Genomic DNA, 55,713 nt, shown 5'->3' with positions numbered 1-55,713 from the left:
GATCGCTACGGTCGCTACCTGTCAAATGCCGGTCATACCATGCAGGTCGAACTCGCTGCGTGTACGAATTGTCATGGTGATTTGCATGCTTTGCAGTCCGATACGCTTTCGCCGGGAGGCTGAGGTTGTCGAGATGCAAGTTTCCCATACACCGAACTCTCTGACTCGTTCGATTGAGTAACTGGTGTAAGGTGGAAAACCTTATCTGAGGGAAGATTCAGGCGACGTCGCGGTCATGAATGAGGAAACGCATGGACATTGTTGTATCCTCCAGTTGCCAGACAAGCGGCCGTGCCAGCTGAGTGACCCAGGCATTATCGGGGCTCGCGGTGCAACCGGCGAGATGGACACGACGCGAGCCAAGTTCGATGAAGAAGAGCACATACAGAGTCCGCAGATGGATGGTTTCAACGCTGCAGAAATCGCATGCCAGCATCTGCTCCCGATAGTGCTTCAGAAAGGGTATGCCACGAAGTCTTACCACGTTGAGGTGCAGGTGACAACCCATGACGACGGAGGATGTTTTTGACGGTCGTCGGATTAACTGTGAAGTCCAGCTTCAGTAATTCTCCATGGATCTTGTCGTACCCCATTCGTGGACTCTCATGGGCGATCCGGAGAATCAGCACTTCGATGTCGCGATCAAGCCGTGGTCGCCCCCTCGGTTCGGGTGCTGAAACGTCCACTTCCGGCGGACGAGTTCTCGATGCCATTTGAGCACGGTGTCGGGTTGGACGAGCACCAGTGCTTCGCGCACACGTTGCTGCCATTGCCGCGTCTGTCTCTGCAAACGAGTCACGAGGGCAACAATCATTAACTTTTCAGGACTCGAGAGACGCGATTTGGTATTCGTTTTGCGCTCCAGCGCGCGGAGCTGCTGATGGAGCAGGGCAATCTGCAGGTCTTTCTCATCAGGCGCTAGACGGATTGACGCAAACATATCAAAAATGAGCGAAGCAAAGCACAGTAGGAAGTGATAGACCATTTTGGCAGCAGTGTTATGCTTGAAATACCGGATAACGGTAAAGAAGCATAGCATATTCTTCCCGCCCTTTAGAGGTCGTTGGCAGCGTCAGATGAAGTTTTTCCACCCCACAGGTTCGTTCGTCTACTGTGGGCTTTGTCGCTAGAATTGGCGAGAGTGACTCCATCGAGAAGTTAAGAGAGAGCCGCGCAATGTTCGCTTCGCGCTCAAACCGGCAGGGACAGATGATTTTGGGGGCGTTTGCCGCCCTGTTTGACGACACCGGACGCATCCTGTGTGCTCAACGTGGTTACGGCGCGCGCACTTGGACGACGCCCGGTGGCATGGTCGAAAGCGGCGAGTCGCCCGTCGATGCCGTGTGCCGCGAAGTTCTGGAAGAAACTGGCTGGGTCGTGCGCGTCGAGCACTTGATCGGCGTGTATTCGGTGCCAACCAAAAATGATCACGCCTTCTTCTTTCATGTGACGCCGCTTGAACGGAAACTCTGGTCGCCCAACGACGAAATTACGGCGGTGGAGTTTTTCCCCGCTGATGCACTACCCACGCCGATGAGTCAGCGCGCCACCGCGCGGATCCGTGATGCCTTCGCTGGGTATCGCGGAATGGTACGTACTTTCGACACGATGGATTAAGCCACAAACCGCATTTCAACCAAAGGACGAGGCTTGAGGGTGTGGAAAAGGTCAGCTTTCGACCCCACCCCCGGCACCTCCCCGAATTCAGGGAGGGAAGACAACAGTGCTCGTCAAACCAAGTTCGTTTTCGTAGGGACGCAATGATGCATTTTAAGAAAAGAAGACGGTGTTTGTAGGGACAAGGCAGGCCTTGTCCGTTCGCAGCGGACAGCGCCTGCGCTGTCCCTACTGTATCATTCCGTCCGCTGGTGTGAGTCAGAATTTGGGGAAGCTTTTTAATCTCCCTCATGCCTCTGTTTTGGTGGTTTGTGGTCCGCTCAATCCCACAGATCCGGGGTGAGGCGCAGCGCCTGGCTGTAGCGATCTTGGAAATCAGGGTGGGTGGTCAGCTCAACGTACACAATCCGACTGATCAGCTCCTGAGCCACCCGGCGCTGCTCCCGATTGAGGAGCAGGTGCTTGGCGCCAATCCCCGACGCGTTGCCCACCTGCTGAATCCGGTCAAGCGGGAGCGGCGGGATGAGACCGATGGTCCGCGCGCTGATCGGATCGATATAGCTGCCAAAGGCCCCGGCGAGCACAAGCGTATCGATGTCCGTTTCGTCAATGCCTGCTAGTTCGCACAGCAGTTTGATGCCAGCCCGAATGGCGCCTTTCGCCATCTGAATTTCGCCGATGTCGGCGCGGTTCAGGCTGATCGCCTGCTGGTTGGCACTCTCCGCCGCACTGACGATTTCGACCCACCCGCGGTTGTCCGCACGTTGGACGAGCGGGTGCTGACGGTGCCATCCGCCGATGGGGGTGATGACGTCATGGTCACGCAGCACGGCCAGCGCATCGATCAAACCCGAACCGCAGAGGCCAATGGGCGGGGCGTTGCCAATCGTGTGCCAGCGTAGATGTTCATCCGCCCATGTGACCTTGTCAACTGCGCCGACGGCCGCCCGCATGCCGTATTCGATATGCGCACCCTCAAACGCTGGGCCCGAAGCGGCGGAGCAGCACCAGTGCTGGCCGTGCGCCGTTAAACTGATTTCCGTATTCGTGCCGATGTCGAGATAGAGCACGACGCCATCGCGATCCTCCGCCTGGCTGGCGATGAGCATAGCCACGTGATCCGCGCCGACAAACCCGGCGATACAGGGTGGGCTGTAGACGCTGGCGCCCGGCGCAAGCTTGAGGCCGAGATCGCGGGTTGGCGCGGTGAGCGCCGAGGTCACGGCGGGGACATAAGGCGCTAAGCCGAGATGATCGACGGGCAGCCCCCAAAACAGATGATGCATGGCCGTGTTGCCAACCGCGCACACCGCGACAAGCGCCGCAGCATTCACAGACGCTTCCGCGCACAAGACGCCAATGAGCCGATTGAGTTCCTGAATCAGCGTGTGCTGCAAGTGAGTTCCGCGCGTTGGGTCGCGCAAGACGAGCGCCAAGCGGGACATGACATCTTCGCCATAGGCGATCTGCGGATTGGTCGCGCCCGCGGCGGCGAGCGTTGCCCCGGTGATCAGATCGATGAGGTAGGCGGCGAGTCCGGTGGTGCCGATGTCCACTGCGAAACCCAGAGGATGGGTAGCGGGTGGCAAAATTGCGAGAACTCGCTCTCGTTCGACGACGACCCGCACGCGCCAGTGCTGCTGACGGGCGAGGGCGGGCAGACCCGCCAGTACGGGCGCGTCGATCTGCCACTGGGCGGCTCGACTGCCCGCTAACCGCTCCCAGTCGCCGCGCAGATCATGGATCGATGGCGGAGTGGCTTCCAGATCGTAAATTTCAATTCCGATCTGTAACTGTTCCTTGATCTCGACCCCTTCGACTTGACTACGCTGGGCGACGATCAGGCTTTCGGGCGGAATATCGACCACAATGTCTTCCGTGCCCGCCAGCACTTCCACCTGACACGCAAGGCGCAGTCCGGTGTTGGTTTCGTGCGGATAGAGCACGTCGAGTTCGGTGTCGTTGAGCGGCGTGACGGCAGTTCCCTGCACGCGAACGCGGCAGTCACCGCACGTGCCGACCCCGCCGCACACCGAACTGAGGCCGATGCCTTCTTTACGGGCGATATCGAGCAGCGTGCCCCCCGGCTCGGCCGGTACGCGCCTGCCGAGCGGTTGGAAGACAAGGCTTCGCATCATGCGCTAGGCACCGGAAGCAGATACTGGTCGAGGCGCACCTTGTCGAGTTAAAGCGTGGGCACGACTTCAGCGATCAGCTCGGCTTCATCTTCAGGCACGGCTTCCAACTGCGCAGATAACCGATCCAGCCACTTGGCCTCGGTGCGCGGCAGATGAATGTCGCCGTTCCCCTGTGCTCGGCGCAGAATTTCCAGCGCTTTCAGCCCGGCGGCGCGCGTGCGCAGATAGGGCGTCGGCGCGTCGACAATCACCTGCGAAATTTCAATCACGACGTCGGGACGCAGGATGTAGGCTTGCGGATCGAGGTTGGCGTCCGACGCGACGAAGCAGTCGCGGAGCATATGCGCGGCACTGTCCCCTTGATCGGTCGCCACGTTCATCAAACGGGTGGAATAGAGGAGCTGCTCCACCGACACGACGGGAGCCATGCCACCCAGCAAGCGCACGTTCTGCACGGACTCGTTGCTCCACAGATCGGCTGTCGCTTTGGCGATGTTGCCAATCGGGGAGAGATGCGCGCACGCGGCTTCCGCGCCTTCCAGCGCGATCGGGCAGCCGGTGATCGCCTTGATGAAGGGACCTTCGTAGGCGCAGTCCTTGCTTGGACCGACCGCGCCGCGCTCAAAGGCGATCAAGCTGCGCGGAATGGTCATGGCCCGGATGAGCGCGGCCAACACGCGGGGGATGTTGTGCCCTTCGGCCAGCACCATCGCCGTATTTGCAAAACCGCACGCGGAGTCGCCCGACGCGATAATGCCGTGCGCCTCGGCGATGCGGACGATGTGATCCCACAAAAATTCCATATCGCGGCAGGCGAGCACGCCGAGCGCAAAGGCAATCGTGGGCACGTCCGCGTTCAGGATGGCGTTATCGTGAATTTCTTTGCCGCCCGTTGATTCGATGGCGAGCATGTCTGCGCCGTGCGCGGCGCTGCCGTCATATCGGGGAGCATCTCAAACTCGACGATCAAACCGGGGGCGTGCAGTTCCAGTGCCCGACTGCATACGGCGTTGATGATCTCCGTGTACTGTTCGCGGACTTTCGGCATCGTTTCGCGCGTGATGGCCATCGGCGGCAGCGTGAAGTTGAGCTCGGGATACACCGTTCCCTTCCCAATCTCCAGACCATTTTTTAAGCGTACCGGGTGTGGGCACTGGCCGAAAATCAGGTCATCAGCATGGGGGATTGCCAGCGAGTTGAACGTTTTCATATCATCCCGCCTCGCCGAGCAAGGACTGCGCCACCCGGACAGCCGAGGTGGCATCCGGGGCATAGCCATCAGCGCCGATCTCATCGGCGTAGCTCTGCGTGATCGGCGCGCCGCCGATGAGTACACGCACCTGATCGCGCACGTTTTCGGCCTTCAGCGCGTCGATGACGGTTTTCATGTTGGTCATGGTGGTGGTGAGCAGGGCGGACATGGCGACGATCTGCGCACCGCCGCGGGCGGCTTCGATAAAGCGCTCCGCGGGCACGTCGATCCCCAAGTCCACGATTTCGAAGCCCGCGCCTTCCAGCATCATGATCACCAGCGACTTGCCGATATCATGCAGATCGCCCTGCACCGTGCCGATGGCGATCTTACCCAGCGCCCGGACGCCTTGCGCCGCCAGCAGCGGCCGCAGAATCTTGAGCGCCGCTGTCATGGCGCGGGCGGCGATCAGCATTTCGGGCACGAAGTATTCACCTTCCTCAAACAAGCGCCCGACTTCCTGCATGCCCGAGATCAGGGCGTCATTCAAAATGCGGTTGGCGTCGAGTCCGGCGGCCAGCCCTTCCTCAACTTTGGCGACGGTCGCCTTGGCGTTGCCGTCGATGACTGCCTGCCGAATATCTTCAAGAAGCGCCATGCGATTTTTTCCTCTTATGAATGCGCTGCCGGAGCAGCACGAATAATGAGTTCATCATTTCCACGGACGATCTGATGGTGGGGCGGCACAATCAGAAAATCAGCCTCGTCCCAGTGCCCGGTGATCAGCGCTTCGACCAGTCGGGGGTTACCCGGCAGCGTCTCAAACCGGAGCTGACGGCGCGCGGCCTTCGCCTCGGCCTGGCTGCGGTAAACAGCGGCATCGGGCGCGGGCGTTTCGATGTAGACCATGCGCTGATAATGCGCGGCCCACGCGCCCAACGCTTCCATCAGGTAGTCGGCGTTGTCCTGCCCATATTTTTCGACGTACTGTTCATACAGGCTGGCCGACGCGCCCAGCGTGACTTCATCGCCCTGTCGATTGCGTTCGAGGTAATCCTGACTGCACCAGTAGGTTCCCGGGTACGCGCTGATCTCTTGCTGGTAGCGCTGACGACTGCCGAGATAGAGCGTAATGCAGTCGTGGGCGCGGGGAATGACAAGCGGTGTTTCGCGGGCGCGCAGCCCCAATGTCCCATTTCCGCACAGCCCGTACACCAGCAGGATGGCATCCACTTCATCGGGCACGACCTCATCGATCTGCCGCTGAAGCTGCACCCGAAGCTGGCTCGGCGTGTTGTGCAGCCCTTGATCGAGCAGGCGTACGGTGACGATGCTGCGGGCGAGGGCGGCAGCCGCATACACGGCGCGCGCCTGTGAACCGCACGTCAGCGCGAGATAATGCGCTTGCCGCCGCTCCCGATTCGTGTCCACACTTACGCCTCAGTGGTAGAAGCGCGCAGGGCAAGATCGTACATCGCCAGCACATTTTCAAGCGGTGTATCTGACTGGATGTGATGCGAACTGCACAGCACATAGCCACCGTCTTGACCCAGCACGCGAATCCGTTCGCTGACTTCATGGCGCACGTCTTCGACCGTGCCTTTGGGCAGCGTGCGGATGATGTCGATGCCGCCGTGGAACACCAGTTGATCGCCGAAATCGGTTTTCAGGGCGACAGGTTCCATGCCTTTAGCGTCGGCCTGCACCGGATTGAGGACATCGACTCCCATGTCGATCAGGTCGGGCAGGAGCGGACGCAGCGCGCCGTCGCTGTGGTACATGACCGTTTTGTTGTACTGCTTGGCCACCTCGATGATCCGCTCGTGACATGGACGAATGAATTCGCCCCACATGCCCTTGGAGATGAGCAGCGACTTCTGGCTGGCGACATCATCGTAGAAATAGACGGCGTCGAGTTTATCTCCGGCTACCTCGAGTACGCGGCGCGTATTCTCGACATAAATGTCGGTGAGGCGCTCCATGATGTATTTGGGGATGTCCGGTTCCATCGCCATATCGGTCAAGAAGCTGGACATGCCGCGCAGCTGCCACGCGACCTCGAAAACCGAGCCGATGCGGAAGCGGATGTGATAGGGTTGTTCGCGGTTCAGGTGGTCGATGACGGCGGGCAGGGCGGCGTAATCCCACCAATCGGGATCAGGGAAGCGGTACGACTTCAGCTCGTCGACGGTAGTGGCAGCGGCCAGCGGGTAGCCACAGTTTTCCTCATACGCGCCGGTGGGGTTGCGCACGATGCGCATCTGCCGCCCGAAGATTTCGCGCATGGTGCCGTCGGGCAGTCGCTGCCGCCACATACGGCACGGGGTGGAGCGGCTGAGGACATCCCACCATTCAATGGTCGCGCCCGGCTCCAGCGCATCATCCGGCGGATTGCAGAACATATCGTAGGAGACGACGCGGCAGTCCACGTCAAGCAGGCGCAGGATGGCTTCGCGCTGGGGGTCGAAGTAATCAGACGACCCGACCGCGGTGGCATCCGGCTGGAAATGCGCCAGCAGCTTCGCCCACACTTCATTGGTCGCCAGAAAATCGACCGGGCAGCGATCGGGCTGCTGGTGGCTGAAGGCAGTCAATACGCGGTCTCGGGGAGTCAGTGATTTCGGCATCAGGCTTATGTCCTTTCTATTTCGGATTATAGAGGTATATAGACCTCTGTATACAGTGTCAAACGTCACATTTTGGGCTAAGTGAACGGGCTTGATTCATCTAAATGTATATAGACATCTGTGTACATCGCTGCTATACTGCTGCTCGTCAAACGAACACTTTTCAAGAGGAAGACCACCATGCTCAATGAGCCTACTACGATTAGTCGGCAGGACTTAGCTGCCAAACTCCAATCGACCCTGGTGCGCCCGGACGCGACCCGGGCACAACTAATTGAGCACATTGAAGCGTGCGCGGTTCACAGCTTCAACGCAGCGATGATCCCGATGGCGTATGTTCCACTGGCCCGTGAGATTCTGCGCGGTACGACGGTCAAGGTGGCGACGACGATCTGCTTTGGCACGGGCAACGAGACCGTGTTCGCCAAAATTGCCCTGCTGCGCGAATGTCTCGCCCTGGGCGCAGACGAGGTCGACTATGAACCGCATATGAGCTTGTTCCTCTCCGGCGAGTTGGCGGCATTTCAGGAGGAAAGCGCGCTGCTGGTGCAGGCGGCGGGCAGCCTGACGCTCAAGGCGATGCTGGAACTCGGCTACATCGAGTCGCGCCAGGGCAAAATTCAGGCCGCGCAGCTGCTGGAACAAGCGGGCGTCCCTTGGATCAAGAACTCCAGCGGTGGCGGACATCGACCCGGACACGCCACCCCGGAAGATATTCAACTGCTGCGCCAGAACCTGCGCCCGGAGACGCATGTCAAGGCGTCTGGCGGCATTCGCAAGCTGGAACAGGTGATCGCCCTGATCGAGGCGGGCGCTGAACTGCTCGGTACGAGCAACGCCGTCGGTATCCTTGACGGCTTCACTGACGAACCGAGCGCCTACTAACACTAACACGCGCTCAAGTCGGCCAGTTTCATCTCCGCAAATTGCTTGGCGCGCTCGCAGTCCCCACCGAATAATGCCTGTATGCTCTGCAAATAGGCGGGTGTTGTGATGCTGGGGACGAGCGCCTTAGGCAGCTGCTGGCGCAGTTCGAACGTCTTGCTCAACACGCGCACCAGCAGCCCGCTGACCTCGTGGTAACGCGCCCGCTCAACCGCACTCTGACTCAGCAACCGCGTGGCGGTAGTCTGCGCCGCGTTGGCGATCTGCTCTAGCATGGCTTCCCCTTGTTTGGCGCTGGCCGCGCCGCGCGGATCCGCCCCAGCACCCCATCCAACCGGACATCGCCTGGCACCGCATCCAGCTTGACCAGATCGGCTCCACCGCTTGCAGCAGCGAGGTCTCGCCCTGCCCGCGTGATCGCCGGTATAGCTTCTGGGCTGATTAGGTCATAGGTCGTGATCGGCAGGATCGTGACGGGCGAACGGCTCATCACGGTATGAGCAGCGCGCTTGAGGACTAACGTCTGCTCGATACCGAAGTGCCCGGTAAACGCGACGATCACGCGGAAGCCCATTTCCGCGAACTGCTCGAACACGGCGACCAGCAGCGGTTCAATCACGCTGATCGGCAGTTTGAGCGTGTACGGATAGGGCACGCCCCCCGCGGCCCAGTAGGAGACCGGCGCGAGGACTGCGTCCAGACGGTCGGCAATGCTTTCGCCGACGGCCTGCGCGACCATGCCATCCAGCCCAAGCGGTAAATGGTGACTGTGCCATTCCAACGTGCCGAACGACAGTACGAGCACGGGTGCCGACTTCAGCCGCGCCTCGATCTCGTTAGGGAACAAGCGTTCAAAGTGATAGATTGTCATGCTTGCGCCTCAAATTCGATGATCGGACGAATGCCGCGATCCTGATCCAGCGTCGCGAAGACTTCCGGCACGTCGCTCAGTCGCACCGAGGTGGTGTGCATTTCATCGAGATGCAACCGACCGTCGCTGTACCAGTCGGCGAACAGCGGCAGATCAATCTGCGGGCGGATGTTGCCGTAGATGCAGCCCACGATCTGCTGCTGCTGGCTCATAAAGCGCCGGGGGTGAAACGGCAGCGTCGCATCGCGCGCCGCCGCGCCCACGAGAATCAGCGTGCCGCCCCGCGCCAGCATGTCGATGCCGTTCAGCATCAACGCCGGAACGCCGACCGCTTCAAACACATGATCCACGCCGCGCCCGTCGGTGAGTTTGCGCACCGCCTGAACGAGATCGGATTGGCTGCCGTGGAGGGTGCGGGTTCGCGCCGTACTGACGCGCCAATTCCAACCGGGACTCGTCCAAATCGATCGTGATGATCATGCCCGCATTAGCGAGGCGCGCCCCTGCACAATGTTGAGCCCAATGCCACCCGCGCCCATGATGACCACACTGTCGCCGGGATGAATGTGCGCGGTGTGCAGCGCCGCGCCGACGCCGGTCGCGACCGCACAGCCAAGCATGGCCGCCTTCGTCAGCGGTATGTCCTTGCGAATGGGCACCGCGCCGCCCGCGGGGACGACGACATACGGACAGAAGGTGCCCGCGTTCAACATCACGGCGATCGGCTGGTCGCCCCGAAACACGCGTGGGGCGACCGTCCCTTGAATGTTCTCGCACAGGTCTGACCGCCCGCTCAGGCAGTGGCGGCACTGGTTGCACTTCGGCTGCCAGTTGATGACCACATGGTCGCCTGCGCGAACGTGTGTCACGCCTGCGCCGACCTGCTCCACGATGCCCGCGCCTTCATGTCCCAGTACGACCGGCGTTACACGCGCATCACGCATATAGCTGATGTCGGTGTGGCAGATGCCACTGGCGACCATGCGCACGAGTACCTCGCCGCGTTCAGGCGGGGCAACGCGCACCATTTCAAGCGCGGGCAGCGCATTAAGCTGCCCTAACACGACCGCCGGAACGGAAAATCCGCTCATTTACCTAGTTTCTTGGCGTAATATTCCGGCGCGACGACCCCCGGCTTGCTGAACCACTTTGGCACATCGACGCCCGCGTACAGCAAAATATTGCCCCACGGATCGAACGCGCCCGTGCGAACGATGACTTTGGCTTTGGCCGCCATCTCACCGAGGATGGTCGCGGGTAACCATCTCGTGATCGGCATCGGGGAACAGGCGCTTCACTTTTTCCAGCAGCGGCTGGTTGTTGATCGGCAGGTTATCCGCATAGGCGACCTTTTCGGCGATGAAGGCATCGGCCACCGCCGTCAGCACCGTTTCGAGATCCGGCACATCCTGCACGATGGCGAGGTCGATGCGCCATGCCGAAGACGGGATCGGGAAGCCCGCATCGCACACGATCATCAGGTCGCCATGTCCCATCGAGGCAATCGCATGCGCCAGTTCGGAATTCAACAATTTACCGCGATTCATGAAAGCTTCTCCTCAAGGTATTGGATTGGTCAAAGGTTGTTGGAGTGAGCAGTTTTTCGACATCCGCCCGCTGCGCCAACGCCGGGATCACGCCGAGCCGGGTACACGCCAGCGCGCCGCAGGCCGCGCCAAAGCGGACGGCTTCGACCAGCGGTTGGCCTTCGCCGAGCGCCACCGCCAGGCCGGAATTGAACGCATCGCCCGCGCCAGTCGTATCGACGACATCGACTTTGAAGGCGGGCACGAACTGATCGAGCGTGTCGGTCAGTATCAGCACGCCTTCGGCGCCCATCGTGACGATCACATTCTTCACACCCAGCCCCCGCAGTTGCGCGGCGAGCGTGCGAGTGGGTGTCGGATCATCCGGCGGCAGTCCGAGCAGGATGCGGAGTTCGCTCTCGTTGGGCGTTAGGTAGTCGATGTAAGGGAAAATGCTCGGCGGCAGCTCAGCGGCGGGCGCGGGGTTGAGGATCGTGAGCGCGCCATGCTTTTTGCCGAGCTCCATGCCGCGAATGGCTGCCGCGACGGGAATTTCGAGCACCGCCATGACGATGTCACTCTTGGCGATCTGCGCTTCCGCTGTATCGACGTAGGCGGCATCCATCAGGTTATTCGCGCCCATGTCAAGGATGATGAAATTCTCACCCTTGGGGTTGAGAATGATGAATCCGACCCCGGTCGGGCGCTCCTTAGTCTGGAGCAGGTAAGTCGTATCGACGCCTTCCGCCGCATACAGATCGGTGGCGATTTCCGCCAGCTTGTCATCGCCGATGATGCCCACCAGCGACGACGAGGCGCCCAACCGGGACGTGGCGACGGCCTGGTTTGAGCCTTTGCCGCCCGGCCCCATATCGAAGTCGCTGCCGATCAGGGTTTGACCGAAAATCGGCATGACGGGCGTACGCAGGGTCAACCCGACTGCGAAACTGCCCACAACGGTAATGATAGTAGAGGTCATAGAGTCACCGCCTTGGTTCCGTTCGGCAGGGTTTGCCCCATCGCGCACGCGAGGATTGCTGGTTCGGTGGCTTCACTGCCGCTGAATTCGCCGTTAATTTGCCCTTGAAACATGACGAGGATGCGGTCACACTGCCCGATCAATTCGGGAAGTTCGGACGAGACGATCACAATCGTGACCGATTGGGCTGCCAGGTCCTGCATGATGCTGTAAATTTCGCTCTTTGCGCCCACATCGATACCGCGGGTGGGTTCGTGCAGGATCAAGATCGCGGGCTGTGTCGCCAGGCCGCGGGCGAGGACGACTTTTGCTGATTGCCGCCGCTCAGGGTGCGCAGCTTTTGCTGATGACTGCTGATGCGCGTATCAAACTGTTTGACATAATGCGCACTGGTTTGACGAATTTGATCCGATCTGAGAAAGCTCAGCCGGCTGATCCGTTCGAGTGACGCTGCGACCGTATTGTTTTCTACGCTCATCGTCAAGAACGCGCCGGAGCCGCGTCGATCGGCTGGGATGAGCGCCATGCCGTTCTGAATGGCGTCGGTCGGTGATCCGGGCTTGACCGTGTTCCCCTGCACGCGAATCTGCCCACTGCGCGGGGAGAGCCCGAAGATCGCCGATACGAGTTCATCTTTGCCGGAGTCCGGCAATCCGGCAAACCCGATGATCTCGCCTTTTCCGACCCGGAAGGATACATCTTTCAGCGCGGGCAGACTCGACACCTGCTCGACTTCCAGCGCAATTTCGCGGGTTGGCGCGGTTTCACTCGTGCGTCTGCGGAAATGATCAACGGCATGACCGACCATCTGGTTGATGATCTTGTCCAGGGTGACGCTTTCATCATTCACCATCGTGCTGATGTAGCGTCCATCGCGCATGACCGAGATCCGGTCGGCGATCTGGAGCACCTCTTCCAGCCGATGCGAGACGTAAATGATCGTGACACCCTTGCTTTTCAACTGCTCAATGACTTCAAAGAGATGCGCGGTTTCCTCGTTGGTCAAGGCGGAATTCGGCTCGTCCAGTATCAGCACGCGCACCTGCTGCGAGATGGCGCGCGCGATTTCGACGAGCTGCTGCTGTGCAACGGACAGCTTGCCGACTTTCGTCTTCGGGTTGATGTGCTCCATGCCGAGACGCGCCAGCGCGGCGCGGGCGGTCTCCTGCATGCGCCCCCGGCGCGCCAACGAGAGTGCCGATTGGTTGGCGGCAGTCGTGAGCATAATGTTTTCCGCCACGCTGAGGTTCATGCACAGCGCCAGTTCCTGATATACCACCTTGATCCCCGCCTGCTGACTCACGGCGGGGGAGGCGAGCGTGATCGGCTGGCCGTCCAGCAGAATTTCGCCTTTGTCCGGCTGAAGATCGCCCGCGAGGATATTCATCAGGGTGCTTTTGCCCGCGCCATTTTCGCCTAAAACGGCATGGATTTCGCCGGGCAGAAAGCTCATGCTGACATCATTCAGCGCCAGCACGCCGGGGAACTGCTTGGAGATATGATGGAGCTCAATAATCGGTACGGGTTGAGACATAAGCGGGTCTTTCGCTTTCGCAATCAGGCGTATATTCGAGAAAGGCGTTTCAGGAGATCGCCCATGCGGACGACCTCCTGAAAGCGCGGTGTGCGGTGATTCCGCGCCGCACACCGACCGAATTACTGCCGTTTACGACCCGGCGACCTCGCCGATGTTCTCCTGCGTGTAGATGCCGACGCCGGTATCGAAGTTGCTGATGGTCTCGCCGTTCAGGAACTGGACGAGCAGGTTGACCGCTTCGAAGCCCTGACGTTCCGGAGCCTGATCGATAGTGGCCTGCACCGCGCCGTCGATGACCAACTGCACGGTGTCATCGAGCAGGTCAAAGCCGACGACCTTGACGGTGCCGACCGCGGCATTGCGGGTGACCCATTCGCCAGCGGCGGGGGTGGAGCAGCATTCGAGCGAGAGGATGCCGGTCACGTCGGGGTTGGCGAGCATGGCGTTTTCAATGGCCGCGTAGATTTCCTGCGGGTCGGTGCCGGTGTTGACGGTCTGGACGATTTCGATGCCGGGGAAGGCGGCGAGCGCTTCGCGCGCGCCGGTCTCGCGGTCAATCGACCACTGAGCGGCGGCGTCCAGCGTGGTGATGATCACCTTGCCTTCACCGCCAAGGACGTCGCCCATCAACTGACCAGCTTCGCGACCGGACTGAACGAGGTCTTGGCCAGCGAACACGAGGCGCGCGCTGTCGGGATTGTCCGTGTTGAAGGTGATGACAGGGATGCCCGCTTCGGTGACCCGGTCAATCAGCGGCGCGAGCGCGTCGGTGCTGACGGACGAAATCGCCAGCCCGTCCATCTGGTCGAGCAGTGTTTCAATTTCGCTGATCTGTCCATCGGCATCTGCGCCGACTGGGCCGATGAACTGGGCATTCACGCCCAATTCCTCAATGGCGCGTTCCACGCCCGCACGGATGAACGGCGCGAATTCGTTGGAGACATCGTGGTACGACACGTAAATGTTCAGCGGTTCGCCCGCCGCGATCTTCGCCTGAATGCGTTCGGCCAGCGCGAAGTCGGCGACGTTGACGCCTTCCGTGGGTTCCGGCGTCGGGTTGAGGACTTCGTTGATGTTCTCCTGCGTGTAGATGCCGACGCCGGTATCGAGGTTGCTGATGGTTTCGCCGTTCAGGAACTGGACGAGCAGGTTGACCGCTTCGAAGCCCTGACGTTCCGGAGCCTGATCGATAGTGGCCTGCACCGCGCCGTCGATCACCAACTGGATGGTGTCATCGAGCAGGTCAAAGCCGACGACCTTGACGGTGCCGACGGCGGCATTGCGGGTGACCCATTCGCCAGCGGCGGGGTGGAGCAGCATTCGAGCGAGAGGATGCCGGTCACGTCGGGGTTCGCGAGCATGGCGTTTTCAATGGCCGCGTAGATTTCCTGCGGGTCGGTGCCGGTGTTGACGGTCTGGACGATTTCGATGCCGGGGAAGGCGGCGAGCGCTTCGCGCGCGCCGGTCTCGCGGTCAATCGACCACTGAGCGGCAGCGTCGAGCGTGGTGATGATGACCTTGCCTTCACCACCAAGGACGTCGCCCATCAACTGACCGGCTTCGCGACCGGACTGAACGAGGTCTTGGCCAGCGAAGACGAGGCGAGCGCTGTCGGGATTGTCCGTGTTGAAGGTGATGACGGGGATGCCCGCTTCGACAACGCGGTCGATGAGCGGCGCGAGCGCGTCGGTGCTGACGGATGAAATCGCCAAGCCGTCCATCTGGTCCATCAGAGTTTCAATTTCGCTGATCTGGGCATCGGCATCCGCGCCGACCGGGCCGATGAACTGCGCATTCACGCCCAATTCTGCAATGGCGCGTTCCACGCCCGCCCGGATGAACGGCGCGAATTCGTTGGAGACATCGTGATATGACACGTAGATGTTCAGCGGTTCGCCCGCCGCAATCTTCGCCTGAATGCGTTCGGCCAGCGCGAAGTCCGCCACATTGACGCCTTCATCCTGAGCGGATACGACTGCTACAAATGGTAGAAGCATGAACAAGCACAATAGGACAGAGAACAACTTTCTGAGATTCATTTGAAATACTCCTCATGAATGCACTTAACTTAATGCGCAAATCAAACGGAAGGTGTCCAGAGTTTCCGTAGAACTGCCAAAGGGTGGCAAAGTTATTTATGCCGCGCGGCGGGTGGCGGTCCATTTATCGATGGCCACCGCGATGATGATCACCAGGCCGATGATGAGTTCCTGCGCGAACGGCGAAATGCCCAGCAGCACCAACCCGTTGCGCAGCACGCCGATGATCAACACGCCCAGGATGGTGCCGGGGATGGTGCCCTCACCGCCGGAGAGCGACGCGCCACCGACGATGGTGGCTGCGATCACATCCAGTTCCAACCCCAAGCCCGTACGACCGGCTTGGCCGCTGGGCAAGAACGCCATACTCAAGATGCCGGCCAGCCCGGCGAGGGTCCCCATAATGATGAACGACCACACCTTGACGCTGAAGACGCGGATACCTGAGACGCGCGCGGCTTTTTGCCCGCCGCCCACCGCGTAGACGCGGAAGCCGAAGGTCGTCAGCGAGAGCACGATAGCGCCGAGAATCGCGATGATGATGAAGAACACGAGCTGCATGGGGATTTGACCGAACAGGTAGCCCTGTCCGATGAACTCGAACTGCTCGAGCACATCCGGCAGGACGCCCTGACGGATATTGACGGTCACCGGCTGCCCATCGGTGATGAGCAGAGCGGCACCGCGAACAATGCTCAGCATGCCTAAGGTGGTGATGAACGAAGGAAGTTTGCCGTAGGTGGACAGCACGCCGTTGAGCACGCCAATCCCGACGCCGATCAGTAAGCCAACTGCAATGGCGGGGAGCATCGTCCACTGCTGAATGAGCAGCATCCCCGTCACCAGCCCAGCGAGGGCGTAAGTCGACCCGACGGAGAGATCAACCTCGCCGGAGATCAAGACGAAGGTCATGCCGACCGCCATAATGCCGATCAGTGACACCTGTCGCCCGATATTGAGCAGGTTACGCGTGCTCAGAAAAGCTTCTGATGTGAGCGCTAAAAATACGCACATCAGGATTAAAGCGATGAAAACGCCAGCTTCGCGGGCAGCAAACAGGTTGCGAAGACGCCACCCGGTGTGTGGAGCAGGCGTACTACGAGAATTTGAAGCTTCCATAACAGATTTATTCCTTATTTGTTGAGCGTTTGGCCGAGGATGAGCCCCGGCTTGCTCACACCAACGTCAAACGGTGGTTCGCTTTGGCAACCATCGCCTCTGTCACAGCATAGATCGCTTGTCTGTCCGTTTCGACAGCTTCCGCAACGACCTGCTCGACCAGCTGATCGCAGCGGTTATGCAGTGTTTCCCGATCAGGCAGCGACGGGAATTTTTCGCGCAGGGCGGCCAACCACTTGCTGCCGTAATGCGCGTGGATCGTCTCATCCGCCCAGTCGAATTCCATGTCGTGCTGACTCACATCGTCGTGATAACTGGCGAAGGCCGCCGCCCGGTCGTGCTTCTTGCCAATATTCTTGGTTTCAAAGTAATGCAGCATCCCCAGACGGATAATCGGATCTTGCCCGCGGGCTGCATCATAAATATAGGTGCCGAGCGGCAGTTCCTCGGGCTGAAAACCCCAGCCGATGAGGCGAGCATAACCCATTTGCGTGTGCCGCGCTTCGTCGTACGTCCACCGCGCTGCATCGACCACGAATTCCCAATCGAGCGCATCGGCGAAGAAATAGAGAATCGCGCCCCCGGTTTCCACCGCCCAGACTTCATTCAGGTGGCTGACCGCACTGCGCAATTGGAGCATCATGCCGTCGCCATACGGGAAACTGCTGTCGATGACGTTGGGCCAGTAGTAGCGCACCTGCGCGAACCGGGCATCGCGCGCGGGGATTTCGGCAAATTGAAACGACTTCCGCAGCGGTGTCACCATGTCATGTTCCACGGCGCGCGGTGCATCCAACCCCAACCCGACGGCGTCCAATTGGCGGCGCAGGGCGTTGACCCAGGCATGAGCTTCGTCGATTTCGGCTGGTGCGGCATGCTGCAGGAACGCTGAGGCAAACTGCTCAAGCTGCTGGATCTGGCGCTGCTTATCGGCAACAGCCGTGCGTAGAAAGTGCACCGTTGGACCATCCGCGATGGTGTCCGCCATACCGAGATAGGCTTGATAAGCAGTGAGGAGGGCGGGCTTGTACACACGCGCCAAAGCGAGCAGGAAAGCCGCCCCGCTGGGGGCATCTTTGGCGGCTTCGAACAGGCTGACCACGGGAGCATCGTCGGCAATTTCGAGCAGGCGGCTGGGGTAACGCAGCTCAAACACGCGGGTCCGCAGGGCGTCGGCAACCAGCGCATCTTCCCAGAACATCCGCGGAAGTTCGATTTTGATTTCGAGCGGGGCTAACCCGGCAATCCAGCCAGCTTGAGCAATAATCAAAGCGCGTTCACAAAAGAAAAATCGTTTTAGTATTTGCGCTGTATCCATCCGCATGTAGCGGCCGCGCTCATGGTTGCCGGGCAAAAATTCCGTTTGCTGCATGTGTCAGTTCCTTTTTCATAATGCCAAAACTACGGGGCTAAACCCGTATCTCCGATTGCACCAGATCGGGCACACCATTGAGCAAGTTAAGTGATTCGCCGCGCAGTACGTTTGCTGACAGCCGGAAACTATCGCCCCGAATCCAGATGTCGGAGGCTTCGATGGGCACATCGTTGTTCGAATACGTGATCTGTTTGGCGTACATCACCGGGCTGCCAACGCTGATGTTCAGCGCCGCGGCCACTTGCGCATCTGCCGTGCAAGCTTCAAAGTAGCGCTGAGCCCATGCGATCTTGAGGCCGTAATCATGTTCCATCACGTCGAACAGGCGGCGTGTAGAGAAATCTTTCTGCTCAATTTGTGGGAAGTTGGCGGTCGGCACGTAGTTCGCGAAGTAAATAATGGGTTTGTTTTCGACGTGCCGCACACGCTGGAGCCACAAAATCGGCGCGTCCAAGTCAAGGTGGAAGAGTGCGGCGAGATCCTCGTCGGCGGGGATGACCTGCTGCTGGAGGGTCGTGGTGGTGTAGGCGATGTTCTGCTGAATGAGGGCTTCAGAAAAGGTCATCAGGCTTTCCGCCAGCGGCTGCTCGACCTTTTTGTGCGTGACGAAGGTCCCTTTGCCGTGGATGCGGATGAGCAGACCTTCTTCCATCAGCGACTTGATGGCATTACGCAAGGTGCCCCGATTAACGTTGAGCGCTTGGGCAAGATCATCTTCCGCTTGAAGCTGATAGTGTTCGCCCCACGTCCCATTGAGAATATTGCCGCGCATCCAGTCCTTGATCTGCTGATAGATTGGAATTGGACTATATCGATCAATTTGAGGCAGCATAGAGGCACCACACATCTCTATATGTCTGTATACATCGTTGTACATTTGAGAGTAGCGCCGATCTTCCCGAATGTCAAGAAGATCGGCGCCGCGGCAGCGGGAGCCTTATGGGGTGTTAAGCGCCTGGACGATGGCGCGAATGTGCTGCGGATTACTCCCGCAGCAGGTGCCGATGATGCGCGCGCCAAGATCGCGCACGCGGAGCGCATATTCGGCCATCACTTCGGGTGTGGCGTCGTAGACGGGGCCTGCGTCCGTCATGCGCGGCAGGCCGGCGTTGGCTTTGGCTATCAGCACATCGCTCGGGTTTTTGGCGTGCATCTTCTGAATGACCGCTTCAATTTCGTCGGGACCGTTGCCGCAGTTGGCGCCCAAAGCGACTACCTGTAGGGTATCCAACGTTTGAACGGCCTTTTCAGGCGTGACGCCCATCATGGTGCGTCCCTTGGTATCGTAGGTCATCGTCGTGACGATGGGGAAGGTGGGGTCAACGCGCCGACAGCCTTCAGCCGCCGCGTTCACTTCTTCCAGAGCCGACATCGTTTCGATCCACAGCACGTCGACTCCGCCGGCGATCAGCGCCTGCGCCTGCTCGGCGAAAATGTCGACCGCCTCAGCATATTCAAGGTCGCCGTACGGCTCAAGCATGACTCCGGTTGGCCCGATCGACCCGGCGATAACGACCGGATGCGCGGCGGCATCGGCTTCGGCGCGGGCATTCCGCGCCCCGGCGAGGTTCAATTCGGCGGTGCGATCTTCCAGATGATGCCGCGCCAGACGGACGCGGTTGCAGCCAAAAGTATTTGTCAGCACAATCTGTGAGCCCGCCTCAATATAGGCGCGATGTACACTCCGCACTTTGTCTGCCTGCTCGACATTCCACAATTCAGGCGATTCGCCATTTTTTAGCCCAAGTGCAAAAAGCATGGTGCCCATAGCGCCGTCGGCGACGACCGTGCGGTTTGAATTTAGTAGTTCGGATAAGCTGGTTTGCATGATGTTCCTTGTTCGTGGTGAGCAGAACTACACTTTTCCCGAAGTATACCTTTTGTTACGCTTGGCGCTCGTCTCAGCGGGCACAGTAAATGGGCATCGTTGACAATTCAAAATGTGCTTTCGCACTCGCGTTTCGGTCGAAAAAGGGATTCACCCGCCCAAAATGCGGTCAACGGGGTGAAAAAACACAATATTCCCACCCAACAGCGCGTTGAGAGTGGGGTGTTTTTTGGTTTTAGTAGGTTAAACGACCTGCGGCACGGGGTAGTGCAGCAGGTCGCGAACCGACCAGAGGTAGTCGGTTAAACTGAGCGCCATCGCCGGAGAACATACACGAAAGCGCCGCTTCAAAGCGGGAACCTCGAGAGCCAACGATTCGTGCGCCCGGACGAAATGATAGCAGAGGCGAAACCACTCGCAGTGGAGCAGCAGATGCCGCTTCGTCTGGGCATATGATCACCTCCGTTGGGAGAGGGCAGCGACGGATTGACGAAAGGTGAGGTTGACGCGCTCGACGAACGTGGTTTGGATGAGAGGGCGGAGTCCGACTTGGCGTAAACGCGCAAACAGCAGCACAAACTCGACTTGTTTCGGGGCAGTTTTGAGATAGTAGAATGGGGTGTTGACTCGGCTGGTGAACACCTTGGCACCGACTTGACACTTGAAGCGTTGAATGCCGTTGTGTGAACCATAACCGACAAGCGCGTGAAGCTGGTTGTCGGTCATGCCGCAATACAGGCATTCAGGGTTGGGGCAGGCAAATCCATGCGTCGGCAGTATCTTTTTGCGTCCGCGACGACTCTTACATTCGCTGTAGGGGCGAATGTCGGTTTTGGAACGCAGGACTTGCAGCCTCAATCCGGCTTGGCAGTGAGGACAGTCGTGTGGAAACTGGGGTTTCCAGCGCCGTGGGTGGTGCTGATCTATCCCCTCATGAACTAGCCCAAGCAGAATGAGAACTGTCTATGGCAGGTAGCCGAGCTTGCTGTGCGAGCGGCGGTGACTGCACGCCTGCCGCCACTCTTCAGTCACGATCTGTGCCTTCTGCCCGGCGACTAAAATCTAGCGCTCTCTCCCCAGACGGACGTAAGTTTGCCGCGTAAATCGGGCGTATAATGAGAATAGGACGTAGCGATGATCGATCGATTTACGGCAGATGGGTACTCTCATGGATGAAAACTCAGCAAACGACGCAGGAGCGAGTGATCACTCTTACGCTTTGCCGCAGTTTCCACCTGACAAAGGACGGGCATCGCTGGCGCTGCTGGCCAGCGAAAAACGCTACGAACTGCTCGTGGAAGCCATGAACGATGGACTAGTGTCCATCGATGCCAACCTCAAGGTTAACTACGCCAACCACCGCTTCACGGAATTGCTCGGCTACTCGATGGAAGAACTGATTGGCAGAACGCTCCATGCGTTTATGGACACGGCCAGTCAGCCGATCTATGACGCCCAACTTGTTCTACGCCGACAGGGCAAACAAAGTCTCTACCAAATCGATTGGTTGCGGCGCGATGGCACGCCGATCACGACTCTTGTCTCAGGCACGCCCTTCCTCGATGAACAGGGGACGTTTCTGGGGAGCTTTGCGGTCGTCACTGACCTCACGCTGCGCAAACAAGCGGAGGAAGAACGCCTCGCTCATCTCCGCTTCTTCGAACGCATGGATCAGGTGAACCGCGCGATTCAGGGGACGAACGATCTGGATCAGATGCTGCGGGATGTACTGGATACATTGCTGACAATCTTTGAGTGTGATCGCGCGTCATTCGTTTACCCCTGTGATCCGGACGCCCGCTTATGGCGTGTGCCGATGGAGCGCACTCGTCCAGAATACCCCGGCTTGCTCCCGATCGGGGTAGACCTCCCGCTTGATCCCGTGGGCGCACACGTCTACCGCCTCCTGCGCGCTTCCCCTGACCCTGTGCTGTTCGGTCCCGGCGCCACGCATCCGGTTCCTTTTGAGATGGCAGCGGCCTTTCACGTCCAATCGTTCATCGGAATGGCGTTTTACCCGAAGGTTGGGAAGGCGTGGTCTTTTGTGCTGCACCAGTGTTCGTATGGGCGAGTGTGGAACGCAGAAGAGATCCGGTTGTTCAAAGAAATCAGCCGGCGCTTGGCCGATGCCCTTTCGACAATCCTGAGCTATCAGCGCTTGCAGGCAAGCGAAGATCGCTACCGTAACCTCTTCAATGTGATGGATGAGGGCGTTGCCATCAATGAGATTATTCGGGATGCTCAGGGGCAGGTCATCGACTACCAGATTCTTGATGTGAACCCGGCCTTTACCCGTCACTCCGTTTACAGTCGGGAGCAGGTGATCGGCCAACGCGCGACCAACATCTACCACATGCAGCCCGAATTTATTCAGCAGTGGTGGGAACAGCATCGCGGAAGCGAAACTGTCGTACATACCGACATGTACTATGAGCCAACCAAGCGCTGGTTTCATATCATGACGACGCCACCCTATGGCGATCGATTTGCCACGTTTTCGGTCGACATCAGCGCCAACAAGCGGCTCGAAAATACGCTGCGCGAACGCGAGCAGCATTCGCAGTCGCTGCTGCGGCTCTCACGTGGTCTCGAATTTGTCGAGACTTATCTCGATGTACTGAATCTGGCGCTGGAGGAAGTCAGAACCGTCCTCGGTTACCAAAACTTATGGGCGTATCTGATGGATGATGATCGCCATTACGCTCGATTGTTAGCGGTCGGCGGCCATATCAGGCATGTGCTGCTCGCCACTGAAGAAGTCGTCACCTTGAAAGTTGATGGCGATCCGATGATGGAGGAGATCGTCAATTCAAGGTCGATCGTCATCGTGGAAGATGCTCGGACAGATCCGCGCACACGTAAAGAGCTCGTAGCCATGCTGAACAACCGGACGATCATCAATGTGCCCATCATCACGTTCGATTATCACATGGGGGCGATCGGTACCGGAACATTCGGCGACGAAGGGGTACGTGTACCCACGCCTACCGAACAGGAATATTTGATAGCGATGGCGAGTAATATCGCCTCGGCTTTTCATCGGCTTAACCTCCTCACGAAACGCCGCGAAGCGGAAGAAGTGCTCCAACGTTATAACGAGCGTTTATCCACGCTCCACGATATTGACCATCATATTCTGGGTGCCTCATCACCTGAGGCTATTGCCCGGGCGGTTCTGACGCGGTTGGAAAGACTTATACCCTGCGAATGGCTCAGTATCGTACTCTACAACCGGGAACTCACCGAAGAACGAGCAATTGCCTGGCAGCAGGCTTCCGAACTGCAAATTCATGTTGGTGACAGCCAACCCGTCGTCCCCAATGACGTTCTTGAACGGTTGAAAGCAGGGTTGTCGGTGGTCACACCGGATTTAGCCACGCAGCACGGTCCCAAAGCGCAGCTTGCTGAAGATCTGGAGACCCAACATGTGCATTCAGCGATGGCGAACCCGATGCTTGTACAAGGTCGGTTGATCGGGGTACTGGCGCTGGCCTCCACGAAGGTCAACTTCTTCACGCTCGAACATCAACAGATTGCGGAAGAAATCGCGGATCAGATTGCAATCGCGCTGCATCAGGCCGAACTGTATGACCAGATCGCCCAGCACAATCTCGAACTGGAACAGCGTGTGCGCGACCGCACGGCTGAACTTGAACATGTGAACCGCGAATTGGAAATGTTCAGTTATTCGGTCTCTCACGATCTGCGCGCGCCGCTGCGGGCTGTTCAGGGATTCGCAGAGATTATTGCGCGCCGCCACCGCAGCGGCTTGAACGAAGAAGGTCAGCGGTACTTTGACTATATTGTGGACGCGGGCGGCCAGATGAATCAACTCATCACTGACCTGCTGGACTACTCGCGCCTCGGTCGTCAGCATGTGCGCTTCGGAACCATCCCGTTACGCAAACTGCTGCTAGATGTGATCGAGATGCTGCGGCCTCAGGTTACTAAATATGGGGCGCAAATCGAGCTGGCAGAGACTTTGCCTGAGGTCCGCGGAGACAAAACGCTGCTCATGCAGATTTTCGCGAATCTGCTGGAGAACGGCATGATTTATCAGCGGCCCGGCGTGGCGCCTGTGCTGCGCGTTGATTGCACGATCGAACCCGAGGCCGTTGTGGTCCGCGTGGCGGACAATGGTCTGGGCATCGATCCGGAGTTTCACGACAAGATCTTCAATGTGTTTCAGCGTCTGCACAGCGCGGAACACTATCCCGGAACGGGCATCGGCCTCGCAATTGTGCGGCGCTCGGTCGAACTGCTGAATGGCAGCATCTGGCTGGAGTCCACCATCGGCGTCGGTAGTCAGTTCTACGTCAAATTACCGCGTCCAACAGGCTTATAAGGAACAATTATCGTGGTCTCACGGATCAACGGCTTAGGGCATATCTTACTGGTGGAAGACAACCCAATGGATATCGCTCTCACGCTTGATGCCTTCAGCGAAGCCGCTTTGAAAAACAGTATCCATGTGGCGAATACCGGTCAGGAAGCCCTCGATTATTTGTTTGGCACGGGCAAGTTTAGCGATCGCGAGCAGTATCCTCTGCCCGATCTCATTTTGCTGGATTTGAAGCTGCCGGGCATTGATGGTCATGAAGTGCTGCGCCGGATCAAACTGACTCCTGGGCTCAAACGTCTGCCGATCGTAGTGCTGACTTCATCCCAAAAAGACACCGACTTAATCCAAAGCTATAATAACGGCGCCAACAGCTACTTGATTAAGCCCGTCTCAACCACAGATTTTCTGGCCGTCGTTCACCAAATTGACCAGTACTGGTTAACGCTGAATATTGGCCCGCCCATGGGAGACGATTGACAACTATGAGCACCTCGATACGTGTCTTGCACGTTGATGATAGCGCTCTGGATCGCGAGTTGATCCGGGACGCGCTGGAACACGACAGTGCGGACTTCACCGTGATTACGGCCTCCGCCCGTCAGGAGTTCGAACATCAGCTCGCCCGCGGTGAATTCGACGTGGTCGTGACGGACTTCAATATTTTGGGTTTTGAAGGCGTACAGGTCATAGACGCAGTGCATGCGCACTACCCGCATTTGCCTGTAATTGTGGTCACGGGCACCGGGTCGGAGGAAGTGGCGGTCGAAGCCATGAAACGCGGGGCGGCAGACTACGTCATCAAATCCCCGCGTCACATTCGCCGCTTGGCCACAACGATTCAGTCGGCGTGTGAGCGTAAGCGCCTGCTCGCGGCGCGCTTGCAGGCAGAAAGCAACTTGCGGCGGAGCGAGGAGCGACTGAGTGCTTTCGCTAAAGCGCTGCCAGATCTTGCGTTCATTCTGGATGAAGATGGACGTTTGATTCAACTCCTGAACGACCCGCAGATGGTTATTCTCCCGGAACACCAATTAGGTCGGCCCATCGACGAGGTCTTTCCGTCCCCTGCTGCCGATCTGATCATGGACGCAATTCGCCAGACGGTGGCAACTGGATATACGCAGCAAGTGGAGTATCAACTGGAAGTGGCGCAGGCCACCAAGTGGTATGACGGGCGCACCGCGCTCATGGGCAGGGCGGATGGCGGCAAGCAGCTCATCGTCTACATCGCGCGGGATATCACTGATCGGAAAGAAGCGGAGTTCCGTCTGCGGCGGGAACGCAACCTCCTGCGTACGCTGATCGATAATGTTCCTGACTACATCTTCGTGAAAGATCGTTCGGATCGCTTCATCGCCAGTAATCTCGCTCATGCAGCTGTCGCGCGGAGTGTTCCCGCTGACCTCATTGGCAGGGAGGCTCGCGATGTGTTCGATTCCGATTTTGTCGAGAGTTTCCACGCCGACGATGCCGTCGTGATGGCGTCCGGTACGGCAATCATCAGCGAAGAACGTGTTATGCACGATCAAACTGGCGCGCATTGGACGCTGACGACCAAAGTCCCTTTTCGTAGTGACGAGGGCGAGGTCATCGGCTTAGTTGGCATTGCGCGGGATATTACCGCGCGGAAACAGGCCATCGAAGCTCTGCGAGCGAGCGAAGAACATCTGCAAATGGTCATCAAGAGCAATCCGGTCATTTTGTTCGAAGTGGATCCGCAGGGGGTTCTAAAATTCCTTCAGGGACGAGGCAGCCAGATTGTCGGTCAGGATATGCCAGCGCTGGTTGGCCTTTCGATTGTGGACGCTTTCGAACCGCTGATCCCTGATATTCGTGGGTATTTCCAGCGGGCGTTGAGCGGTGAGGAAACTGGTACCGTGCTGAACATCGCAAATCGCATTCTGGATATTCGCTATTCCACCTTGCAGAACAAGACCGGGGAAAACAACGGCATCATCGGCGTTGTCACTGATATCACGGAACGCATTCGGGCGGATCGATTGCAGATCGAGTTAGAAAAAGAACAAGAGATCATCCACCTGAAAGAACAGCTGATTTCGACGATTTCCCATGACTTCCGCACCCCGCTGTCGATCATCAAAATGAACGTCACCATGCTCGAAACGTATGCGGAACGGTTTTCCGCCGAGCAGCGCGCCATACGGATTCAGCAGATTTATCGCCAGATCCAGCGGATGGTCGCGCTCCTAGACGATGTCCTCACGCTGAGTAAAGCGAACGCGGGTAAATTGGTTTGTAAACCAGAACCTGTAGCCCTGAAGCAGCTATGCATGGAAATCTGGGATAACTTCCAGCACATGGCGGGAAAAACGCATGTTATCGATTTTGTCTACAACGCCGACTCGAACGAAGTTATGCTCGACCAGCACCTCGTGCATGACATCCTCGTCAATTTGCTGTCGAATGCGGTGAAATATTCGCAAGTGAACGGACATGTACATTTTGAAGTGGCGCGGAATGGGAACGATATCGAGTTCCGCATTGCCGATAATGGGATCGGCATCCCAGAGGCGGAACAAGTAAAGCTCTTTGAGCCTTTCCACCGGGCAAGTAATACCGGTCGCATCGAGGGCACCGGGTTGGGTTTATCAATTGTCAAAAGCTATGTCGATGCGCATCACGGCCAGATCGAGTTCACAAGCAAAGAAGGCGAAGGCACGTGCTTCACGGTGACTATCCCCTGCACAGGTCGTTAACATTCAGTGAGGCACCGGAATGAGCTGCAATAATCTTCTGGCCGATTGCCAGCCCAGTCACATGCATCCTTCCTCGTTAGAGGGCGCGTTGTCAGTCCGGTAGAAGCGTTCAAAGCTATGCGGTAGGTCATCGGCGGAGATGCCGACGTCTGAACCGCGCACTTCCAGCGCGACTCGTCTGGGAGATGTGATGCCACAGTGCTTAAGCAGCCAGTGAACGACAGAAGGTAATGAGAATCGTGTGTGCTCGTTTCCCGTTAGGGTCAAAGTTGTACTTCTGCTTTAAGCGACGCGGTGCAGCACATCCTGTCCATGCTGTACCGTAATCCGCCCATCTCAAACAAACTCGGAGACGAAATCATCCGCGAAAGACACGCGGCGGGTGAGATTTTATCCGATCTAGCTTGTGACTTTGGTGTATCGCCGCAAAGAGTGTAGCAGATTGTGAAAAACGCTTAAGAGTGTAACCCCGCTTGGTATGGGAGCTTGAGCGGGGTTATAGTTTGATTCTTAGGCGTTCAATACCATGTCTAAAGTAAGTTCTCGAAACAAATCCACGAACGGATGTAGGGGCGCACCTGTGTGTGCGCCCGAAACCGGGCAGACACATAGGTCTGCCCCTACATCGGGAATTTCGAGAACCTACTTAAGCCAGTGTCCGAAATACGACAAACCAGGCCAAGGTAGGCTAATCGCTACGTAGATAGAGTTTTTTGGGGGGACAGCGGACGCAATGAATCGCGTCCCTACGAGACAAGCGTAGTTGTGTAGGGATGCGATTTATCGCGTCCGCGAACTCCCAAGACCGACAGGTAACCCGGTTTCACGGCATTCTCCGCACTTACTGGCTTGCCTTGCCCTTTGGCTGACAAACGGTCATGGGCTTAGATCGCATAAGCCCATAATTCGCATAAGTCTGTTGAGTAGTGGTGCAGATAATGCAAGCTTGTCTCGCTCTTGTAAGAGCAACATAAGAAGCGGTCTGAAAATTCCTGTTCGGTAGAATAGATATCACTGTATATCGTCAAACCAAGTGGGACATGAGTGGGTCGAAAAGAAGAGACACTTTTGCCTAAGTCTACACCAATACTAAGCGGTGGAACGAGTTATTAGGTACGCCGAGCAGATCACCGGTCTGGGGCAGGGTGGCAAGCTCAACACAGCGCTCGATGAATAGTGGACGCTCGACACGGCCAACATCAACGCCGAAGTGAAGAAAGTGTTTAAGCGTCCTGTTCCGGTGGGCGAACGCGGTGACTGGGAAAGCTATGTACGCGATCAACCGACCAAACACGCTCATCGCACCGCGCAGATCGTCAACGTCGAAACGGCGCTCAATGGCGTGGTGTATCCGGCGTTCGACCTCACGCCCGAAGAAATCGCGCTGATCGAAACCTCGACGAAATACCCTTACGGCGCGGTATAGCTTTTGCAGTCGATTGTGGCTGACTCCCGACGCGAGGCTGGCGGCGGTGTCTGAAATCCCCCGTATACCCACCCGCCTGAACGCTGCTCGCCTGAAATTGGGTGTAGAATCAATAACATCATCTCTCATTATAGGAGATGCGAACAAGAGCGGCGACCATGGCAGAATACAGCCTGAACGACAAACAGCGACAACTGCTGCGGGCGCTCGTTCCGGGATTGAAGCAGGTTAAGATCGAGTTAGAGTGGCAGGTATGCATGGCGCACGCTTCACCGCCATTTTCGGCAACGGGAAAATTAACCTGCGCCTGTTAGGCTGGCATCAGGCGAATCACCGCGACTTCGATCAGTTGGTCGACCAAGGATTCCTTCAGGTGACCCACCATAACCCCAAGGGCAGCCGGTGCGTTACCACCTGAATCATGAGGCGATCATTCAAGTGGTCGAGACTGGGTTTCTGCTTCCCAGCCCACTTGCAGACTAATCGGCATCAGATCACCGCGGCGGTCGCGCAGCGCAGGCTGTGACAGCTTGGGCAGCGCGAATCATCTGGCTCAGCTTAATGGCCCTAGGCCTTCGAAGGCAAAAGCGCATGGACAGCAAGCAGCAAAAACTGGATCAGTTACGCACACGGGCTGAAAATGTCCTCACGCAGCTGCGGATGACGCCGTCCACTGCCGGACTATCGATTGATGAACTCGTTCATGAGCTGACGGTCTATCAGGTGGAGCTGGAGATTCAACTTGAAGACCTGCAGCACGCGTATCAGGCTGCCGAAAAAGCTCAGGAACGCTATACCCATCTCTTTGACTTTGCCCCTGTCGGCTACATCGTGACCAATGCCGAAGGGCTCACCCTCAAAGGCAACCTGACCGCCGCCAGCATGATCGGGGTTGACCGAACTTTGTTGGAAAAACAACCGTTCGCCGACTTCATTGTGGGCGTTTTTCAAGATATTTATCATCTGCATCGGCGCTCAGTGCTGCGTACCCAACAGACGCAAACCTGTGAAGTCCAGATTCAACGGGTGGACGGCACCATTTTCCACGCCCAACTGTGCACAGATGTTCCGGCAACGGCTGACGATTCAGAAGCGCTTCGAACCGCAATCACCAATATTTCCGCGATCAAACAGGCCGAAGAAGCCGTCCGGAGAGCGCTCGGTCATGAAAAGGAAATGAACGACATGCGTACCCGTGTGCTTTCGATCATCGCGCATGAGTTCCGCACGCCCTTAGCCGCGATTCTGGCTTCTGCCGAAACGCTCGAACGGTACGGGGATCGCCTGTCCAGCGACAAGAAAGCGGCGCGCTTTCACACCATCCGCAATTTCGTCTGGTATCTCAACGACACCGTTCAGAATGCAGTGATTGTTCAGCAAGGCGAGGAACAGCTTCACGTCAAGCCCGAGACCTTCGATGTCATCGCCTTCGTTCGTCAGGTCGTCAACGACATGGGCGCATTAGGGAAACCTGACCAGCAGATCGCGTTAGAGGTCACGTCTGACGGGGAACAGGCGCTGGTCACCTGGGACACGAGTTTGATGCGCAGCAGCTTGATGAACGTGTTAAGCAATGCGCTCAAGTACTCCCAAGGCTCGACTCTCTGTCGCTTAGAATGCGAAGAAACGGTCATTCGGTTACAGGTGCAAGATCACGGGATTGGCATATCCGCTGACGATCAACCGTACGTCTTTGATGCTTTCTTTCGGGGCCAGAATACACAGTACACTTCCGGTATGGGGATTGGTTTGTATATTGTTCAACGGGCGGTGCAGGCCCACGGAGGCAGTATTCGCTGTACGTCGCAGCTCGGGCAAGGCACCCTGATCACGATTGAACTGCCACGCCATGCGGAGCATGGATCTGGCCAGACTGGAAGCACTCAGGTTTGATGGCTGTCCAGATCTGTGACATCGGTGATGATGAGCAAGATCCGATCAATCTCTTCAATTTGCCGAGCATTCAGACGCATGGTGCGCTGACCAATCCTCGGAAAGTCGTGCTGGACCACATAATCATGGACAGTGCTCTGCTGCGGGAGAATGTCGCTGAGTAAGTGGCGGAGATCCGGAATATCCCACTGCCCATTCCCGAGTTCAAACAGCAGGCGTCCAACGGTATCTTCGGGTTGAACCTGAAACTGCCGGAAAAATGCCGGGTTGGCCGCAATCACGCGGAATTCCTGATCGAGTTCAAGCAGACTGTTTTCGATGGTATCCACCACTTTACGGACATACTGGTAGGCGAGTTCCGCTTGATCCCGCGCCTGCTTTTGGGCTGTGACTTCGGAAAAAGTGAGAACTAACCCGTCGACGATGTTATTGGTCGTGCGGTACGGACGAATTTCGATTTTATACCATTGACCACTGACCGTCTGGTCTTCTCGTTCGATATTGACGAGCGTATCCAAGACATTGGCGGCAACCGTTGTCAGGGTGTCACTTTTGAACTTCGACACGATCTCCGAGAGGGGACGTCCGACATCACTCTTGCGTAAGCTAAAGATGCGCGTGACCGCTTCGGTATATTCCCGAATCGCCAAACGTTGATCGAGAAAGATCACGCCGTTAGCGCTCGATTGCAGGAAGTTATACAAGGTGTTGTTGGCCTGCGTGAGCGCGTGATTCTGATTGGTGAGCTGCGTATTCAGGGTGTTCAGTTCTTCATTCATCGACTCCAGTTCTTCTTTCGAGGTGCGGAGTTCCTCGTTAGTCGTCTGAATCTCTTCATTGGCAGAACTGATTTCCTCTAGTGACGAGGTTAACTCCTCGCTCTTTGCCTGAAGCGCATGGGTCGCGTTCTGTAACGCTTGACGCGCTTGTTGGAGTTCCTCGCGCAGTCGCGTGACCGTCACGCCCTCTTCGCCCTCGCGACTCTCGGGCGGCGCAGACTCAAGGTTTCTGCCCGCTGGGCTGAACTCGAAAACAATTAACTGGAAGCGACCGCTGAGCGCCTCGTCTCGAATGGGTTTCACGATGACGTTAATGAGGCGTTCCCCGCCTGCGGATTTTACCGACACGCCCTGGCGGATGACCACCCGATCGCTTTCAAAGGCCTCATAGAGGGCAATGGTCAGCTCAACGTCCAGCCCCTCACGCGCCATGCTCAAGATACTGTGCTGGCCATCGCGCCCCGGAATGAGGCGTAAATAATGGTCAATGTCGCCATAGGTGTACCGCACGCGGTACCGCTCATCGACAATGGCACAGGTACTGTGGTAATGGTCAAGCAGCATTTCGTGGATAATTCTGAGTTCGTGGTCGTCGCTGCTGCGTTGTGACTTTCCTGGGGCGGTCATGGGTTCCTCTGATGTACTGGGCGCTTTCGTAAACAGCGGTTGATCCAAGCTGATCCACTGATAGGCGGCGCCCGGCGTCCGTTGATAGATTTTGTGTTTGCTATCAATGATTGTAAAGATATCGAGCGCTTCAGGCATGGCTTCGGATGAACCGAGAAACAAAATGCCTCCGGCGCGCAGCGCAAACTGGAAGAAGGCGCGAATTTTAGTTTGGAGGCGGGCCTGGAAATAAATCAGCACATTGCGACAGCTAATGAGATGCAGGCTGGAAAAGGGGGGATGTTCGATCAAATTGTGTTCGGCCCACACAAGCATGCGGGTGAGATGGGGGCGAACCTGATAGCCTTCCTCTATTTTAAGAAAGTGGTCTTTGAGTCGTGACATGCTGAGCTGTTCGCTGATCGTTGCCGGGTAGATACCACTACGCGCCCGTTGAATGAGTTCGCGATTGAGATCTGTGGCAAAGATCCGCACCTGCATATCCTGGATATTCAATTCGCGTAAACATTCGTGGATCACAATCGCAATCGACACCGCTTCTTCCCCGCTGGCACAGCCCGGCACCCAGACGCGGAACACGTCATCAATGGACATGGTTTTTAGGAGTGGGAGCAGCGCACTGGTTTTCAAAACTTCGAACGCCTCAGGATCACGAAAGAAACTGGTCACATTGATGAGGAGTCCTTTGACAAGCTGCTGCGCTTCACCGGCCTGGTGTTCCAACAAGGTGAGGTAAGCCGGTAGCGTCTCGACTTGCTGAAGCCCCATCCGGCGTATGATCTGACGACGCAGGGTGCTGACTTTATAGTCGCGGAAATCGTAGCCGGTTTGGCGTCTAAGCTGCCAGATCAGGCGCTGCAGATCCTCATCCGGGATGATCGCGGTCAGATTTTCAAATTGCAGAGGTTCCGGAAGATCAATGTCGAAATGAGTGAGCAAATACGGGGGCATGAGATCGGGGGGAACACGCCGTCGGCTAATCCGGCGTCAATGACATTGAACGGCATACTGCTTTGTCCGGCCGTGCCTAAATCCTGAGCAAGAACCAAGCCTTTTTCCTGCTTGATGGCACGAGCCCCTTCGGTGCCATCGTGACCGGCACCGGAGAGAATAATGGCAACTGCTCGTTCACCCCGATCCAACGCCAGCGATTGAAAGAAATGTGTAATCGTCGCGGGCCAACCTTCTCGGGTAGGAATCGGGCTCAAACTAAACCGATTGTTCCACAGTGTGACCTCAAAGTTGGGGGGAAGGACGTAGACATGATCCGGCAACACCTCCGCGTCATTGGTGATGACCTGCACCCGTAGACTGGTTTGACGCTGGATCAAGTCAGGCAGAATGCTTTCATGGTCGGGCATGAGGTGCTGGATAACGACAAAGGCCATACCGGTGTTGGGCGGTAACGCCGCGAAGAAGGTCTTCAGGGCTTCCAGTCCACCCGCGGATGCGCCCAATCCAATCACTGGGAATTTCGACCCGTCCGAGGCCGTATTGGTCGCCATGTTCTCCAGAATCCACCCCTTCCGATCGCGTCAGCCTCTGCTGCCCGCATGCATTTTGCCGCGATATTGGTGTTCAGTCGATAGTTCTTAAGGCAAAATCGCGCTTACTCCAGCCAAACAGAGTGTCGACCGTGTAAATCATGGGCTGAGCGCTGGGAAAGTTCATGTGGGGGTAACCGGGGTCGTCGTGCTTTAGGAAGTGCGCCAGATGCAGCAGGAACAGAATAACGACAGTGTCGGCTACACCACGATCAGTAAGACCGGTGCTCTCAAGAACGCGGCAGCCATGGCTGCCACGCTCCTCACCACCGGTGTATGCCTTCAAGCATGGGGAAGCTTTCCCCATGGCGCTGCCGGCGGACTACCACTGACGCAAATTGTAAACAGTTGTCGTCAATGCTACCAGTACCCATGATGGCGTTACTTGTCACCCGCGGCCTCGAAAACGGTGATCCCTGCCGGGGTGATGTGAACCTGCTGGTCAGCGGCCTTACCGATCCACTGGACGAGCGCTGGTTGGCGCTGAAGCAGCGCTGTAATGGTCGCAGGTAAGCCGATATATCGGAGCGGACTCGACGAGCGCTCACGATGCTGGTAGAGCAGTCGCAATGCGATCCATTCGGGATAGCTTAAGCGTTTGATAGTTTCCATTGATCGTTCCAACTTTCTCGATAGCTACACTATGAGGGTTATGTCCGCGCTTTGTCCTGCGCGAATTGGATTGCTAACCAACGGGTGAGAGGGGCGGCGATACGCTCCGCCATATCGGCATAACGCGCACGGTAATCGGCTTCAGACACGATCACCACCGCTTCACGAAATCGCCTGATCTCTTGATCGCTGTGGGCGCGAATCTCTGACCGCCCCGCCATCTCCGGCAAAATAACCAGAATGCCTTGCTGACGGGGGAGGCGGTAAACTGCCGCTTTTCCGATCAGTTTTTACACCTCATCGCAGCGCGCTCGACTAGGATTTCTCGGAAATGTCGGCGCGGTTGTCACCGTAGGCGCGTAGGGCCTGACCTTGCCCGCCGGTTGTACTCGTCGAAACGGTGGGCATCGTGGCTGGAACTGGCGAACGACGCTGCAGCGGGTTGGTCAGGCTGCGACCGGACGCCCGGAAGATATAGAATGCCGCCCCCAGCAGCACGACGACGGTGACGGCCAGAACCGTCGTGCTTTCCGATCCACTCATGGATTGAACCGTGGCCTCCAGCAAAACCGTCGATGTAGCGACAAGGTTGACGCCTGAGCCGTTCACGATCGTGAAGGTGCTCAGTCCCGTGGGCAGGGTAAAGTCAAGCAATTGGTTCACATTCCGTCCGCTTCCCTGCCGCGCTGACGAGCCTCGCAACGCTTCATCCTGACTTTGTACCGTAAAGATCCGCGTTCCGGTGCCGGTTAACTGGACAGGAAGCGCGGTGTCCGACGGGTTATTCACGGTAATCGTTCCCCGCCCAACAGCAAAATTCAGGTCAGTACCACTGTAAGAGCGTGGTCGGAGCGAGTCGACGGCCCATACGGCAACGATCACCATGAGCGCAGCGGCGATTAAGATTTTCCAGTTGATCTTCATGATCTTATAAACCCCTTCGGAGTGACGCCTTGAATAGGATGCATCGTCTGGGGGTGCGTTTGATGAGCAGGAGATGCCTGAGTCGCACTTAAGACGATAGCAGCGGCTCAACGGGCACCATCAAACTGAGGTAAAGCGCACAAGTTCGGATGAAACGAATGCGCTGATTGGAAAGATTGTCCTTAATCTTTAGTATAACTTGGTTCAAGGGCTCTGTAAAGCAAGTCGCGTTTGCCTCGAGGCTGCGCGCTGTGAAGATCGCTTCTGATCTCTTCACCGCTGCCGCCAAAATGCGGCTCGATTTCACATCGATAGTGTGGAGGCCGCTGCCATTGATGCGCTTCTGGGTCATCGATCGAGCCAGCGTAGCTGACTCGCGCTAGCTTCGCTCACCGCTGCCCGATTGAGTTAGTTCTGGCTCGCGGTTTCGGCTGGTGACGGTGGCAGGATTTTCTTGATGGAGGCTTTCTCACTGGCAACCAGAATGTGCACGGTCAGTGGGACTCCGTCGAGCACATAACCATTGAAGCGCGCCACAGCATCGCGCGCGTCGCCTTCGCTTTCCAGATTTATGAACGCGAAACCATTCGATTTACCGGTGTAGCGGTTCGTGGCGAGAAACGGATCGGTAACTTGTCCCACTTGAGAGAAGAGTTCAGCGATCTGCGCTTGGGTAACATGGAGGGCTAGATGACCAACATACAGCTTCACAGTCATAATATTCTCCCTGTGAATTAGTGATTCCGTTCGGTTTGGAGTGGACAAGGTGTCGTGACAAATGTGACTGTGCAGGGTGGAGAGCGCGCAGAAATTGCCCGCCCTCAGATCGACCAGTCGCACGCATCCCGTTCAACGCGGTGCTATCAGCTTGCTGAGCTATAGCATAGGTGGAGGCGAACCGGTGTTTATCGGCCCAGTGACCCGAAAACCCCAAACGCGAGTGAGGTTATCTGGGGCTTTCTGAGAGCCTAGCGCCGACGAGCAACACAGGATGGCGTCCATGGTTGGTGAAGATCAACGGCGTTCTATGGATGGGCGGTGCTTAGTTGATCTTCAGGCAGTCTGTGCGCGGTTTGATCCATCACGGCATTCCTCAAGACGAAGACGACATAGTCTTTGTGCTCTGGCGAAGATACTCTGGAGGAGTTGCGAAACGTTCGTACGCCTTCGGCGACGCCCGCGCGATTGCCGGACAGTGCTTGCAGAATTTCCCAGCCCTCGGCCAGATACCTATCCAACTGCTGCTCGAATTCCTCGATGCTGGATATATTCATTGGGTCAAAGACTAACACGCGAACTGCCATGATTGAGTCGCTTCCTACACTGGTGTGTTAACGAACATCTTTTCGATTTGACGAATTGCGTAACCGCTTCTGGTTTTCTGCCTGATGGCTAACTGGCGCACTTGTCCTACTGCCTGTCAGCGGGGTTCCATTTGTGTTTTTCCATCTACGGAGCTTATCAGGATTGCCCTGTGATAATTCGCCTAGCTCAGGGCGAGGAGCTGTCGATTTGTTCGGGGTGAAGGCAACAGCGAAAATCGAGTCTTCGATGGGATCAACGGGTATGATCGGAGCGATGATCGGCTCTGACAACGGTTTCTCCGCTTCGTTGGTGCGCGTCACCGGTTTGGGAAGTACGGCTTCCCGCACTTTTCGTTGGTTGCTTTTTTCTCGACGGTGCCGGAATCTCGATGTCTTGGACATGTTGTTGGACCTTTTCTTCAAACTAAACTGCGAATGGGGAAGCGACGGATTTCCTGAACATCTCGTTGGTTCGATGGACTGCTGCTCTCAGCGCCACAGGGGCGGCAGCGGGTGACTTTTGACTTTAGGAACAATCGGTGCCGCGCTATACACTTTGGCGTGTGAGGGTATGGTGTGCTGCGAAGCGATTTCCGTATACCGGGATGGTGCGTTAGCAATGATATAGAAAAGCGCCGTCATCTTGATGACTGCTGCGACGAGGAGGGTGATACTCAGGGCGTTGGCGTTTAGCATCAGGTTGAGTGACGAGTCACTCCCCGTCAAGGTGGTTGAACGAATTACAGCGATCGTCGATAGACTGACAATCACAAGGATCGCAGCGGCGATCAGTCTTCTCCATTTGGTATTCATGGATGCGTATAACCTCAAGTCAGTTACGACTGATTAAGTGGTCGAAAGCGTCTGGGGCTCTGTTTGATGAGCAGGAGATGCCTGAAGCTTGCGTAGACTATCGCTAGACTTCAACGGGCATCATCAAACTTAAAGTGAAGTGGACAACAAGAGATGGTTCGCTGGTTTTGGGGAAGTTCCAAATGTAAATACTAGTATAACAGAGTGCGGGTGGATTGTAAAGCAATCCGTTTTTATACACTATGCCTAGGACGGCCCAGCAAATGGGCCCCCATTTAAATCCCGGCCCGCCCCCCCCCCCCCCCCCCCCGGGGAAAGAGGGATGCCTCAGCCCAGAACACTGCCTGCAGGATGGGAAGAGGCAAAATGTCGACCTACCACCTTGCTCACAGAGGGTGTGCTTTCAGTATGTCAAATGACCTGCGGCACGGGGTAGTGCCGCAGGTCGTAAACTGACCACAGATGGTTGGTGAGGTGAAGCGGCATCGCCGGAGAACGTGAACGAAAGCTCCGTTTCAAGCCAGGAACCTCATGAGCACAGACGAAATGGTAGTACGGACAAAACCATTCACAGTGCAGCAGATGACGCTCGTTCTGGGCATATGCGTGAAGGTGATATGGCGCTTGTTTTGCGTTTGCCGAGCTGACCATCATGTAGGTCAGGACTGGAGACAGAAACGCTCGAACGCCGCCTGTCCGATCTGGTCAACGCGGCGTATGGCTTGACGCCCGCCGACTTTGATCTTATGTGGCGCACTGCTGCGCATCGGAGTAGGGAACGAGGCCCAGGCACGGTCTGCTTGTCCTCACTCACTCGTCCATGGTGCTCACGTTGCCGATCCAGCAGCAATCACCCAGAGATGTTCCAATGGGAGACAAAGGGCAACCGTCGTCCCAGCCGTGATCGGAGCATGGCTGTGGACGATCAACGGCGTGCTGAGCGGTGCGACGCGGACGGCATGCCGGTAGTACGTCCCCATGAACTGGCAGTGATCGACAATTCCCGGAAGCGCCTGTGGATGCTGGATCGGATCACAGAACTGAATCTGTTCCGGGCGTATGGTTAGAACGACCTCACCGGGCGTATTTGGCAGCGGCGCGCCCAACGTGCTGAGCGCCGCATGGATCAACTGCTCGACCGCTGCGCCGGGGATGAAATTCACGCCGCCGAAAAAGCGCGCGACCTGCTCATCGACCGGGCGATAGAACAGCGCATCGGGCGGCCCAAACTGCTGTAGGCGGCCATCGCGCATCAGGGCGATGTGATCGGCCAGCAGCACCGCGTCCTGCTGATCATGCGTGACCACCAGCGTGGTAATCCCAAAATGGCGCTGCACCTGCCGAATCAGCTCGCGCATTTCGTCGCGCAAGTTGGCGTCGAGGTTGCTCAACGGCTCATCCAACAGCAGCAGGCGCGGTTCGACGATCAGCGCCCGCGCCAGCGCCACCCGCTGCTGCTGGCCGCCTGAGAGCTGCGCCGGTCTCCGGTGACCGAGTCCGGGCAGTTGGATCAGGTCGAGCATGTGGGCGACGCGCTCATCAATGACAGGGTGCGGAACGCCGCGCATCTTCAGCCCAAAGCCGATGTTCTGCGCGACCGTCATGTGCGGGAACAGCAGGTGATTCTGAAAGACCATGATCGCGCCGCGCTGCTCGGTGGGCAGGTGCTTCACGCTGACCCCGTCAAAACACACGTCGCCCGCCGAGGGATCGAGCAAACCGGCGATGATCTTGAGCAGGGTCGTTTTGCCCGAACCGGACATGCCGAGCAGGGCGACAATACTGCCCGACGGGAGCATAAGCGACAGGTGATCGACGGCGGGTCGAATCTCGCCGGGGTACTGCTGGGTAATCTCGCGGAGTTCAACCAGTGTCATAAGCGGCCTAGTCCGGCAGCCGCCCCGCTGGTCAGCAGGCGGTTGGTCACGATCAACAGCAGCAGCGCCGGCGCGGTGAACAGGAGCGCCTGCACGGCGATCGCGGTGTTGTTGCCGCCCGCCGCGCTCGAAAAGAGCAGGATCGGCAGGGTGATGACGCGCCCGGAGCCGATCAGCAGCGTCAGCAGGTACTGACTCCACGAGATGAGAAAGGCGAACAATCCGGCGACGATGATGCCCTGACGGATCAAGGGGAGGGTGACGTGCCAGACCACCGCCCACGGTTTTGCGCCGAGTGCGCGCGCCTGCTGTTCGTGTTCGAGGCTGTATCCCCGGAACAGCCCAGCGAAGATCAGGATGGTATAGGGCAGCACCGGCACCAGATGCGCCACGCTCACGCCGAGCCAATTCCCCGCCCAGCCCCAGCGCAGAAAATTGACCGCCAGCCCGAGACTCACCGCCAGCGGCGGTACGAGCGCGGGCAGCAGCAGCAAAAACTCCACCAGTCGCTTGCCGGGAAAGCGGTACAGCCCGAGCGCCCGCCCGGCGGGCAGACCAATGATGAGCGCGGTCGGCGTGACCACCCCGGCGATCAACAGACTGGTGCCGAGCGCCGACAGCACATCCGACTGTGGACTGAAAGCGCGCGTCCACCCGTCCAGCGTCCACTGCTGCGGGAGCAGTTGGGGGTAGAACCAGCCGCGCGCAAAGGCATTGAGCAGGAAAGCGATCAAGGGGGCGACCAGAAACAGGGCGGCGAGCCCCAGGATCAGCGTGCTCAATCCACGCGTGGAGCGCTGTCGCGCAGCCATAGATACCCTCCTAAGACCAGCGCCGTCACCAGCGTGATGATCACGCTCAAGGCCATCGCTTCCGTTCGTGAGTTCAAATCTGCGTCATTGAACAGCAGCAGCGCTGTCACCGGGAGCGCGCGCGGATAGCGCACCCCGAGCAGCGCGGGAATCTCGTACGCGCCAAAGGTGAAGGCGAAGACGATCAGCGAGGAGGACAGCAGCGACGGCGCGATCAGCGGCAGAATGATGTAGCGGAAGCGCTGCCACCCGTTCGCGCCAAGGTTGCGTGCCGCCTGCACGAGCGATGTGTTCAGCGTTTGCAGCACACCGAAGACGATCAGACCGATGAACGGTACTTCTTTCCAGACATAGGCGAGGATGATGCCGATCCCGGTCGTATCGCGCACCAGCACGGGGAAATCGGCGGGGGCGGCGGTCAAGCCGAGCGCGGCCGTGCCGCGGGAGAGCAGACCGCTCTGACTGAGCAAAAACAGCAGGCCGATGGCCGCGACCAGATGCGGCACGGGGAGATTGAACTGGAGCAGGAATGCCCAGAAGCGACTGCGTCCCGCCGCTTGCAGGATGAGGAGCGCGACCGCGACGGCGAGCACGGCGGACAACACCGTACTCGCCAGACTGACCCACAGCGAAAACAGCAGTCCCGACCAGAACACGTCGCGGTAGTCCGGACCGAAGAGTAGATTAGCGTAGGCGTCGAGACTCAGGGTCGTCCGGCCAATCAGCGGCTGCCAGCCGAGGCTTTGCAGCACGCTGTAGGCCAGTCCTCCCCCAAACAGGAGGAGGACCAGCGCGAGCGCCGGGGCGAGCAGCAGCAAAAACTGCCGCCGGGAGAGACTAGCGGCGGAGGACATTCGCTTCCCAGTCGGCTTCGACGCGCGTCTGATACTCGGCGGCCAGATCCGAGACGAGCGCCGCCGCGAGTTCCGCCGGGTCAGCGGCCCCGGGGCCGAGATTCGCCGCCGCGTCGGCCAGCACCTGCCGATCCGCGTCGTCGGTCACGCGGCTGACATCAATGCCGAAGCCCAGTCCGAAGCCGTTCTCCGGCAGCACGTGGGCCGCCTGCAGGTCAGGGCGCAAAATCAGGTTGGCGAGCACAAGCGCGGCGGCTTTGTGCGCGGCGTTCGCGGGGATGGCGACATAGTTGAAATCGCCGATCATATTGGCGTCGAAGGCAAAAGCGCGCGTTGTCTCCGGCAGGCGGCCGTCGTTGATGTACACGCTCGCGCCGGAAATCTCCTGCGTGAAGGCGAAATCGACTTCGCCATTGGCGAACAGGTCGCGCAGTTCGTTCTCGTTGGCGGGATAGGTTTCACCCTGCCGCCAGAGATTCGGTGCCCAAGTGTTCAGCAGATCCCACACCTGCGGTGCCCATTCGTCATACAGGGCTGGGTTGAACTCACCGAGCCATTGATCGTGTCCGCCGCTCAGTTCGAAGAAGATCTGCTTGACGAAGCGCGTGCCCATGTAGCCGCCGGGGCCAGGCGCGATATACGTGAAGCGTCCCGGATTGGCCTCAATCCACGCGGTGAGTTCGGCGAAGCTGCGCGGCAAATCATCCTCAGCAATCCGCGCCGAGTCGTAGATGAAGTGGAACTGGGCGCTTGACCACGGGCTCTCATAACCCTCGACCGGACGTCCGAAATCGAGGTTGATCGCCGGGTTGTCCCAGTCGACCAGCGCGCTGTTGGGGATCGTCTGCGCCCACGGCCCGTACAGCAGATCGGCTTGGCGCAAGGTGTAGAAGTTCTCACCGTTGATCCAGATCAGATCGACCGCCCCGGCGTCCGCGGCGACGCCCGCTTCGGCTTCGCTCAAGACCTGATTGACCGCGTCGACCGTGTCCGCGACCGGCACACGGTTGAGGGTGATGCCGTATTCCTCGGCCAGCAGCGGCGCGTAGAAGGTATCGATGAACCCATTGATCGCATCCGAGCCGCCATACAGATACCAGTTGACGGTCTGACCGTTGGCCTGTGCCACTACTGCGTCCCAACTGGCGAACCCCGGCGGCGCTGCCGCTGGCTCCTGCGCGAATGCCGCGCTGGTCAACAGGAGGAGGACGAGGATGATCAGCCAAACTTTGCCACGCATAGCGACTCCTTTAGCGTAAATGACGCGCTGCCCACACCAAGCGCTGGACGGCGCTGACCGCCACCAGCACGCCGAGCAGGAACAGCAGCGGGATAAACCACTCGGGCAGAATAAAGAACAAACTGAAAAAGATGACGGCTTCTGTCCCTTCGATCACGCCGCTCGGCATGGTGATCGAGGTGAGTTCGCCGCGCTGCTGCGCCCCCTGCGCACGCCGCTCCAGCAGCGCCGCCAGATACAGATACGCACCGGCGTTGATATAAAACATGCCGAACACGAACGCCAGCACGATCAACCCTTCGAGACTGGGCTGGCGCAGCACTAACCCGAACGGGATCACGGTGTAGACGAAGAAGTCCAGCACAATATCGAGATAGCCGCCCCAATCGGATTGCTGCCCGCTGATCCGGGCGACCGTGCCGTCGAGGCCGTCCAGCGTCCGGTTGAGCCACCACAACGCCAGCCCGAGCAGGTTCAGTCCCTGCCACCCGGCGACCGCGGACAGCCCCCCCGCCACGCCCGCCAGCAGCGTGATGGTCGTCGGGCTGACGGTGTTTCCCAACCGCTGTGCCGCGGGCAGCAGCAGTTTCTCTTTGACCTGACGCAGAGCTCCATCCATCATGGCAGGCGCTGGACCACGGCTTTCAGCAGGCGTCCGCTCGTCCCATTCAGGAGTTCGCGCACCAACAGGTTGGACAGCGCCTTCTTGGCGATATCCGAGTAAGTCGGGTAAGGATGAATCACACCCACGAGACTGCGCGCGCTCAGTTTCTTGGCGATCACCAGCGTGTACTCGGTGATCATCTCGCCCGCGCGTTCTGCGACGACCGTCGCGCCAAGCAGTGCGCCGCTGCCCCGGTACACCAGTTTGATGAAGCCCTCCGTGTCGCCTTCGGTCACTGCTCGGTCACCGTGAGCCATGGGAAAGGTATAAACTTTGACCGCGTCCCCGTGCTGCTCACGCGCCTGCGCCTCGGTCAGCCCGACGTGCGCGACTTCCGGTTCGGTGAACGTGACCCACGGCAGGATGTCTTCGTGACCTTTCCCCTTGCCGATGGGCAGCAGCAGATTGCGTCCCGCGACGCTCCCCTGAAACCCGGCGTAGTGGGTGAACTTGGGGCCAGTCGTCACATCGCCCACCGCGTAGATGTGCGGCTGGTTGGTTTGCAGGTGGTTGTTGACCGGGATGCCTTGTTTCGTATACTGCACCCCGGCTTTATCCAGATCGAGCGCCTCGATGTTCGGCGCGCGCCCGACCGCCACCAGCAGCATGTCGCCGCTCACCGTCTGACCGTTCTTCAGAATCAGCGTGATCTCATCACCGGACTTGTGGACTTCGGTCACCAGCGACTCGATGATCGTGACGCCCTCGCGGGTGAGCACGCGGCGGATCACGGCGACGGCCTCCGGTTCATCGCGCGGCATGACCTGATCGCCGACGACCGTCACCTGCGCGCCGAGGCGGATATACGCCTGCGCCATCTCCATGCCGATCGGCCCCGCGCCCATGATGAGCAGGTGCCGCGGCAGGCGATCATTCTCGAAGAAATCGGCATTCGTCTTGAAGGGGACGTCCCGCAGACCGGGGATCGGCGGCACCGCCGCCCGTCCGCCCGTCGCAATCACGAACTTTTTGGCGCTCAACTGCCGGTCATTAACGAGGATCGTATTCGCATCTAAAAAGCGGGCTTCGCCGAGGATGGTTTCCACGCCGCGCCGCGCCACCGCTTCAGGCGTTTCGTGCTGGTAGACCTCGGCGATGACCGCGCGAATGTGATCGCGCACGGCGACCATGTCGACGGTCGGCGCGGCGGCGCTGATACCGAACGCGCCGGCAGTGCGCACGGTGTGGGCTGTTTTCGCGATTTTCAGCAGGGCTTTGCTCGGCATGCAGCCCGACCACGTGCAGTCGCCGCCGATACGTTCCCGCTCGATGAGCGCCACTTGCTTGCCCAGTTCGCCGCCAAAGACCGACGCGGTCAGACCCGCCGACCCACCGCCGATGACAATGACATCGTAGTGATCGCTCATGCGTTTTCCTCTTGGGGCAGGGTAGGTGCCGCTGCTTGGCGGCGGTTGAGCAGACGGGACAGTCCCAGGCTGAGCACCAGAATGACGCCCGAAAACAACAGGATCCCCGGATTGAGACTCGCTTGCCCGGCGGCGAGATCGCCTTCCAGCGCCGCGCCGATGCCCACAAACGAGAGCGTGCCCGCCAGATTGCCGAGTCCGGTCGCCAGAATGAAGCTGCCGAAGGGGATGCGCAGACTCCCCGCGACCAGACTGACCGCGTCATAGGGCAGATAGATCAGCCGCATGGTCAGCACCGCTTGGAACGGATTGCGGCGCAGCAGGTGCACGAAGCGCTGCAGCGCGGACGTACTCGCTGGTTCCGTCGCCTCGCCGCTGGAAAACCAGCGCCCGATGCCGTAGGGGATCACCGCGGAGACGGTGCCCGCGATCAGCACAATCAGGAAGCCCGGCCACAGGCCAAACACGCTGCCGCCGAGTATCGTCAACAGCGACGCGGGAAATAGAATCACCGGGCGCAGCAGATACACGCCGATGTAGAGCGCCGGACCAAACCAATTGCTGCTCAAGATAGTTTGCAGTTCGCCCGTTAGTTGGGCGAAGGTGAGATCGTTGGCGGTCATGTACTGGCGGACGATCAGCAGCAGCGCCAACCAGAAGAGAACGGCGGTCACGGCGGTGCGGTGTGCTTTGAGCCACCGCCAGGCACGCTGCGTCCACGACGGTTTCGTTGACATTTCCATGGTTGGGGCTCTCCCCGGTCGAAGAATGCAACTACTCTAGCTGAGAAGCTTGCGGTGGTTAGCAAAGAAACGCCGAAGAAATGCCGAAGAAAATGCCTAGCATGTCCTCGTTCGTTATCCACTCAGTCTGCCTGTGGGATCAGACGGTAGCCCACGCCGCGCACCGATTCGATGTACAGGTCGGACTCCGGTTCGATGCCCAGTTTTTTGCGCAGGTTGAGGACATGCGCGCCGATGATTTCCCGTGCCTCGTGCCGCGCACAGGTGTAGCCACAGGCGGACTGCACCAAGACGGTATAGCTGAGCGTGACTCCGGGTGCGCGGGTCAGTTCGAGCAGCAGGCGAAACTCGGTCGGCGTGAGGTCGAGCGCCTGCCCGCGCAAACTCGCGCGGAAGCCGCTCACATCGAAGGTCAGGTCGCCGTAAGCGAGCGGGGTTTTGGTGGGGTGCGCGGCGGTCGGCAGATCGGGCTGCACGACATCCAGCAGCTGCCCGACGATCTGTTCCAGCCGATCACGCCGCTGTTGGTGCGCGCGGCTGTGGAGGGCTGAGGCGACTGCCGCGAGAATGTCTTCGTTCTTCGCCGGTTTGAGCAGATAATCATGCGCGCCCTGCCGCAGTGCGGCGATGGCGGAGGGTACGGTCGCATGTCCGGTCAGCAGAATCACGGCGAGGTCGGGATAACGTTCTTTGGCGAGACGCAGCAGTTCTACCCCATCCAGCCGATCCATCTTGATATCGGTGAGCAGGACAGCAAACGCGCTATCCGCCAGTCGCTCCAGCGCCTCCCGCCCATCACAGGCAGCAGTCACCTCGTAGCCGCTCAACTGGAGGACGCGCACAAGAAAATTGCGGATCGCCGCTTCATCATCGACGACGAGCACGCGCGGCTTATTCATGGTCGCACCCGCCTGTCACGGGCAGCGTGATGGTGAAGGTCGTTCCGCTGCCCAAAGCGCTGGCGACGCTGATCTTTCCGCCATGCCGTTCGATGATTTCGCGGGAAATCGCGAGACCTAACCCCAGCCCACGTGTCTTGGTGGTGAACAACGGCTCGAACAGGCGCGGGAGATGCTCCGGCGCGATGCCCGAGCCATTGTCTGTCAGCGTGATGCGCACGGTTTCCCCCTGTGCGGCGGTGGCCAACTCGATGTGCGCCGCATCCCCACGTGCCGCTTCAGCCGCATTCAGGATGAGATTCAGCAGCACCTGCTTGATCTGGTTGCTGTCCCCACACGGCGTGGGCAGGCTGTCCGCCAGTTGGAGCTGCAGGGCGATCCCCGCCTCCTGCAGTCGCTTACGCATGAGGATGCGCACGCCGTCGCACAGCGCATTGACATCAAGTGGCAGATGGTCGTGCGAGACGGGACGATAGAAGTCGAGCATTTGCCGGAAGATCGTCTGAATGCGCTCCAACTCCTGCGCGATAATCGTCAGATCCTGCTGGACTTCCGGTGCGGCGCCGTTGAGCTCGGTCATAACGAGTCCCAGTCCGCTCTCGATGGCCTGCAGCGGATTATTCAGCTCGTGGGCGAGGGAACTCGCCAACTGCCCGATGACGGCCAGCTTTTCGGATTGGATCAGGCGATTCTGCGCCGCCCGCAGCGCCGCCGTCCGCTCTTCCACTTTGGCTTCGAGCGACGCGGACAACTGGCGTTCGGCGGCCAGCAGTTGATCGATGGTGCGCTGCTGGACTTCGACCGCGCGCAAGAGCTGTTCCAGCCGCTGGCGATCACTTTCCAGTTCGGCCCGTTCCCGATCCGCCTGTTCCAAACGCGCATTGGTGTACAAGGTTTGGCTCAAAGACCTGACTAGCAGATCGTAGGCCGGCTGCGCCTCCCGGGGGATCTGCTCCACCCCCAGACAGACTGCGCCGACAGGCGCCGCGTGGGCGTTGAGCGGATGATACCAGGCGGTGGTGTCCAGCCGTCGCGCGGTGTGGGGATCACTGAGGTAGGCCGTGTTGGCCTGCCTCAAAACCAGACGGCGCAGGGCAGCTGGATTCTGCTCGGTCGCGTCGGACAGCCACGTCTCCCCAACGATGTAGCGCTGCAAATCGACATCCCAGAGCAGAAAACACACCCACTGGGGTTGGGTCAGCGTGATTAGGCTCGCCAGGGCGAACGAGAGGGTCTGTTCCACCGACCCGGCACACAGCATATTCGCTAAGGTACAGGCAAGATCAGGCATGGTGGTCATGTCATCTCGGGAAGATAAACGTGCCAACGGAACACTCATAATGCCCGGCGGTCTGCCCCTGCAAGCGGGATAGCACCCCCTGACTGCGAAAACCGAGAAACGGGACATCCCCCAAGCGCTCCTGCACGACGGCGCGCTGCTGGCGATAGGTATCGCCGAGCACCATGGCCGTCGACATACAATCGATGAACAACGCTCCGGCGCAGCTCTCCGCTCGCTGACGGGCGTGATCGATCGCCCGCCCAGCGGCGGTCACCAGCGCATCGGGCTGCGCCGCCAAGATGTGAATCAGCTTGCCTACTGGCGGCGGCGCGGTGACGAGCATCGCCCCGGAACGGTCAAAGCCCATCACGAAGCTCACTTTGCAGGTTCCGTTGGCGCACACGCCGACCGGATACCGCAGGGTAATGGCCGTGAGGTCATCTGGTCGGTACGCGATGCGCTGCTCATTGAGGAAATCCTCATAGACTTCCCACGCCGGACGACCATCGATCTTGAGGATGCGGTGGGCGTCGGTGTGGGTGACGCGGTACGCGCCGCTGAGGGGTGTCCAGCCGTTGTCGAGCGCTAACCCCAACGGCGCCTGACTGAGCACTTCGGCGGCGCTCAGACCGTGACGAAACACGCGGCGGTTGAAGAACACGGCCGGGGGACGTGGCGGCTGATCGATGTTGGGACTGGAGCCACCGAGGATATCGTAGAGCATGCCGGTTTCCGTCATGGCGCGCTCCACGACTTCATCGAGATTCATCACCTGTATATCGGGAAAGAGCATCAGCGCCCGATGATGAAAGGCACTCCCGAGCCCGTCCGCTGCTACTCCGCGCAAGTCGCCGAGTAAGCGTCCCTTGCCGACCAATGGACGCTGATAGCGGTTGGTATGAAAGCGAATGTGCTCGCTGTGCAGCAGCATCACCCCGGCGCCGTGTTCGACATAACCGGCATGGCTGTACTGTCCGACGGAGGTCGCCCCGATCAGCGGCGTGTCACCCAGGATCGCGTTGACGCCTTTCAACACCTGTTCTGGCTGAGCATGCGACGTGAACAGCAGCGCCAAGGTGATGGGCGTGGTCGGCTGCGCGAGACTGGCGACCGCCGCCCGCGCCGCATCCTGCCCGCAGTCAAAGCCGTTCCCTGTATCAGATAAGCCCACCCCGATTGCTGTTGCCAAACCCTTGCGCTCCCCGGACTCAATCTGCGTTCCAGTGTAATACGGAAGCGGCTTTCGGAACGCCATCTTCGGCAAATCTTCGGCAATTTCCCGGCGTTTCTTTGCTCCACGCCGCAGGGGGATCCCATACACTGGGCGCATTGACCAGTTTTGAGACGCAGAAGGGGTTTCAGACCATGGCGACAACGACAGTTCGTCAGGAACAGGCAGCTTCATCCACCCTCGTGACCAGTGTGGTTCAGGGGATCACCGCCGCGTTGATCGGCGGCTCAGTTTTTGGGGTGCAGATGGCGGTTGGCGGGATGCTGCCGATGGTCGCGCAGCTGGTCGGTTCGCAAAACCCGGTGGTCGGCTTCGTCATGCACCTCATCATCAGCGCGATCATCGGCGCGGTGTATGGGGCGATCGCGCCGCGCTTGCCCGCCGGGTGGCTGGTCGCGATGGGCGCGGGCATCGTCTACGGCGTGATCTGGTGGGTGCTGGGCGCGCTTGTTATGATGCCGCTGCTGCTGGGCATGGGCGACATGGTGTTCCAGATCGGCGACATGCAGTTGATGAGTCTGATCGGCCACGTGATCTTCGGCATCATCACCGCCGGATTCTTTACGCTGATCCAGCGTCGCTAAGCGGCTGACCTAGACGAGCGCGCCGCAGATCGCCCTGATCTGCGGCACTTGGCTTGCCGCCAAATGTTCGCATGCTGCTTCGATGGGAGGCTATGTTGATGAGAGATCAATCCACGAAAATCAGGTGGATCGCGCTGCTGCTCGGGCTAGCAGTGGCGCTGTCTGCGGGACGCATCACGACTGTGAGCGCCCAACTCACCTGTGCTGATCCGCCGCTGGATGTGTCGGGCTTAGTGTATGTGTGGGACAAGACCGATTTCTGCCAGTCCCAGGCAGGGGTCTTCGACGAGATCCTGTCAGGCGGTGTTCCGCGCGACGGCATCCCACCGATTGACAACCCGACCTTCGAATCAATTGCCGAGGCGTCAACGTGGCTGCAACCACAGTCCCCGGTGATCGCGTTTACGCTGGAGGGTGTAGCGCGCGCCTATCCGCTCGCCATCCTGACCCGACACGAAATCGTGAATGATATCGTGGCCGATGTGCCCGTGGCTGTGACCTTCTGCCCGCTGTGCAACAGCGCGGTCGTGTTTGAGCGGACGGTGGCGGGGCAGGTCTTGCGTTTTGGTGTTTCGGGCTTGCTGCGTAACAGCGATCTGATCATGTGGGACGATCTGACGCAGAGCTGGTGGCAGCAGTTCACGGGCGAGGGGATCGTCGGCACTTATACCGGCACGCAGTTGACCCTGCTGCCCTCGCAGGTGGTTGGGTTCGGCGCGTTTGTCGAGCAGTATCCAGATGGTGAAGTGCTGTCCCGGAATGGCCGCACGTATGCGACCAATCCCTATGTCGGCTATGACTCATCTGCGCTGCCGTTTTTGTTTCGCGGTGAACTCGATGAGCGCCTGTTTGCGACCGAACGGGTGCTCGGCGCACTGATTGCGGGAGAGGCGGTTGCGTATCCCTTCCCGGTGCTGGCGGAAGCCATTGTCATCAACGACACCGTCGGCGGACGGGCCGTGGTCGCTTTCTGGCAGCCGGGCGCGACCAGCGCGCTGGATCAGAGCAATATCGATGCGTCGCGCGATGTCGGCATGGCGGCGCTGTACCGCCGCGAACTGGATGGACAAATACTCACCTTCAGCATTGATGCTGCTGGCACGATTCGTGACGATCAGACGGGCAGCGCGTGGAACGTGTTTGGTACCGCGGTCGAGGGAGCCTTGCTGGGCAGTCAACTGCGGCAGGAGCTCGCTTTCCCACATTTCTGGTTTGCGTGGGCGGCATTCCGACCGGAAACGCGCATCTACGGCACGTAAGCGCCAGCGGGGCGCCATGTATCCGATAATCTGGAGCGGGCAGCGCTCCAGCAATGAGCTTACAACACCAAAGCGCTTACATATGTCACTGGAAAACGAGCTTCAACCTGTTAGAGTGTAATAAAAAGCTCGTACTCGTATGATGACATTAAAACAACACACTCTCTGGAACACCCTGTGGACGTGGGCGGGACGAGTCTCCCTGCGCCAGAAGATTATGGGGATCATCGTCGCGCCGCTGCTCATCCTCGGCTTCACGATTGCCTGGTGGGTGAGCAGTCAGCTCGGCGGTTGGCTGTCGTACCTGCTGAGTGAAGAGCGCGTCGCTCAAGCCATGTCCGTCGGCCTGCGCAGCGTGGTGATCATCACCGTGTTCTCGGCGCTGGCCGGGATTGGGATTGGCTCATTTCTCACGTGGCTGCTCACCCGTCCGATCCTTGATATGACCTTTGTCGCCCGCCACGTGCGCGATGGCGATCTCTCCGTGCGCGCGCCCGTCTGGGCGAATGACGAAATCGGTGAACTCGGACGCGCGTTCAACGACATGATCGCCAGCCTCGACACCTCGCACCGCGAACTTGAACGCTCCAATGAGATGCGCGCGCAGCTTTTGCACAAGGTCGTTTCCGCGCAGGAAGACGAACGCCAGCGCATCAGCCGGGAACTGCACGATGAGACTGGACAAGCGCTGACTTCGCTGCTGGTTCAACTCAAGATTCTGGATAACTGCACTAGTTTGGAGGAAGCACAGGTCCAGGCAGCGGGTATTCGCCAACTCACGCAGCGCACGCTGCACGAGGTGCGGCGGCTAGCCGCTGATCTGCGTCCAGCAGCCCTCGACGATCTCGGCCTGATTTCGGCGCTGGAAGGCTACATTGACAACTATGCCAGCAAATCCGGCTTGCAGGTTGATTTTCAGCCGCGTGGGATGGAACAGGAGCGGCTGCCGCGCGATATGGAGATTGTGCTCTATCGGGTGATTCAAGAGTCTCTGACGAATATTCTGCGCCACGCGAACGCCAAAACCGTCAGTGTCATCATCGAACGCCAGCCCGCCCAGCTCCACCTCTCCATTGTGGATGATGGCTGTGGCTTTGACATAGAGAGCGTTCGCAGCGCCAAGAATCGCGGCTTAGGCTTGCTCGGCATGCAGGAACGCATCGAACTGCTGGGCGGAACGCTGACACTCGCTTCGGAACCGGGGCGGGGAACGCGACTGGAAGTCGTACTGCTGCTGCCAGATATCGTCGGCACAGGAGCAGAAACATGGTAAATCAGATAATTCGCATTGTCCTCGCAGACGATCACGCGGTGCTGCGGGCGGGGCTCCGGGTGTTGTTAAATGCCGAACCGGATATCAACGTTGTCGGGGAAGCGGGAGACGGCGAAGAGGCGCTGCATGCGATTGCCCAGTTCCAACCGGATATCATTGTGCTTGACCTGATGATGCCGAATGTCAAAGGGCTGGACATCATCGAGCAGATCAGCAAGGCGTATCCGCACACGCGTGTCCTCGTGCTGACCATGCACGCGGAGACACAATATGTTCGCCATGTCGTCAAGGCAGGCGGCGCGGGCTACGTACTGAAGAGCAGCGCGGATACCGAACTCATCAAGGCAATTCGGGTAGTCGCGAGCGGTGGCTCGTACCTGACGCCCGAAGCGACGCAGGTCCTCATCAGCGATTATCGCGAGAAGGATGAACCGGCTTCGAAACCAGTTACCGGACTCGACTTATTGAGCGAACGTGAGCACGAGGTACTGGTCATGACGGCGCTCGGCTACAGCAGCCGGGAAATCGGCGAACTGCTGTTCATCAGCCCGAAGTCGGTCGATACCTATCGCCAGCGTCTGATGGAAAAGCTCCGGCTCGAAAATCGGGCGGAACTCGTGCAGTACGCGTTGAAAAATGGGCTGCTTGATTCCAAATGACCAATAACCAGAATCCGCGCGACATCCTGAAACTTGAATCTCATTTTCGCTGGCTGCGCGTTCGGCGGCGCACGGCGAGCGAATGGCTGGCCTGGGGATTATGGCTGTTGTCCTTAGCCATTCTGCTTGAATACACGTGGAGCAGTTTTGTCGAGAGTGAAACACAGGCCACCGTGCTCGCCGGGGCGCTTTTCTTCGGGCTGCTCGCAGCCGGGGTGATCGTCAACATCATGCGCGGTGTTGACGCCCAGAGCATACACAAGTATCGCTCGCAGCAGATCGCGCAAAAAGACGATGCCCTCGGCAGCAGCTCCGAACCTGATGAGACACAGGCGAATGGGCGTCCCCTGACGCGCCGCCAGTTCATCAAAACCGTGGGTATGGCGGGCGTTACCGCCGGCGCAGCGGGGTCGACGGCGCTGGTTGCTGGTAGCCAAATGTTGGGTACGCCCATGTCCGGCGGCGTGTATCGTCGACCGTGGTGGGTGCGGCAGGTCGAAGTTCCGACGACGGGCATCGATTGGGACATGATGCAGCGGGTCGATGCCGCCCGCAACACGCTGGCCGGCAATCCTGCATTGGGGCGCTTCGGCAGCGCGGAAGAAAATGACTATCTCGAAACCGTTCGGCGCGAAAATGAACTCTCGCGCTTAACGAACAACGAAACCGGATTCACCCTCAAAGATGTAGCGCTGGCGAACGCCTTTTCGGGAACCAGAGACATCATGCCACGCACGTTCCTCGGCCCGCGGCAAGCACCGCGCCCCGAAGATCTCGGCGTCGACCGCTGGCAAGGATCGCCAGACGAGAATGCGCGTCTGCTCAAAGTGGCGATGCAGCAGATGGGCGCGGCGACTGTCGGGATCGTCGAACTCGATGAACGCACGCGCAAACTCATCTACAGTGTGGATAATGATGGCAAGCGCCTTGAGTTCGAAAATGTCGAGCACGCCTACGAGGACACGGAAAAGCGCGTGATTCCGTTTGCGGCGCGCTGGGTGGTGGTGTATGCCGTACAGATGTCGGATATTGCGATCAGGCGCGCGCCAACCAAGATCGCGCAGATGGCGACGACCGAAGCGTACCAGCGCGGCCTGATGATCCAGAACAATGTGCAGGAGTTCTTACGGGGACTCGGCTATCAGGGCTTAGGCGAGGCTGAATTGAATGGTCTTGGCATTGCCCCGGCTCTCGCGGTGCTCGCCGGTTTAGGCGAACTCTCGCGTTTGAACCGGGTGGTCACGCCGGAATTTGGCCCGATGGTACGCATCTTCAAGCTGATCACGGATCTGCCGCTTGCACCGGATAAGCCAATCGACGCGGGGATCGCGCGCTTCTGCCGCACGTGCAAGAAGTGCGCGGAAGCCTGCCCGCCGAGCGCGCTCAGCTTTGATACGGAACCGGGCTGGATTCCCATTGGCGAATGGAGCAATCCCGGACATCAGGCATGGTTCGAAGACTCGGTGCGCTGCCGCCGCTACTGGTACGAAGAAGCTGGCAGCAACTGCGGCATCTGCTTCTCGGTGTGTCCTTTCTCCAAGCGCAACCGCAGCTTTATGCATGATCTGGTGCGGATGCAGATCGCCACTTTCCCGGAACTGGACGAACTCACGCGCACGATGGACGATGCCTTCGGCTACGGTGTGCAAAAAGATCCCGGTGACTGGTGGGATCTCGACTTGCCCGAATATGGCATCGACACCCACAAGGATTGAACTTATCTGTAACATCAGTTAGGGATAAGCCAATCGTAGATCCGTCCACGTCAAAATTGTCCCCTCACCCCCTAGCCCCCTCTCCCACGCAAGCGAGGAGAGGGGGAAATCTGTCTCCCCTCCCCGAATTCGGTTGAGGACAGGACACTTTTAACAATCGGGAGGATTGTAGGGACGCCCAAGGCGTCCCCCCCCCGGCGGGGGGGGCGCGCCCCCCCCCGGCCCCCCCCCAAAACCCTTTCCCCCCCCCCCGCGCCTTAATGGTTCCCATTGTTAAAACTGTCCCTCCGTCAACTGAATTCGGGGAGGGGTCGGTGGTGGGGTCAGCGAAGCGTTATCCATAACTCACATTAATCTTATCTGTAGGGAATTTCCCTACAGATAAAGTGTATAGATTGTCGTGATTCTCCCGACAAACGATCACAACCTTCCTGACAGACAATCCCCTGTAAATTCGACACAATCTACCTAATTGAAGTGGTGGAAATCCGGTGGAAATCCGGTGCTGAGCCGCAACTGTGACGCCGGGAAACCGGCGAAGCCAGATGACCAAATCGGCCATTCCTACGAGTCTTAGGGGGCGGGCAGCGCGCAGGCGCTCCCGGCTCTTTTTGTTTACCGGCCAAGCAGCAGGAGGTTTGAAGTGCCCGTTTACGATTACCATTGCGCCCACTGCAAGACCACCTTCTCCGTCCGGAAGTCGATCTCCGAACTGGACAGCCCGTCCGCTTGTCCCGAATGCGCCTCGCAGGAGACGCAGCGTTTGATCAGTGTCGTCGCGATTTTCTCCGGCGGCGGCGGGGGCGAACGTCGGGCGCTGGCTGGGGTGTCGGCGTGCGGAGGATGCAGTGCCGCTGGCAGCGGTTGTGCGAGTTGTCGTCCACGCTAATTCAGCGTGATTGCGGTCTCAAGAATGCTTTTAGCAGACAGCACCCCGGTCACGGGGCTGCGGTAAGGAAGGGATTTACCTATGACCTCAAGTTTGAATAGACGCGAGTTCTTGAAAGAAATGGGGCTGCTCGGTATGGGAGCTGCCACCGTCGCCGCGTTAGGGCCCATCGAGGAATTCGGTGAAAGCTGGAGCGATAAGCCCGGCATGCTCGCCCGTCCGAACTGGGTGCGGACCATCGGGCAACCCACGGCTGAAATCGACTGGGAAGCCATCTACCGCTTCGACGAACGCAACACGGTTCGCCGCGGTTGGAGCAAGTACATGGATGCGGAAGCGTTCCAGGCCGTGCAGGATCAGAATGCGATTGCTGTCTATGAGCGCAATCGTGCAGGCCAGGTGGGCTACTCGACGCGCGACATCGCGCTGTATCGCGCCAGCGGCATCGGCGCAACCCAGTCGTTCCTCGGTCCCGACAATGTCGCCAAGCCGGAAGAGAACGGTATTCCGCGTTGGGAAGGCACGCCGGAGGAAGCTTCCGAGATGATCCGTTCGGCTCTGCGCGCGTTTGGCGCGGCGACCGTCGGCTTCGTTGAACTGGATGCGAACACCGAAAAGCTGATCTACGCGATTGACCCGGACGGCAAAGAACTGGTCATCAGCGAAGATACCGAAGTCCCCGAAGAAACCGAAACGCAGCGTATCATCCCCAAGAGCGCGCGCTGGGTCATCACGTGGACGGTGCAGATGTCGCAAGAAGCCATGCTGCGCAGCCCAACCCCGGTCGGCGCAGCGACCACCGCCCTCACCTATGCTGAAAATCGCGCCATCCAGAGCCGTTTGCAGGGCTTCCTGCGCGGGATTGGCTACTACGGTCTCGGCGAATCGGAAACCAATGCGCTCGGCATTGCCCCGGCGTTCGGCGTGCTCGCTGGCCTCGGCGAAATGTCCCGTTTGAACCGCATGATCACGCCGGAATACGGCCCGATGGTGCGCGCCTTCAAGATGGTTACGAACCTGCCGGTCGCGCCCACCAGCCCGATCGACGCCGGTATCATGAATTTCTGCCGCACCTGCAAGACGTGCGCGACCTATTGCCCGTCCGGCGCGTTGAACACCAACAGCGAACCGTCGTACGAGACGCAGGGCGCGTGGAGCCGCGGTGGCGTCCGCACCTGGTATGAGAACTCGCTCTCCTGCCGCAACTACTGGGCGGAAGTCGGCACGAACTGCGGTATCTGCTTCGCGGTGTGCCCGTTCTCGGTCAAGGATCGCGCGCTGATCCACAGCATGGTCAAGGGTGTGATCGGCACGACGACAATCTTCAACAGCGCGCTGGCCGAACTCAGCCGCACCGTCTACTCGCCCGGACCGAAAGATCAGCCGCAGAAGGATCCGGAAGAATGGTGGCGTCTGGATTACGCGGAATTCGGTATTGATAGTCGGCAGGGTCACGCTGACGCCTAAGCGCGCAGAGAAAAGAAAGGGCATACCCCATGTTGTTTTGGATTATCGCAGGTTTCCTGCTCGGCGCTGGCGCGCTTTACCTCCGTAACAATCCGAAGATCAAGCTGGCCTGGTTTGACTGGGTTCTGCTGGTCCTCGCCGTCGTTTTCTTCATGCTCGCCATCGAGAACTACAACGGTTCGATGGG

At 58.8% G+C, this 55,713-nt stretch carries 61 protein-coding genes and 1 pseudogene (2 of these 62 only partly in view); 18 read left to right on the top strand and 44 right to left on the bottom strand.

Going from position 1 to position 55,713, the window contains the following annotated elements:
- Positions 1–123, top strand: the 3' end of a protein-coding gene (locus IPK17_RS30570; RefSeq protein ID WP_343421487.1) for a multiheme c-type cytochrome. The gene continues 705 nt to the left of window position 1, outside the view; the window shows 123 of its 828 coding nt (coding positions 706–828); its start codon lies beyond the left edge, outside the window; its stop codon occupies positions 121–123.
- A 94-nt stretch (positions 124–217) separates the two neighbouring features.
- Here IPK17_RS30570 and IPK17_RS30565 read toward each other — a convergent pair whose 3' ends face one another.
- The 3 genes from IPK17_RS30565 to IPK17_RS30560 are packed head-to-tail and all read right to left on the bottom strand — an operon-like array spanning position 218 to position 1,039.
- Complete coding sequence (locus IPK17_RS30565) at positions 218–436, bottom strand: hypothetical protein (RefSeq protein WP_343421486.1); 219 nt, start codon at positions 434–436, stop codon at positions 218–220.
- Positions 408–593 (bottom strand): hypothetical protein, encoded by a 186-nt coding sequence (locus IPK17_RS40730; RefSeq protein WP_350341659.1) that lies wholly within the window; start codon positions 591–593, stop codon positions 408–410. Before IPK17_RS40730 ends, IPK17_RS30565 begins: the two co-directional genes overlap by 29 nt.
- 29 nt (positions 594–622) lie before the next feature.
- On the bottom strand, positions 623–1,039 hold the full coding sequence (locus tag IPK17_RS30560) for a hypothetical protein (RefSeq protein WP_343421485.1): 417 nt from the start codon (positions 1,037–1,039) through the stop codon (positions 623–625).
- A gap of 137 nt (positions 1,040–1,176) precedes the next feature.
- On the opposite strand from IPK17_RS30560, the gene IPK17_RS30555 reads away from it, so the two are divergent.
- Complete coding sequence (locus IPK17_RS30555; protein ID WP_343421484.1) at positions 1,177–1,617, top strand: NUDIX domain-containing protein; 441 nt, start codon at positions 1,177–1,179, stop codon at positions 1,615–1,617.
- Positions 1,618–1,937: 320 nt separating this feature from the next.
- Here IPK17_RS30555 and IPK17_RS30550 read toward each other — a convergent pair whose 3' ends face one another.
- Genes IPK17_RS30550 through IPK17_RS30525 form a run of 6 tightly spaced genes read right to left on the bottom strand, consistent with a single transcriptional unit; the run spans position 1,938 to position 7,574 of the window.
- Positions 1,938–3,755 carry an ASKHA domain-containing protein gene (locus tag IPK17_RS30550; protein WP_343421483.1) on the bottom strand — a complete coding sequence of 606 codons (1,818 nt, stop codon included), beginning with the start codon at positions 3,753–3,755 and terminating at the stop codon, positions 1,938–1,940.
- A gap of 47 nt (positions 3,756–3,802) precedes the next feature.
- Positions 3,803–4,666 (bottom strand): methyltransferase MtaB domain-containing protein, encoded by an 864-nt coding sequence (locus IPK17_RS30545; protein ID WP_343421482.1) that lies wholly within the window; start codon positions 4,664–4,666, stop codon positions 3,803–3,805.
- Positions 4,612–4,965, bottom strand: coding sequence for a methyltransferase MtaB domain-containing protein (locus IPK17_RS30540; protein ID WP_343421481.1), 354 nt, complete (start codon positions 4,963–4,965; stop codon positions 4,612–4,614). Before IPK17_RS30540 ends, IPK17_RS30545 begins: the two co-directional genes overlap by 55 nt.
- Before the next feature lies 1 nt (position 4,966).
- A complete protein-coding gene (locus IPK17_RS30535) occupies positions 4,967–5,605 on the bottom strand; it encodes a cobalamin B12-binding domain-containing protein (protein ID WP_343421480.1) in 639 nt (212 codons plus the stop codon).
- Between the two features lie 14 nt (positions 5,606–5,619).
- Entirely contained in the window at positions 5,620–6,378 is a 759-nt protein-coding gene (locus IPK17_RS30530; RefSeq protein ID WP_343421479.1) for a DUF1638 domain-containing protein, read from the bottom strand.
- 2 nt (positions 6,379–6,380) lie between these two features.
- The gene (locus tag IPK17_RS30525; RefSeq protein WP_343421478.1) at positions 6,381–7,574 is read right to left on the bottom strand and encodes a uroporphyrinogen decarboxylase family protein; all 1,194 of its coding nucleotides are present in this window, start codon (positions 7,572–7,574) and stop codon (positions 6,381–6,383) included.
- A 180-nt stretch (positions 7,575–7,754) separates the two neighbouring features.
- On the opposite strand from IPK17_RS30525, the gene deoC reads away from it, so the two are divergent.
- Positions 7,755–8,459 carry a deoxyribose-phosphate aldolase gene (gene deoC, locus IPK17_RS30520; RefSeq protein WP_343421477.1) on the top strand — a complete coding sequence of 235 codons (705 nt, stop codon included), beginning with the start codon at positions 7,755–7,757 and terminating at the stop codon, positions 8,457–8,459.
- A 2-nt stretch (positions 8,460–8,461) separates the two neighbouring features.
- Here the strand turns inward: deoC and IPK17_RS30515 are convergent, their stop codons facing one another.
- The 16 genes from IPK17_RS30515 to IPK17_RS30445 form a co-directional block, all read right to left on the bottom strand.
- Complete coding sequence (locus IPK17_RS30515; RefSeq protein ID WP_343421476.1) at positions 8,462–8,734, bottom strand: hypothetical protein; 273 nt, start codon at positions 8,732–8,734, stop codon at positions 8,462–8,464.
- Positions 8,728–9,330 (bottom strand): creatininase family protein, encoded by a 603-nt coding sequence (locus tag IPK17_RS30510; RefSeq protein ID WP_343421475.1) that lies wholly within the window; start codon positions 9,328–9,330, stop codon positions 8,728–8,730. Before IPK17_RS30510 ends, IPK17_RS30515 begins: the two co-directional genes overlap by 7 nt.
- Entirely contained in the window at positions 9,327–9,794 is a 468-nt protein-coding gene (locus tag IPK17_RS30505; protein ID WP_343421531.1) for a zinc-binding dehydrogenase, read from the bottom strand. Before IPK17_RS30505 ends, IPK17_RS30510 begins: the two co-directional genes overlap by 4 nt.
- Positions 9,795–9,806: 12 nt before the next feature.
- Positions 9,807–10,421 carry an alcohol dehydrogenase catalytic domain-containing protein gene (locus tag IPK17_RS30500; protein WP_343421474.1) on the bottom strand — a complete coding sequence of 205 codons (615 nt, stop codon included), beginning with the start codon at positions 10,419–10,421 and terminating at the stop codon, positions 9,807–9,809.
- Positions 10,418–10,567, bottom strand: coding sequence for a hypothetical protein (locus IPK17_RS41155; RefSeq protein ID WP_502749391.1), 150 nt, complete (start codon positions 10,565–10,567; stop codon positions 10,418–10,420). Before IPK17_RS41155 ends, IPK17_RS30500 begins: the two co-directional genes overlap by 4 nt.
- Before the next feature lies 1 nt (position 10,568).
- Positions 10,569–10,877: an RbsD/FucU domain-containing protein gene (locus IPK17_RS30495; protein WP_502749389.1), complete on the bottom strand. Its 309-nt coding sequence runs from the start codon at positions 10,875–10,877 to the stop codon at positions 10,569–10,571.
- The gene (gene rbsK, locus IPK17_RS30490) at positions 10,864–11,835 is read right to left on the bottom strand and encodes a ribokinase (RefSeq protein ID WP_343421473.1); all 972 of its coding nucleotides are present in this window, start codon (positions 11,833–11,835) and stop codon (positions 10,864–10,866) included. The genes IPK17_RS30495 and rbsK overlap by 14 nt, the downstream gene beginning before the upstream one ends.
- Complete coding sequence (locus tag IPK17_RS30485; protein WP_343421472.1) at positions 11,832–12,101, bottom strand: hypothetical protein; 270 nt, start codon at positions 12,099–12,101, stop codon at positions 11,832–11,834. The genes rbsK and IPK17_RS30485 overlap by 4 nt, the downstream gene beginning before the upstream one ends.
- On the bottom strand, positions 12,098–13,369 hold the full coding sequence (locus IPK17_RS30480; RefSeq protein ID WP_343421471.1) for a sugar ABC transporter ATP-binding protein: 1,272 nt from the start codon (positions 13,367–13,369) through the stop codon (positions 12,098–12,100). Before IPK17_RS30480 ends, IPK17_RS30485 begins: the two co-directional genes overlap by 4 nt.
- 132 nt (positions 13,370–13,501) lie before the next feature.
- Positions 13,502–14,692: a substrate-binding domain-containing protein gene (locus IPK17_RS30475; protein ID WP_343421470.1), complete on the bottom strand. Its 1,191-nt coding sequence runs from the start codon at positions 14,690–14,692 to the stop codon at positions 13,502–13,504.
- Positions 14,587–15,411, bottom strand: a complete 825-nt coding sequence (locus IPK17_RS30470; RefSeq protein ID WP_343421469.1) for a sugar ABC transporter substrate-binding protein — start codon at positions 15,409–15,411, stop codon at positions 14,587–14,589. Before IPK17_RS30470 ends, IPK17_RS30475 begins: the two co-directional genes overlap by 106 nt.
- A gap of 96 nt (positions 15,412–15,507) precedes the next feature.
- Positions 15,508–16,530 (bottom strand): ABC transporter permease, encoded by a 1,023-nt coding sequence (locus IPK17_RS30465; RefSeq protein WP_343421468.1) that lies wholly within the window; start codon positions 16,528–16,530, stop codon positions 15,508–15,510.
- 55 nt (positions 16,531–16,585) lie between these two features.
- Complete coding sequence (locus tag IPK17_RS30460) at positions 16,586–17,902, bottom strand: DUF455 family protein (protein ID WP_343421467.1); 1,317 nt, start codon at positions 17,900–17,902, stop codon at positions 16,586–16,588.
- Between the two features lie 37 nt (positions 17,903–17,939).
- Complete coding sequence (locus tag IPK17_RS30455; RefSeq protein WP_343421466.1) at positions 17,940–18,737, bottom strand: GntR family transcriptional regulator; 798 nt, start codon at positions 18,735–18,737, stop codon at positions 17,940–17,942.
- 105 nt (positions 18,738–18,842) lie between these two features.
- A complete protein-coding gene (gene bmt, locus IPK17_RS30450) occupies positions 18,843–19,733 on the bottom strand; it encodes a betaine--homocysteine S-methyltransferase (protein WP_343421465.1) in 891 nt (296 codons plus the stop codon).
- A 456-nt stretch (positions 19,734–20,189) separates the two neighbouring features.
- A complete protein-coding gene (locus IPK17_RS30445) occupies positions 20,190–20,459 on the bottom strand; it encodes a hypothetical protein (RefSeq protein WP_343421464.1) in 270 nt (89 codons plus the stop codon).
- Between the two features lie 442 nt (positions 20,460–20,901).
- On the opposite strand from IPK17_RS30445, the gene IPK17_RS30440 reads away from it, so the two are divergent.
- The 6 genes and pseudogenes from IPK17_RS30440 to IPK17_RS30415 all read left to right on the top strand — a co-directional run bounded on the left by IPK17_RS30440 (position 20,902) and on the right by IPK17_RS30415 (position 30,108).
- Positions 20,902–24,078 (top strand): PAS domain S-box protein, encoded by a 3,177-nt coding sequence (locus IPK17_RS30440; protein ID WP_343421463.1) that lies wholly within the window; start codon positions 20,902–20,904, stop codon positions 24,076–24,078.
- A gap of 12 nt (positions 24,079–24,090) precedes the next feature.
- Positions 24,091–24,552 carry a response regulator gene (locus IPK17_RS30435; protein WP_343421462.1) on the top strand — a complete coding sequence of 154 codons (462 nt, stop codon included), beginning with the start codon at positions 24,091–24,093 and terminating at the stop codon, positions 24,550–24,552.
- Positions 24,553–24,557: 5 nt separating this feature from the next.
- Positions 24,558–26,789 carry a PAS domain-containing protein gene (locus tag IPK17_RS30430; RefSeq protein ID WP_343421461.1) on the top strand — a complete coding sequence of 744 codons (2,232 nt, stop codon included), beginning with the start codon at positions 24,558–24,560 and terminating at the stop codon, positions 26,787–26,789.
- 1,189 nt (positions 26,790–27,978) lie between these two features.
- Positions 27,979–28,215: pseudogene (locus IPK17_RS30425) on the top strand (hypothetical protein); the annotation flags it as partial.
- Between the two features lie 253 nt (positions 28,216–28,468).
- Positions 28,469–28,633, top strand: coding sequence for a hypothetical protein (locus IPK17_RS30420; protein WP_343421459.1), 165 nt, complete (start codon positions 28,469–28,471; stop codon positions 28,631–28,633).
- A 173-nt stretch (positions 28,634–28,806) separates the two neighbouring features.
- The gene (locus IPK17_RS30415; RefSeq protein WP_343421458.1) at positions 28,807–30,108 is read left to right on the top strand and encodes a PAS domain-containing sensor histidine kinase; all 1,302 of its coding nucleotides are present in this window, start codon (positions 28,807–28,809) and stop codon (positions 30,106–30,108) included.
- Here IPK17_RS30415 and IPK17_RS30410 read toward each other — a convergent pair.
- The gene (locus IPK17_RS30410) at positions 30,099–32,453 is read right to left on the bottom strand and encodes a CheR family methyltransferase (protein WP_343421457.1); all 2,355 of its coding nucleotides are present in this window, start codon (positions 32,451–32,453) and stop codon (positions 30,099–30,101) included. The two genes, IPK17_RS30415 and IPK17_RS30410, sit on opposite strands and share 10 nt — an antisense overlap.
- The gene (locus IPK17_RS30405) at positions 32,399–33,019 is read right to left on the bottom strand and encodes a chemotaxis protein CheB (RefSeq protein WP_343421456.1); all 621 of its coding nucleotides are present in this window, start codon (positions 33,017–33,019) and stop codon (positions 32,399–32,401) included. Before IPK17_RS30405 ends, IPK17_RS30410 begins: the two co-directional genes overlap by 55 nt.
- 208 nt (positions 33,020–33,227) lie before the next feature.
- Between IPK17_RS30405 and IPK17_RS30400 the strand changes: the two genes are divergently transcribed.
- On the top strand, positions 33,228–33,434 hold the full coding sequence (locus tag IPK17_RS30400) for a hypothetical protein (protein ID WP_343421455.1): 207 nt from the start codon (positions 33,228–33,230) through the stop codon (positions 33,432–33,434).
- A gap of 5 nt (positions 33,435–33,439) precedes the next feature.
- On the opposite strand, the gene IPK17_RS30395 is transcribed toward IPK17_RS30400, so the two are convergent.
- From IPK17_RS30395 to IPK17_RS30315, 17 genes are all read right to left on the bottom strand, one after another.
- On the bottom strand, positions 33,440–33,670 hold the full coding sequence (locus tag IPK17_RS30395; RefSeq protein WP_343421454.1) for a hypothetical protein: 231 nt from the start codon (positions 33,668–33,670) through the stop codon (positions 33,440–33,442).
- A gap of 38 nt (positions 33,671–33,708) precedes the next feature.
- Positions 33,709–33,891 carry a hypothetical protein gene (locus IPK17_RS30390; protein ID WP_343421453.1) on the bottom strand — a complete coding sequence of 61 codons (183 nt, stop codon included), beginning with the start codon at positions 33,889–33,891 and terminating at the stop codon, positions 33,709–33,711.
- 94 nt (positions 33,892–33,985) lie between these two features.
- On the bottom strand, positions 33,986–34,594 hold the full coding sequence (locus IPK17_RS30385; RefSeq protein ID WP_343421452.1) for a hypothetical protein: 609 nt from the start codon (positions 34,592–34,594) through the stop codon (positions 33,986–33,988).
- Between the two features lie 408 nt (positions 34,595–35,002).
- The gene (locus IPK17_RS30380; protein ID WP_343421451.1) at positions 35,003–35,311 is read right to left on the bottom strand and encodes an RNA recognition motif domain-containing protein; all 309 of its coding nucleotides are present in this window, start codon (positions 35,309–35,311) and stop codon (positions 35,003–35,005) included.
- Between the two features lie 308 nt (positions 35,312–35,619).
- Positions 35,620–35,898, bottom strand: a complete 279-nt coding sequence (locus tag IPK17_RS30375) for a hypothetical protein (protein ID WP_343421450.1) — start codon at positions 35,896–35,898, stop codon at positions 35,620–35,622.
- Between the two features lie 27 nt (positions 35,899–35,925).
- Positions 35,926–36,300: a hypothetical protein gene (locus tag IPK17_RS30370; protein WP_343421449.1), complete on the bottom strand. Its 375-nt coding sequence runs from the start codon at positions 36,298–36,300 to the stop codon at positions 35,926–35,928.
- Positions 36,301–36,387: 87 nt separating this feature from the next.
- Positions 36,388–36,711, bottom strand: coding sequence for a hypothetical protein (locus IPK17_RS30365; RefSeq protein WP_343421448.1), 324 nt, complete (start codon positions 36,709–36,711; stop codon positions 36,388–36,390).
- An 827-nt stretch (positions 36,712–37,538) separates the two neighbouring features.
- Complete coding sequence (locus IPK17_RS30360; protein WP_343421447.1) at positions 37,539–38,588, bottom strand: ABC transporter ATP-binding protein; 1,050 nt, start codon at positions 38,586–38,588, stop codon at positions 37,539–37,541.
- Positions 38,585–39,400, bottom strand: a complete 816-nt coding sequence (locus tag IPK17_RS30355) for an ABC transporter permease (RefSeq protein WP_343421446.1) — start codon at positions 39,398–39,400, stop codon at positions 38,585–38,587. Before IPK17_RS30355 ends, IPK17_RS30360 begins: the two co-directional genes overlap by 4 nt.
- The gene (locus IPK17_RS30350; protein ID WP_343421445.1) at positions 39,367–40,254 is read right to left on the bottom strand and encodes an ABC transporter permease; all 888 of its coding nucleotides are present in this window, start codon (positions 40,252–40,254) and stop codon (positions 39,367–39,369) included. The genes IPK17_RS30355 and IPK17_RS30350 overlap by 34 nt, the downstream gene beginning before the upstream one ends.
- Complete coding sequence (locus IPK17_RS30345; RefSeq protein ID WP_343421444.1) at positions 40,238–41,494, bottom strand: ABC transporter substrate-binding protein; 1,257 nt, start codon at positions 41,492–41,494, stop codon at positions 40,238–40,240. Before IPK17_RS30345 ends, IPK17_RS30350 begins: the two co-directional genes overlap by 17 nt.
- A gap of 10 nt (positions 41,495–41,504) precedes the next feature.
- A complete protein-coding gene (locus IPK17_RS30340; RefSeq protein ID WP_343421443.1) occupies positions 41,505–42,116 on the bottom strand; it encodes a CDP-alcohol phosphatidyltransferase family protein in 612 nt (203 codons plus the stop codon).
- On the bottom strand, positions 42,113–43,525 hold the full coding sequence (locus IPK17_RS30335) for a dihydrolipoyl dehydrogenase family protein (protein WP_343421442.1): 1,413 nt from the start codon (positions 43,523–43,525) through the stop codon (positions 42,113–42,115). Before IPK17_RS30335 ends, IPK17_RS30340 begins: the two co-directional genes overlap by 4 nt.
- Positions 43,522–44,268, bottom strand: a complete 747-nt coding sequence (locus IPK17_RS30330) for a TVP38/TMEM64 family protein (protein WP_343421441.1) — start codon at positions 44,266–44,268, stop codon at positions 43,522–43,524. The genes IPK17_RS30335 and IPK17_RS30330 overlap by 4 nt, the downstream gene beginning before the upstream one ends.
- Before the next feature lie 122 nt (positions 44,269–44,390).
- On the bottom strand, positions 44,391–45,167 hold the full coding sequence (locus IPK17_RS30325) for a response regulator transcription factor (protein ID WP_343421440.1): 777 nt from the start codon (positions 45,165–45,167) through the stop codon (positions 44,391–44,393).
- Entirely contained in the window at positions 45,160–46,467 is a 1,308-nt protein-coding gene (locus IPK17_RS30320) for a sensor histidine kinase (protein ID WP_343421439.1), read from the bottom strand. The genes IPK17_RS30325 and IPK17_RS30320 overlap by 8 nt, the downstream gene beginning before the upstream one ends.
- A gap of 1 nt (position 46,468) precedes the next feature.
- Entirely contained in the window at positions 46,469–47,638 is a 1,170-nt protein-coding gene (locus tag IPK17_RS30315) for an FIST signal transduction protein (protein ID WP_343421438.1), read from the bottom strand.
- A gap of 176 nt (positions 47,639–47,814) precedes the next feature.
- Between IPK17_RS30315 and IPK17_RS30310 the strand changes: the two genes are divergently transcribed.
- The 8 genes from IPK17_RS30310 to IPK17_RS30280 all read left to right on the top strand — a co-directional run.
- Positions 47,815–48,264 (top strand): hypothetical protein, encoded by a 450-nt coding sequence (locus IPK17_RS30310; RefSeq protein WP_343421437.1) that lies wholly within the window; start codon positions 47,815–47,817, stop codon positions 48,262–48,264.
- A 98-nt stretch (positions 48,265–48,362) separates the two neighbouring features.
- Entirely contained in the window at positions 48,363–49,523 is a 1,161-nt protein-coding gene (locus tag IPK17_RS30305; RefSeq protein ID WP_343421436.1) for a DUF3179 domain-containing protein, read from the top strand.
- Positions 49,524–49,662: 139 nt separating this feature from the next.
- On the top strand, positions 49,663–50,796 hold the full coding sequence (locus IPK17_RS30300; RefSeq protein ID WP_343421435.1) for a HAMP domain-containing sensor histidine kinase: 1,134 nt from the start codon (positions 49,663–49,665) through the stop codon (positions 50,794–50,796).
- Positions 50,790–51,455: a response regulator gene (locus IPK17_RS30295; RefSeq protein WP_343421434.1), complete on the top strand. Its 666-nt coding sequence runs from the start codon at positions 50,790–50,792 to the stop codon at positions 51,453–51,455. Before IPK17_RS30300 ends, IPK17_RS30295 begins: the two co-directional genes overlap by 7 nt.
- Positions 51,452–53,170: a reductive dehalogenase gene (locus IPK17_RS30290; RefSeq protein ID WP_343421433.1), complete on the top strand. Its 1,719-nt coding sequence runs from the start codon at positions 51,452–51,454 to the stop codon at positions 53,168–53,170. The genes IPK17_RS30295 and IPK17_RS30290 overlap by 4 nt, the downstream gene beginning before the upstream one ends.
- 643 nt (positions 53,171–53,813) lie before the next feature.
- Positions 53,814–54,059, top strand: a complete 246-nt coding sequence (locus IPK17_RS40725; protein ID WP_350341658.1) for an FmdB family zinc ribbon protein — start codon at positions 53,814–53,816, stop codon at positions 54,057–54,059.
- Between the two features lie 81 nt (positions 54,060–54,140).
- Positions 54,141–55,526 carry a reductive dehalogenase gene (locus tag IPK17_RS30285; RefSeq protein WP_343421432.1) on the top strand — a complete coding sequence of 462 codons (1,386 nt, stop codon included), beginning with the start codon at positions 54,141–54,143 and terminating at the stop codon, positions 55,524–55,526.
- A gap of 29 nt (positions 55,527–55,555) precedes the next feature.
- A protein-coding gene (locus tag IPK17_RS30280; RefSeq protein ID WP_343421431.1) for a VcrB family reductive dehalogenase putative membrane anchor crosses the window boundary here: on the top strand, positions 55,556–55,713 show its 5' portion. 124 nt of this gene lie beyond the right edge of the window; 158 of the gene's 282 nt are visible here — the first part of the coding sequence; the start codon lies at positions 55,556–55,558; the stop codon falls past the right edge of the window.

The sequence above is a fragment of the Candidatus Flexifilum breve genome (genome assembly GCF_016713355.1).
The sequence above is the reverse complement of the archived record's forward strand: the minus strand, read 5'-3'. Positions and strand labels throughout refer to the sequence as shown.

Bases quoted from the DNA above. Each gene is read 5' to 3' on its own strand.
- IPK17_RS30565 (WP_343421486.1), bottom strand. From the start codon at position 436: ATGCTGGCATGCGATTTCTGCAGCGTTGAAACCATCCATCTGCGGACT.
- IPK17_RS40730 (WP_350341659.1), bottom strand. From the start codon at position 593: ATGGGGTACGACAAGATCCATGGAGAATTACTGAAGCTGGACTTCACA.
- IPK17_RS30560 (WP_343421485.1), bottom strand. From the start codon at position 1,039: ATGCTATGCTTCTTTACCGTTATCCGGTATTTCAAGCATAACACTGCT.
- IPK17_RS30555 (WP_343421484.1), top strand. From the start codon at position 1,177: ATGTTCGCTTCGCGCTCAAACCGGCAGGGACAGATGATTTTGGGGGCG.
- IPK17_RS30550 (WP_343421483.1), bottom strand. From the start codon at position 3,755: ATGATGCGAAGCCTTGTCTTCCAACCGCTCGGCAGGCGCGTACCGGCC.
- IPK17_RS30545 (WP_343421482.1), bottom strand. From the start codon at position 4,666: ATGCTCGCCATCGAATCAACGGGCGGCAAAGAAATTCACGATAACGCC.
- IPK17_RS30540 (WP_343421481.1), bottom strand. From the start codon at position 4,965: ATGAAAACGTTCAACTCGCTGGCAATCCCCCATGCTGATGACCTGATT.
- IPK17_RS30535 (WP_343421480.1), bottom strand. From the start codon at position 5,605: ATGGCGCTTCTTGAAGATATTCGGCAGGCAGTCATCGACGGCAACGCC.
- IPK17_RS30525 (WP_343421478.1), bottom strand. From the start codon at position 7,574: ATGCCGAAATCACTGACTCCCCGAGACCGCGTATTGACTGCCTTCAGC.
- deoC (WP_343421477.1), top strand. From the start codon at position 7,755: ATGCTCAATGAGCCTACTACGATTAGTCGGCAGGACTTAGCTGCCAAA.
- IPK17_RS30515 (WP_343421476.1), bottom strand. From the start codon at position 8,734: ATGCTAGAGCAGATCGCCAACGCGGCGCAGACTACCGCCACGCGGTTG.
- IPK17_RS30510 (WP_343421475.1), bottom strand. From the start codon at position 9,330: ATGACAATCTATCACTTTGAACGCTTGTTCCCTAACGAGATCGAGGCG.
- IPK17_RS30500 (WP_343421474.1), bottom strand. From the start codon at position 10,421: ATGAGCGGATTTTCCGTTCCGGCGGTCGTGTTAGGGCAGCTTAATGCG.
- IPK17_RS41155 (WP_502749391.1), bottom strand. From the start codon at position 10,567: ATGGCGGCCAAAGCCAAAGTCATCGTTCGCACGGGCGCGTTCGATCCG.
- IPK17_RS30495 (WP_502749389.1), bottom strand. From the start codon at position 10,877: ATGAATCGCGGTAAATTGTTGAATTCCGAACTGGCGCATGCGATTGCC.
- rbsK (WP_343421473.1), bottom strand. From the start codon at position 11,835: ATGACCTCTACTATCATTACCGTTGTGGGCAGTTTCGCAGTCGGGTTG.
- IPK17_RS30480 (WP_343421471.1), bottom strand. From the start codon at position 13,369: ATGTCTCAACCCGTACCGATTATTGAGCTCCATCATATCTCCAAGCAG.
- IPK17_RS30475 (WP_343421470.1), bottom strand. From the start codon at position 14,692: ATGCTGCTCCACCCCGCCGCTGGCGAATGGGTCACCCGCAATGCCGCC.
- IPK17_RS30470 (WP_343421469.1), bottom strand. From the start codon at position 15,411: ATGAATCTCAGAAAGTTGTTCTCTGTCCTATTGTGCTTGTTCATGCTT.
- IPK17_RS30465 (WP_343421468.1), bottom strand. From the start codon at position 16,530: ATGGAAGCTTCAAATTCTCGTAGTACGCCTGCTCCACACACCGGGTGG.
- IPK17_RS30460 (WP_343421467.1), bottom strand. From the start codon at position 17,902: ATGCAGCAAACGGAATTTTTGCCCGGCAACCATGAGCGCGGCCGCTAC.
- IPK17_RS30455 (WP_343421466.1), bottom strand. From the start codon at position 18,737: ATGCTGCCTCAAATTGATCGATATAGTCCAATTCCAATCTATCAGCAG.
- bmt (WP_343421465.1), bottom strand. From the start codon at position 19,733: ATGCAAACCAGCTTATCCGAACTACTAAATTCAAACCGCACGGTCGTC.
- IPK17_RS30445 (WP_343421464.1), bottom strand. From the start codon at position 20,459: ATGACCGACAACCAGCTTCACGCGCTTGTCGGTTATGGTTCACACAAC.
- IPK17_RS30440 (WP_343421463.1), top strand. From the start codon at position 20,902: ATGGATGAAAACTCAGCAAACGACGCAGGAGCGAGTGATCACTCTTAC.
- IPK17_RS30430 (WP_343421461.1), top strand. From the start codon at position 24,558: ATGAGCACCTCGATACGTGTCTTGCACGTTGATGATAGCGCTCTGGAT.
- IPK17_RS30420 (WP_343421459.1), top strand. From the start codon at position 28,469: ATGCATGGCGCACGCTTCACCGCCATTTTCGGCAACGGGAAAATTAAC.
- IPK17_RS30415 (WP_343421458.1), top strand. From the start codon at position 28,807: ATGGACAGCAAGCAGCAAAAACTGGATCAGTTACGCACACGGGCTGAA.
- IPK17_RS30405 (WP_343421456.1), bottom strand. From the start codon at position 33,019: ATGGCGACCAATACGGCCTCGGACGGGTCGAAATTCCCAGTGATTGGA.
- IPK17_RS30400 (WP_343421455.1), top strand. From the start codon at position 33,228: ATGCAGCAGGAACAGAATAACGACAGTGTCGGCTACACCACGATCAGT.
- IPK17_RS30395 (WP_343421454.1), bottom strand. From the start codon at position 33,670: ATGGAAACTATCAAACGCTTAAGCTATCCCGAATGGATCGCATTGCGA.
- IPK17_RS30390 (WP_343421453.1), bottom strand. From the start codon at position 33,891: ATGGCGGGGCGGTCAGAGATTCGCGCCCACAGCGATCAAGAGATCAGG.
- IPK17_RS30385 (WP_343421452.1), bottom strand. From the start codon at position 34,594: ATGAAGATCAACTGGAAAATCTTAATCGCCGCTGCGCTCATGGTGATC.
- IPK17_RS30380 (WP_343421451.1), bottom strand. From the start codon at position 35,311: ATGACTGTGAAGCTGTATGTTGGTCATCTAGCCCTCCATGTTACCCAA.
- IPK17_RS30375 (WP_343421450.1), bottom strand. From the start codon at position 35,898: ATGGCAGTTCGCGTGTTAGTCTTTGACCCAATGAATATATCCAGCATC.
- IPK17_RS30370 (WP_343421449.1), bottom strand. From the start codon at position 36,300: ATGTCCAAGACATCGAGATTCCGGCACCGTCGAGAAAAAAGCAACCAA.
- IPK17_RS30365 (WP_343421448.1), bottom strand. From the start codon at position 36,711: ATGAATACCAAATGGAGAAGACTGATCGCCGCTGCGATCCTTGTGATT.
- IPK17_RS30360 (WP_343421447.1), bottom strand. From the start codon at position 38,588: ATGACACTGGTTGAACTCCGCGAGATTACCCAGCAGTACCCCGGCGAG.
- IPK17_RS30355 (WP_343421446.1), bottom strand. From the start codon at position 39,400: ATGGCTGCGCGACAGCGCTCCACGCGTGGATTGAGCACGCTGATCCTG.
- IPK17_RS30350 (WP_343421445.1), bottom strand. From the start codon at position 40,254: ATGTCCTCCGCCGCTAGTCTCTCCCGGCGGCAGTTTTTGCTGCTGCTC.
- IPK17_RS30345 (WP_343421444.1), bottom strand. From the start codon at position 41,494: ATGCGTGGCAAAGTTTGGCTGATCATCCTCGTCCTCCTCCTGTTGACC.
- IPK17_RS30340 (WP_343421443.1), bottom strand. From the start codon at position 42,116: ATGATGGATGGAGCTCTGCGTCAGGTCAAAGAGAAACTGCTGCTGCCC.
- IPK17_RS30335 (WP_343421442.1), bottom strand. From the start codon at position 43,525: ATGAGCGATCACTACGATGTCATTGTCATCGGCGGTGGGTCGGCGGGT.
- IPK17_RS30330 (WP_343421441.1), bottom strand. From the start codon at position 44,268: ATGGAAATGTCAACGAAACCGTCGTGGACGCAGCGTGCCTGGCGGTGG.
- IPK17_RS30325 (WP_343421440.1), bottom strand. From the start codon at position 45,167: ATGAATAAGCCGCGCGTGCTCGTCGTCGATGATGAAGCGGCGATCCGC.
- IPK17_RS30320 (WP_343421439.1), bottom strand. From the start codon at position 46,467: ATGACCACCATGCCTGATCTTGCCTGTACCTTAGCGAATATGCTGTGT.
- IPK17_RS30310 (WP_343421437.1), top strand. From the start codon at position 47,815: ATGGCGACAACGACAGTTCGTCAGGAACAGGCAGCTTCATCCACCCTC.
- IPK17_RS30305 (WP_343421436.1), top strand. From the start codon at position 48,363: ATGAGAGATCAATCCACGAAAATCAGGTGGATCGCGCTGCTGCTCGGG.
- IPK17_RS30300 (WP_343421435.1), top strand. From the start codon at position 49,663: ATGATGACATTAAAACAACACACTCTCTGGAACACCCTGTGGACGTGG.
- IPK17_RS30295 (WP_343421434.1), top strand. From the start codon at position 50,790: ATGGTAAATCAGATAATTCGCATTGTCCTCGCAGACGATCACGCGGTG.
- IPK17_RS30290 (WP_343421433.1), top strand. From the start codon at position 51,452: ATGACCAATAACCAGAATCCGCGCGACATCCTGAAACTTGAATCTCAT.
- IPK17_RS30285 (WP_343421432.1), top strand. From the start codon at position 54,141: ATGACCTCAAGTTTGAATAGACGCGAGTTCTTGAAAGAAATGGGGCTG.